This window comes from Stenotrophomonas sp. STEN022 (assembly GCF_056760155.1).
In genome coordinates this window covers 1-50,848 of the sequence record NZ_JBRREG010000025.1, presented here as the reverse complement: position 1 = coordinate 50,848, position 50,848 = coordinate 1, and the positions used below count along the sequence as shown (strand labels likewise).

Below are 50,848 nucleotides of genomic sequence, written 5' to 3'. Positions count from 1 at the left end.
CGGGAGAGGGGTAGGGGTGAGGGCAGCTCTTGCTCTGGCCTTCGCTCCCGCAACAACCAAAAAAAACAAAAACGCCGCCCTACAAGGCGGCGTTTTTGTGCGGTGGACGCTGACAGACCATCAGCTTCGCGGCTTACGCCGCTCCCACATCACCTGCACCGTCCGCCGCCGGCGGGTTCAAGCCCAGCCAGCCGCCGATGATGCCGCGGGCTTCGTCCACGCCCTGGCGCGATTCGCCGGAGAAGGTCTGCACGCTGACCGTGTCACCGAAAACCGAGTGCAGTTCCTTGCGCACCTTCTGCAGGGTCTGCATCTGCTGGCCTCGGCCCAGCTTGTCAGCCTTGGTCAGCAGCGCGTGCGCCGGCAGGCCGCGCTGTACCGCATACCCCAGCATCTGCCGGTCGTAGTCCTTCAGCGGATGACGGATGTCCATCACCACCACCAGGCCCTTGAGCGCGTTGCGGGTGCGGAAGTACTGGTCAATGAAGGCCTGCCAGTGGGCCTGCAGGTCCAGCGGCACCTTGGCGTAGCCGTAACCGGGCAGATCGACCAGATGCGCCTCGGGGGTTACCTCGAAGAACACCAACTGCTGGGTGCGGCCGGGGGTCTTGGAGACGCGGGCCAGTGAGTTTTGGCGGGTCAGCGCGTTGAGCGCGCTGGACTTGCCGGCGTTGGAGCGACCGGCAAATGCCACTTCGGCCCCCAGATCCGGCGGCAATTGCCGGGAATTGTGGGCGGAAAGGTGGTAACGGGCGCGTTCGATGAGCAATGACATGTGCATAGGATCGCATGTTGCGACGCCGCGCGTCGGCCTGGCCGCTGTCCCGGGACCACCGAGCCGGCCGATTTTGCTGCACTGCTGCGTTGACCGTGCCGCAAAACGCCGTTGATAATCCGGGCGATGCCGGCGGAAAGCCCCGCCCGGCCCGGTCCACACGGAGCTTCAGCATGCGCCATGCTCGTGTTCTTGCCGTTGCAGCACTGGTAGTCCCCGTAATCGCCGCCGTTGCCTTTGCCCAGAGCTCGGTCATCGCCGTGCCGGACAATGCGCCTGTACAAACCGCTTCGCTGGAGATCGACTTCAGCAAGACCAAACCCGGTGATGCCAAGGCCGGCGAGGCCAAAGCGTCTACCTGCGCGGCCTGCCACGGTGCCGACGGCAATTCGGCCGTGGAGATCTACCCGCGCCTGGCCGGGCAGAGCGAGCGCTATATCGCCAAGGAAATGGCCCTGATCGCCAGCGGCCAGCGCACCGAAGGCGCGGTCGCCGCGATGCTGCCGTTCATGGAAGGGCTTACCCCGCAGGACATGCGCGATATCGGTGCCTTCTTCGCTACCCAGAAATCCGGTGCCGGTGTGGCCGATGACGCCGTGGTCAGCGAAGGCCCCTACCAGGGGATGAAGTTCTTCGAAGTCGGCCAGAAGCTTTACCGCGGCGGCGACACCAGCCGCAACATCCCGGCCTGCATCGCCTGCCACGGCCCGACCGGCGCAGGTAACCCGGGCCCGGCCTATCCGCATATCGGCGGCCAACATGCCGGCTACATCGCGCAACGTCTGCAGCGCTACCAATCCGGCCAGACCGGTGAGGCCGATGCAGCACAGTTCAAGATCATGGCCCAGATCAGCCACGCGCTGACCGGACAGGAGATCCAGGCGCTGGCCAGTTACGTCCAGGGCCTGCATGATCGAGCCAACGATGCCGCGGTAGCCACCGCAGCCGCGCAACCCTGATATCCGCCGGTCGCTCCGGCGACCCGGCAACTGCCCCACGCAGACACGCCGGCCGCGAGGTCGGCGTCTGTTTTTCCAACGGAGACCCACCACGATGAAGTTGTTCCCCCAACTGTTGCTGATGCTGCTGGCAATAGCCCCGCTCTCGGCCTGTGCCGCCTCCCCTACCGCGCCGGTCGAAGGCGATGACTATGAATTGATCGCCGAGCCGGGTCCGTTTGCGCCGCTGGCCGGCAAGATCGAGGTGGTCGAGGTATTTGGTTACACCTGCCCGCACTGTGCCCACTTCGAGCCGCAGTTGGAGGCATGGGTGGCCAAGCAGCCAGCCGACGTGCGCTTCACCCCGGTGCCGGCGGCGTTTGGCGGTTACTGGGATTCCTACGCGCGTGCTTTCTATGCAGCCGAGCAGGTCGGCGTACGCCAGCGCAGCCATGCCGACGTGTTCAAGGCGCTGCATGTGCAGGGCAGCCTGCCAGCACAGAATGTCACGCCCGACGAACTGGCAACCTTCTATGCCCAGTACGGTGTGCAGCCGCAGCGCTTTGTCGAAGCCCTGCGCAGCCCGCAGGTGGATGACAAGGTCAAGTACGCCCGCGCCTTCGCCATGCGGGTCAAGGTCACCGGCACGCCGATGCTGGTCGTCAATGGCAAGTACCTGGTCAAGGGCAAGACCTTTGATGACACCCTGCGCATTGCCGGTGCCCTGGTGGCACGCGAACGCAGCGGCGCCAGCCGCCGCTGAAACCTCGGCTGAAGCCCGGCTGAGCCGGGCCACCTGTTCAGCCGAATACGCACATAATGCGTCCCTGCGCGCCGGTTGCAGTCTCACTGCCCAGCGCCCCAAACACACCCTGCTGGAGACCCCTCCCGATGAAGATCCGCTTCGCCCTGGCCCTGACCGCCCTGTTGCCGCTGATGGTTGCCTGCAAAGCCCAGGACGGCACTGCTGATACCACCGCTCCGGCAGCCCCGGCCGCAACCGAAGCCGCTCCGGCTGCCACCCCGGCCCCGGCCGCTGAAGGTGCCGCCGCTGAAGGCGCTACCGCCGCTCCGACTGCCACCGACGCCGCTCCGGCTACCCCGGTCCCGGCACAGGCCCGCCTGGTCGGCCCGGAGCCGGTTGCCGGCACCGACTATGTCGCCATCGAAGGCGGCCAGCCGTTCCAGCCGGCTACCGGCAAGGTCGAAGTGGCTGAGATCTTCGGCTATGTCTGCCCGGCCTGCGCCCGCTTCCAGCCGCTGATCAGCTCGTGGAAGGCCGGTCTGCCTTCGGACGTGAGCTTCGTCTACGTGCCGGCCGCCTTTGGCGGTACCTGGGACAACTACGCGCGTGCCTTCTACGCTGCTGAAACCCTGGGTGTGCAGGAAAAGACCCACGACGCGCTGTACTCGGCCATCCACATCGAGCAGACCCTGAAGGGCGAGCGCGGCAGCGATTCGGTCCAGGACATCGCCAACTTCTACGGCAAGTACGGCGTTGATCCCAAGACCTTCGCCGACACCATGGGCAGCTTCGGCGTCGCCGCCAAGGTCAACCGTGGCAAGCAGTTCGCCCAGCGCAGCAAGATCGCCGGTACCCCGTCGCTGATCATCAACGGCAAGTACCTGGTCAAGGGCAAGGGCTATGAAGACATGCTCCGCATTGCCGACCACCTGATCGCGCGCGAACGCGCCGCCAACGCCAAGTGAGGTATCAAGGGCCTCGGCAACGAGGCCCTTGAGTTCGACCCGTCGTGAAATCCCCCACCCAGACATTGCGATTGCTGACCGCCAATATCCAGGCCGGCTCCAGCACCCGCCGCTACAGCGACTATGTGACCCGCAGCTGGTCACATGCGCTGCCTGCCGGACAGAAACGCTCCAGCCTGGACGCGATCGCCAAGCTGGCCAGCGGCCGCGACATCGTCGGCCTGCAGGAGGCCGATCCGGGTAGCCTGCGCTCGGGCTTCACCAACCAGACCCATTACCTGGCCGAACGTGCCGGCTTCAACTATTGGGCGCACCAGCCCAACCGCCGCATGGGCGGCGTGGCCTCCAGCGCCAATGGTTTGCTGAGTCGTTTGGAACCGGTGGAAGTTCAGGACCACGCCCTGCCCGGCCGCATCGGTGGCCGTGGCCTGCTGGTCGCCCGCTATGGCGATGGCGATGAAGGCCTGACCGTGGCGGTGGCACATCTATCGCTGGGCACCGGCTCGCGCCTGTCGCAGTTGGACTTCATTTCCGACGTATTGGCGGATCATCCCAACGCGGTATTGATGGGCGACTTCAACTGCAAAGCGGATCGCCCGGAAATGCGCGTGCTGTACCACAAGACCCGGCTGCAGCCGCCGAGCTGCCTGGTGCCGACCTTCCCCAGCTGGGGGCCGGACCGCGCCATCGACCACATCCTGATTTCCGACAACCTGAAGATGCTCGACACCCGCGCCGTTCCTGCCGCGCACTCGGACCATCTGGCCGTGGAAATGGAAGTCGAAGTCCCTGCCGACAGCCTGCGCTGAGTGCAGGCTCAGCCGGCCACCGCGGCCGGCGGTGGTCGCCGCCGCGCGGTCAAGGTACTGCCCGCCGACGCCAACACCGTGCAGCCGATCGCCAGCCACTGCAGGCCGGTCAGGTGTTCGTGCAACAACAGCAGCGCCCACAACGCCGCCACTGCCGGCTCCATGCTGATCAGGATGCCGAAGGTTTCCTTGGGCAGGCGCTTGAGCGCCATCATTTCCAGCGACATAGGGATGGCACTGGACACCACCGCCACCACGAAACCGGCCAGCAGAATCTTCGGCTCCAGCAGCGCCATGCCCGCATGCGCAACGCCGACCGGTACCACCACCAACGATGCCGCCAGCAAGCCCAATGACACGCTGTGCCCAGCATGCAGATGGCCGGTGCGCTTGCCGTAGATGATGTAAAGCGCCCAGCACAGCGCTGCCCCCAGCGCATACATGACCCCGACCGGGTCCAGCGCCTGGCCACCATCCAGCGGCAACAGCAACACCAGCCCGACCAGCGCACAGCCAACCCAGACGAAATCAATCGGCCGCCGCGAGGAGAACATCGCCACCGCCAGTGGACCCGTGAACTCGATGGCAACGGCAATCCCGAACGGAATCGTGCGCAACGCCATGTAGAACAGCAGGTTCATCAGCCCCAGCGTCAAGCCGTAACGCAGAATCGCCGCACCATCAGCACGGCTGGTATGCCAGCGCCACGGCCGCCACAGCAGCAACAGGAACAGCGCCGAAAAGCCCACGCGCAACGCGCTGGTGCCTTGCGCACCAATGATGGGAAACAGGTTTTTGGCGTAGGACGTGCCGATCGACAACGAGGTCACCGAGCCGAGTACCGCCAGCACCGGCAACAGCGATGCGAATCGGGAATTTTGCATCCCGCTAGTGTATTCGGCCGCTGGTGCAAACGCTTGGGCGAAATGGCCGTGGGTGCCAGCTCCGATGATGTCGCCGGACCTGCGTGGCGGTGCGGCCACCATCGCCGCTGGACAGGCATCAACCATCACCTCGACTGGTTGATGCCTGGCACGCGCGGCGTGCTACTGGATGAAGGCAATACGCTGCATGTGCGTGTTGTTGGCCGCCGCCAACACCTTGGCCATCACCTGGTACTGCGCATCCGGCGAGGCGTCGATGCGCAGCTCGGGCTGGTTGCCCTCATGCAGATCGGCCTGTGCCTGCAGGCGCGCCTGCAAGTCGCCTATCGCCAGCAACTCGCCGTTCCAGAAGAGCTGGTCGGATGCATCCACCCGCAACTCGATCGGCGGTGGCGGCTCGACTCGTTGCACGATCTTGTCGGTTTGTTGTGGCAGATCCACCGGGATAGGCACCGACACCATCGGTGCGGTAACGATGAAGATGATCAACAACACCAACATCACGTCGACCAATGGGGTCACGTTGATATCGGCCAGTGGACGCCCGCTATTGCCTGCTGCACTGAATGCCATTCCAGTTCCCCCAGGGCGAGGCCGGCGGCCTCGCCACCGAAGCTACGCCTGCTGCCGAGGGTTTCCAGCAATTCCGCGGTTTCTGTTCAGCTTCCATTTGCACGTAAGGGGCGCGCTTGTTCATGTGCGGGTCGGGCTGCTGCTCTGCCGTTGACGCTGCGGCCGTTATCCTTCTGCCATGAATAAAATCTTCCTGCTGCCTCTGGCTACCCTCGCCGCGCTGCTCAGCGCCTGCGTCCAGGCCCAGAATCTGGACGCACAACGCACCGCGATGCGCACCGCCATCGACAATGCCGAGCGCGGGCAATTCGATGCCAACGCCGCCGCGCCGCTGCGGAATCATCCGCTGTACGGCTGGTTGGAGTTCAGCGCCCTGCGCCGCAATATCGACACGCTTCCCAATACGCAGGCGCAGGACTTCCTCAAGCGCTACCAGGGTCAGGCCGTGGCCGAGAGCTTCCGTTCGGCCTGGTTGCCTGCCCTCGCCCGCCGCCAGGACTGGCCGACCCTGCTGGCCAACTGGAAAACCAGCAGCGATCCCGGCCTGCGCTGTGCCGAACTCAATGCACGGCAAGCCACCGGCAAGGCCGATGCGCAATGGACCAGCGATGCCCAGTCCCTCTGGCGCAGCGCCGGCAAGTCGCTGCCCGATGGCTGCGACCCGGTGTTTGCAGTCCTCGCCAGCCGCGGCGGCCTGACCCCAGCGCTGCGTTGGGAACGCATCGACGCTGCCGCCGATGCACAGCAACCGGCGGTAATGCGTGCCGCCGCACGCGGTCTGCCAGCCGCCGAGCTTGCGCAGGCCAATGACTACGCTGCCTTCGTCGACAAGCCCGACGCGCGCGCCCTGAACTGGCCGAAGAACGAACGCAGTCGCCGCATCGCCATCGATGGCCTGCAGAAGCTGGCCAAGGCCGACCCCGGCGCCGCCGAGCTGCAGCTGCCGCAGTACGCGCAGGCGCTGGCCCTGAGCCCCCAGCAGCAAGGCCAGGTGCTCTACGAGATCGCTTTGTGGACGGTGGCCTCTTACCTGCCGGATTCGGCACGGCGCCTGGCCGCCGTACCCGAATCGGCCTATGACGAACGCCTGCACGAGTGGCGCACCCGCGAAGCGATGGCGCGCGGCGACTGGCCGGCGGCACTGACCGCCATCCGCAAGATGCCGGCCAGCCAGCGCAACGATTCGCGCTGGCGCTGGTTCGAGGGCCGTCTACTGGAGAAAACCGGCAAGCCGGCCGACGCGACCGCGCTGTACCGCGCCGCCTCGACCGAGCCGACCTTCCACGGTTTCCTGGCCGCCGACAAACTCAAGCAGCCCTACAACCTGTGTCCATGGAATCCGGGCGACAGCGCAGCGGCAAAAGCCGTAGTTGCCCGTGACCCGGCGCTCGTGCGCGCCATCGAGTTGTTCAAGATCGAACGCCCAAGCTGGGCCGCGCGCGAATGGGCCGAGGCCTTGTCGCGTTTCGACGATAGCCAGCGCCGTCTCGCCGTGGAAGTAGCCAGCAACAACGGTTGGTTTGACCGCGCGGTGTTTGCATTGAAAGGCCCGCAGGAGTTGCGCCTGTACAACCTGCGCTTCCCGCTGCACCACGACGACACGATCCGCCGCGAGGCCGCCCGCAATGCGCTGGACCCGGCGTGGATTGCGGCGGAAATCCGCGCCGAGAGCATCTTCAATCCGAATGCACGTTCGCCGGCCAACGCCATGGGCCTGATGCAGGTATTGCCCGCCACCGGCGCCAGCGTGGCCAAGAGCATTGGTCTGAGCGGTTATGGCGGTGCGTCCAGCCTGTATGACTCGGATACCAACATCGCCATCGGTACCGCCTATCTGCGCCAGCTGATGGACAAGTACAACGGCCTGCCCTACGTCACCATCGCCGCCTACAACGCCGGCCCCACCCCGACCGCACGCTGGCAGAGTCAACGCCCGAACTACGACCCGGATCTCTGGATCGAGACCATCAGCTACAAGGAAACGCGCGAATACGTGGCGCGCGTGCTGGCCTTCAGTGTGATCTACGACTGGCGCCTCAACAACAACGCCCTGACCCTGAGCGACCGCATGGTCGGCAAGACCCAGGGCGCGCGCAAAGCCTTCAGCTGCCAATCGGCCCCCTAACACCTGTAGAGCCGAGCCATGCTCGGCACTATCGCTTCAGTCCCTCTCCCGCTAGCGGGAGCGGGGTTGGGGTGAGGGCAGCTTTTTCGCTTGCAAAGCCCCTGCCGAGCATGGCTCGGCACTACCGCTCTAGCCCCTCTCCTGCGAAGCGGGAGAGGGGTTGGGGTGAGGGCCGCTTTTCGCGGAAGAGCCCCTGCCGAACATGGCTCGGCACTACATGTGCGACGCCTCATCCGACTTATCATGGCCGCATGAAGACTTATCTCGTCGGCGGCGCTGTCCGCGATTCCCTGCTCGGCCTGCAGGCCGGTGACCGTGACTGGGTGGTGGTCGGTGCCACGCAAGCGCAGATGGAAGCGGACGGCTTCAAGGCCGTGGGCAAGGATTTCCCGGTATTCCTGCATCCGCTGACCGGTGAGGAATACGCATTGGCGCGCACCGAACGCAAATCCGGCCACGGTTATCGTGGCTTCGTGGTCGATGCCGATCCTTCGGTGTCGCTGGAAGAAGATCTGCAACGCCGCGACTTCACCATCAATGCGATTGCCCGCGATGAGGAAACCGGCGAGCTGGTCGATCCATGGGGCGGTGTGCGCGACATCGAGCAACGCATACTGCGCCATGTCGGCCCGGCCTTTGTCGAAGACCCGTTGCGGGTGCTGCGTGCGGCACGCTTCATGGCCCGCTTCGCCCCCTTGGGCTTCACCCTGGCACCGGAAACCGCCGCATTGATGCGCGATATGGCAACCAGCGGTGAACTCGATGCTTTGGTGCCGGAACGCATCTGGCAGGAACTGCGTCGCAGCCTGACCATGAAACAACCCTCCGCCTTCCTGCGTTGCCTGCATGACACCGGCGCGTTGGCGGTGATCCTGCCGGAAATAGATGCGCTGTACGGCGTACCGCAACGCGCCGAGTTCCACCCGGAAGTGGATACCGGCGTACACCAGGAAATGGTCAGCGACATGGCTGCGCAGCTGGCGCCGGGCGACGACCTGATCGGCTTCGCCGCCCTCACCCATGATCTGGGCAAGGCATTGACCCCGACCGACGAACTGCCGCGCCACATCATGCACGAGCAGCGCGGCCTGAAGCCGCTGGCCAAACTCTGCGAGCGCCTGAAGGTTCCACTCGACCATCGCCAATTGGCGGAAGCGGTCTGCCGCGAACACCTCAACGTGCATCGCATCGACGAACTGCGCGATGCCACCGTGCTTGAGCTGATCCAACGCTGCGACGGTTTCCGTCGCCCCGAACGCATCGCACAGATGGCCCTGGTCTGCGAATGCGACAAACGCGGCAGGCTCGGCTTCGAAGACAGCGACTACCCACAGCGCGCCACCCTGCAGCGCCTGCATGCGGCTGCGCTGGCGATCAATGCACGCGACATCGCTACCGAAGGCCTGCAAGGCCCAGCTATCGGTGAAGCCTTGAAGAAGGCGCGTATCAAGGCAATCAGCGCGGCGCGGTGATTGCCAGACGCTGTCGCGACCCTTTGCCGTTGTGGTAGCGGCGTAAGCCGCGAAGCTGATGGTGCATCGCCAACAGCAGCAACTGCAATTGCGCAATCTGCTGCTGCCTTTCGAATTGGTGGCTTCGCGGCTTAAGCCGCTCCCACAAACCTGCAAACGGCGGCTTCAGATCTTCAGATAGACTTTTCGGCGATCCATCCATGCCATCGGCAACCACCAGATCGCCACGAAACTCATGGCCATCACCAGCGAGGCGAACTGCGCGCCTCCCAGCGGAGTCAGCCAGCGGTTGAACAGCTGCTCCCACAGCCAGTTCCAGCTGCCGGTGGCCATCATCGCCAACACCATCGCCGAGGAGCCGGCATAGGCGGTGATCGCGTTGACACCGAAACGGCGCCCGAGCGCGGGCCAGTGCCGACAATCGATCAGGATGTGCGCCAGCCACAACCCCGCAAATGCCCAACCGCCCGTCCACAGCACATACGACGAGGTCCACAGGTTCTTGTTCAAGGGCAGCCACAGCGCCCACAGGCCGCCGGCAATCAACAGCAACACAGCAGCAGGCAGCAATCGCCAAGGGCGCTGCCGCAACAATGCACCGGCACGCAGGCCGAGCAAGGTCGAGGCAAGTGCACCCAGCGTGGACACCATGCCTTCCGGATCATGGCCATGACCTGTGACCGGATCGTACTGATACAGCAGCGCCCCAAACAACGCGGTATCCACACGACTGCTGAGATTGAGCCAGGGCGCCAACGATCCACCCGCCACCAATAGCGCAGCGTAGCCGGTCAACAACACGCCGATGCACAGCCACTGCAAGCGCGGCTTCAGCCAGATCGCCGCCATGCCAGCAAGCGCGAAGCATAGGCCAATGCGTTGCAGCACGCCCCATGGCCGGTAGTGCGCCAGGTCCAGCCACCACCAGGCAAGGAAGTGCAGCAGCAGGCCCAAACCGAGGATGCGCCCGGCGCGGATCAACACCGTGCGCGTCAATGCACCACGATCAGCGCCCTGCTCCACCCGCGGTACCACGCCCAGCGCGATGGACACGCCGACGATCACCAGGAAGAACGGGAACACCAGATCGGTCGGCGTGCAGCCATTCCATTCCGAGTGCAGCAGCGGCGCGTAGACGTGGCTCCAGCTGCCAGGGTTGTTGACCAGCAGCATGGCCGCGACGGTGATGCCACGCAGGGCATCCACCGAGGCATAACGGATGGATTTATTCATGGGCGCTGCTCACAAGCCGGAACTCAGTCGCGCTGACCGGCAATCCAGGTACCCTGCACCTGCAGGTCGCTATCCAGCAGGACGAAGTCGGCCTGGTAGCCGACTGCTATCTGCCCGTAACGATCATCCAGGCCCAGGAACTGCGCCGGATACGTCGATGCCATGCGCGAGGCTTCGGCCAGCGAGAGACCCAACAAACCAACGGTATTGCGTACCGCAGTGATCATGTCCAGGGCCGAGCCGGCCAAGGCGCCAGCGGCATTGCGAACCACGCCATCAACGGCGGTGATGGTTTCGCCATACAACTCGAACGCCGGATTGTCCGAGCCGACCATCGGCATTGCATCGGTGACCAGGAATACCTTGCCGCGCGGCTTGGCCGCCAGCGCCACGCGCAGGCTGGCCGGGTGTACGTGCACGCCATCAACGATGACACCGCACCAGCTATCGGCATCTTCCAAGGCCGCGCCCACCGCGCCGGGATCGCGCCCCTGCAGCGGCGACATCGCGTTGTACAGATGGGTGAAACCGGTGATGCCTGCATCAAGCCCGGCGCGGATTTCGTCGTAGGTACCAGCGGTATGACCGGCAGCAACGATGGCGCCGTTGGCGACCATCTGCTGGATCGTTGCCAGCGGCACCCGCTCTGGTGCCAGGGTAATCAGGGTGACGCCGTTGTCCAGCGCCGTCGCCATGCGCACTTCATCGGCATCCGGCACGCGGAACTTGCCCGCATCGTGTGTGCCCTTGCGCGCCGGTGCGATATACGGGCCTTCCAGATGGATGCCGAGCACGCCCGGCACCTTGCTGGCGATTGCCTCGCGCGTCGCCTGCACCGCGCGCGCCATTACCTCGGCATCGTCGCTGATCAGGGTCGGCAGCATGCCGGTGGTGCCGTAGCGGCGATGCCCAGCCACCATCGTGCGCAGCGCATCGACGTCGGTCTGGTTGTTGAACAGCGCGCCACCACCACCATTGACCTGGGCATCAATGAAACCGGGCAGCAGCCAGCCGCCGCCCAGGTCCACCTGCGCATCGGCCGCGGCAACCGCCGGGTCGTCGCTGGTGACGACCGCAGTGATGCGGCCGTCTTCGATCAATACCGCGACATCGTCACGGAAGTTCTCACCGGCAAGTACCCGGCCATTGCGCAGCGCGGTTTTCATCAGACCGTTTCCGTCACCTTGTTGAGGTGCGGCGGCAGGTCCGGGTTGTTGCCACGGCGCAGCGCAAGCGCGTTGATCGCGCGGTAGAAACTCTGGATGGTCAGCAACGGGGCGCACAGCGGGTGCGGTGCAGTGGCGGTCGGCAGGTTGCCGCCTTCGCCGGTCAGCCACACCTGCGCGCCGCGTGCGGCGAACTCTTCGGCCACGGCACGGGTGCCGGCGCCGGTTTCGTCGGGCTGTGCGAAGGCCAGCACCGGGAAATCGCGGCCGACCAGCGCCATCGGGCCGTGCTTCACTTCGGCCGAGCTATAGCCTTCGGCGTGCAGGCCGCAGGTTTCCTTGAACTTCAGCGCGGCTTCCTGTGCGGCAGCCAGGCCGGGACCACGGCCGAGCACGAACAGGTTGTGCGCATCAACCAGACCATCGGTCACCGCCGTCCAGTCGCATGCCCATGCCTCGGACATCGCGGCCGGCAGTGCATCCAGGGCGGCGATCAGTGCAGGATCGTTCTTCCAGTACGCGCCTAGCTGAAGGATCGCAGCCAGCGACGCCAGATAGCTCTTGGTCGCAGCGACACTGCGCTCGGCGCCGGCACCCAGCGGAATGACGGTTTCGGCCAGCAGTGCCAGCGGCGAATCCTCGACATTGACCAGTGCCACCACGCGCGCGCCGGCAGCCTTGGCAGCCTCGGCATTGCGCAGCAGATCCGGGCTCTTGCCCGACTGCGAAATCACGATATACAGCGCGCCGCGCAGCTGCAGCGGCGCTTCATAGACCGAGCCCACCGACGGCGATGCCGAGGCGGTCACCAGCCCGAGCTGGGTCTCGAACAGGTACTTGGCATAGGTTGCCGCGTGATCGGAACTGCCACGGGCGCAGGTGACAACGAACGGTGGCGGGTTCTGGCGCAGGTCGGCGGCCAGGGCCTGCACCACGTCGCGGTTGCGTGCGAACTGGGCGGCGATGACAGAGGCGCTTTCCGCGGCCTCGTTGAACATCAGGGTTTCGGTTTCACTCGGCAGTGCCATGGATCGTTACTCGGAGAGGTCGGGGGGAGATGAAGGAGGTCGCGACGGCTGCTGGCGCAGCGGTGCGGTGGAACCACGTACCACCAGCTGCGGTACGAAGCCCTGGTTCTGCAGCTGTGCCGGGCTGTCTTCGTAGGCATCGGTACGCAGCTGGCTGATCAGCAAACGCGCCGCGTGGCGGGCGATATCGCCGGTAGCCTGCTTGGCGGTGGTCAGCGCCGGCCACGACTGGCGCGAGAACGGGCTGTCCTCGAAACCGGCGATGGACAGGTCGTAAGGCACGTTCAAGCCGGCCGAATTGGCCGCAGCCAGCACGCCAGCGGCGATTTCGTCGTTGGAGCCGAAGATGGCGGTAGGCGGTTCACGCAGCGCCAGCAGGCGGCGCGCACCGCGGAAGCCATCGTCAAAGGTGTAGTCGCCCGGGATCACCAGGTGCTTGTCCAGCGGGATGCCATAGTCCTTCAGCGCCGCTTCGTAGCCGGCATAGCGCTCGCCACTGGAACGGTGCGAGGTGCCGCCCCACAGGAAGCCGATGCGCTGGTGGCCGAGCTGGATCAGGTGCTCGGTGATTTCGTAGGCAGCATCGCGGTCATCGACGAACACGCAGGGACCATCGCCCGGGTCTTCCGTGGCGGCGATGATGCGCACGGTCTTGATGCCGCGTGCATTGAGTGCGGCCACCAGCTCCGGGCGCTCGGACATCGGTGCGGTCAGCACCAGCCCGGCCAGGCGCGAACGCTGCACCCAATCAGCCAGTTCCTCGGCCAGCATCGGCGAGGTCGAATCGCAGGGATGGATCTGCAGGCCGAAGCCGGTTTCGCGGCAGGCCGACAACACGCCGTTCTGTACCCCGATGATGTGGTACGGATTGGGGTTGTCGTACACCAGCCCGATCACGAAGGTGGTGTTGCTGCGCAGGTTGCGCGCGGACGGATCGGGCTCATAGTCCAGCTCGGCCACCGCGCGCAGGACGCGCGCGCGGGTGGCCTGCATCACCGAAGGCTCGTTGTTGATCACCCGCGAGACGGTCTTCAAAGAGACCTTGGCACGCTCGGCGACATCCTTGATGGTGGGTCTACGCATTACCGGTTCCCGCGTTGGCTCGATTGCCGCCATGATGCTTGATTCAGGCGCCACGTGCCTTGCCCGCGTTATGACCAACGGTGCCGAAGTACAGGATGTACAGGTAGCAGGGGATCATCAGCGCGGCGAACACCAGCTGGAAGTGTTCCGGGTACGCATGCTTGAGCAGAGCGAAGGCCTGCGGGATGATCGCGCCACCGGCAATACCCATTACCAGCAGGGCCGAGCCGACCTGGGTGAAACGACCCAGGCCGCGGATCGCCAGCGGGAAGATCGCCGGCCACATCATGGCATTGGCAAAGCCCAGCGCGGCGACGAAGCCCACCGACACATAGCCATGGGTGAAGTAGGCACCCAGGGTGAAGATCACGCCCAGCACCGCCGACACCGCCAGGTACTTTTCCTGCGAGATGAAGCGCGGGATCACCAGCAGGCCGACCACGTAACCCACCAACATCGCGAACAGGGTGTAAGAGGTGAACAGCTTGGTCTTGTCGAGTGGCAGGCCAAAGGCATTACCGTAGGTACCGATCGCATCACCGGCCATCACTTCCACGCCGACGTAGACGAACAGGCACATCACGCCCAGCCACAGGTGCGGGAACTGGAAGATGCTGCGCTTGCTGGCCTTGCCATCATTGGCGCTGGCATTGGCCTGGTCCGGCTGCACTTCGGGCAGCGGCGAGAACAGCACACCCACCGCGACCAGCAGCAGCACACCAGCAATCACCATGTACGGTGTATGGATCTTGGCGGCGAAGGTGTTGAGCAGGTCAGCCTTGGTGGCAGCGTCTGCTGCCTGTACCTGGGTTTCCAGGTCGCCGATGCCGTGCAGCACGAAGGTACCGATCACCACCGGCGCAAGGATGCCGGCGATTTTGTTGCAGATGCCCATCAAGGCGATGCGCTGAGCAGCGCCCTCGATCGGGCCAAGGATGCTGATGTACGGATTGACCGCAGTCTGCAGCAAGGCCATGCCACCGCCGATCACGAACAGGCCGCTGAGTGCGCCGCCAAACCAACGCCGGGTGGCGAACTCACCAAACACCATCGCGCCGACCGCCATCACCGCCAGGCTCAGGGCCAGGCCTTTCTTCATGCCGGTGCGGCCGAGGATCCACGAGGCCGGCAGTGCCAGGAAGAAGTACGACAGATAGAACACCATCAGTACCAGGAAGGCAGACACCTCGTTCACGTCGAAGGCCAGCTTGACGAAGGTGATCAGCGGACCGTTGATCCAGGTACAGAAGCCGATGATGAAGAACAGCACGCCGACGATGGCGATGGACGACGCCATGCTGGTACGCGGCGTCGAGTCGGGAACAGCAGACATGGGCAAAGCTCCTGCGGATGCGGGAGACGGATCGAGGCCGTCGGGCGATTACGTGGGAACAACGTTGTCACATTTATTGTTTGCTGCGGACAAGTTTGTCAACAACGCAGCTCCGCAGGGTTATTCCGGCAACTCATCAGGAATGTCCCACAAGCCCGCAAGAATCAGGCTTTCAGCATAAAACCCCGCAAGTTCAGCGACTACACGCTATCGGATGCAACAAATGCAGGCGGCGCAAGGTTTGCGCAGACACGCTGCGGCGCAGCATCGAAAGTTTCAATTATTCGTTGACATCGTTGTCAGAACGATTACAGACTCGCCCCCCAATGATGCCCCTCCGGGCGCTCCGCCTCGCCATAGGGAAACCGAGTGACAGCTGTCGTCCCCCCACTGCAGACCACCCGCCTTGACCCCGCCTCCCGGCCCTTCTTCGCCGCCGACGTGGGTGGCACGCACGTCCGCGTCGGCCTGATCCGGGCGGCGGCAGCAAACGACCCCTCCATCGACGTACTGTCCTATCGCAAGTACCGCTGCGCGGACTATCCCAGTCTCAGCGCGATCCTGTCCGATTTCGCCAGCCACAATCCGCCGGTCGAACACTGCGTGATCGCCACCGCCGGCTACGCCTTGCCGGACGGCACGGTTATCTCGGCCAACCTGCCGTGGCCGCTGTCATCCACCCGCATCCGCGATGACCTGGGCTTTGCCGGCGTACATCTGGTCAATGATTTCGAAGCAGTCGCGCACGCTGCCGGTCACATCAACGCCAGCCAGGTGCTGCAGTTGACCGGCCCGGCCGAAGCCGAGCGTGGCCCAACCCTGGTGATCGGCCCGGGCACCGGCCTGGGCGCCGCAGTGTGGATCCCGGTCGGCAACCGCTCGGTGGTCCTGGCCACCGAAGCTGGTCAGGCCTCGTTGGCTGCGACCACCGAACTGGAAATGGCGGTGCTGCAGCAGATGCTGCAGGACCGTCCGCATGTGTCCATCGAACAGGCGCTGTCCGGCCCCGGCCTGCTCAATCTGTACAACGCGCTGTGCGCTGTGCGCGGGGTCGCGCCGGCACACACCACCCCCGATGCCGTCAGCGCCGCCGCCTGCGATGGCAGCGACCCGCTGGCCGTGGAAACCCTGCAGCTGTTCTGCGGAATCCTCGGTTCGACCATCGGCGACATGGCCCTGCTCTATGGCGTGCAGGGCGGCATCTATCTGGCTGGCGGCATCCTGCCGAAGATCAGCCAATTTCTTTTGAACAGCACCTTCGTCGAACGCTTCCTCAACAAGGGGCCAATGCGCAAGGCGCTGCAAAGCATTCCCGTGAAGCTGGTAGAGCACGGGCAACTGGGCGTCATCGGCGCCGCCAGTTGGTATCTGGAAAAGTCGGCCACGTAAGCCTTCAGCAGCATAAGCAACAGATCCACCAGCAGGACCCTGTAGTAACGCGGCACGCAGTGCCAATCAATCTTGATGTTGAGGAGAGACAACATGCATCGCAAGACCATGCTTTCGGCAGCTATCGTCAGCTGCCTCGCCTTCAGCGCACACGCGCAGGAAGCCGCAAAGACCGCCACCGACCTGGACACCGTGACCGTCACCGGTATCCGCGGCTCAATGGAAAAGTCGCTGGACACCAAGCGCGAAGCCAATGCCCGCGTTGAAGTTGTCACCGCCGAGGACGTCGGCAAGCTGCCTGCGCACAACGTTGCAGATACCCTGCAGCGCCTTCCGGGCGTGAACATCAGCTCGTCCAGCGCCGACGAAGGCGGCTTCGACGAAGCCGACCGCGTCAGCCTGCGCGGCACCAGCAACAGCCTGACCCAGACCTTGATCAATGGCCATACCGTCGGCTCGGCTGATTGGTTCGTACTGAGCCAGGGCAACAATGTCGGCCGCAGCGTCAGCTACAGCCTGCTGCCGTCGGAACTTGTCCGTTCGGTCGAGGTGTACAAGTCCTCGCAGGCAAAGCTGCAGGATGGCGGCACCACCGGCTCGATCAACATCATCACCCGTAAGCCGTTGGAGTTCTCCAAGCAGATCACCGCCGAAGCTTCGGTGGGTGCCGTGCGCTCGGAACAGGCCAAGTCCACCGATCCGCAGCTCTCGGGTCTGTTCAACTACAAGAATGACGCCGGCAACTTCGGCGTGATGGTGCAGGCTTTCAGCCAGAAGCGCGAACTGCGCCGCGAAGCACAGGAAATGCCGTCGGGCTGGGCTCGCATCAGTGCCAGCGATGCTGCCGGACAGGCTGATCCGTCTCTGGTCGGCGTGATGGTGCCGATCCTGGTCGGCTCGACCCTCTTCGAACAAACCCGCGAACGCAAGGGCGGCCTGCTGGCGCTGCAGTTCAAGCCGGCAGACAACCTGACCCTGGGCATCGAAGGCTTCAGCTCCAAGCTCGACGCCAACAACTACAACCGTAATTTCATGATGGGCCCGAAGTTCAGCGGCGCGCCGTTCGCTGCGAATCAGGTACCCACCAGCTATGTGGTCAAGAACGGCGTGATGACCCAAGCCACCTATGCAGGTGTGGCCGGGACCAACTACGCGGTCTACGACATGATCGCGCGCGAATCCACCGCCAAAACCAGCTACGTCACCCTCGATGCCGACTGGCAGGTCAATGACAACCTGACCGCCAAGTTCCAGGCCGGCAACACCAAGGGCACTGGCGACACCCCGCGCCAGTTCATCGCAGAAGTGAACCTTGCGAGCGGCGGCGGCGCCAGCTGGACCTCCCACGGCAACGGCTCACCGATGGACTGGAGCGTTGGCGGCGACATCAGCCCTGACGGTGTCACCGGTTTTGGCACCTGGGGTAACCAGCAGGTCAAGGCCGTCGACAAGGAAAAGTGGTTCAACGCCGACTTTACCCAGTACTTCAACGACGGCATGCTGAACAGCCTGGATTTCGGCCTGCGCTATGCCAAGCATGACCGCGAAGCGACTTCACCGGAAGGCGCGACGCCGGGTGCCATCTGGGCGGCATTGCAGAACTCACCGACGGTCGGTTTCCCGGGCGGTTTCGCAGGCTCCATTGGCGGCCAGTTCCCCCGCGACCTGTGGTACTACTCCTTCAGCACGCTGAAGAACGCCGTCATCAACAACTCCACCTGGCTCGCCGGCAATGATGGCCCGACTGGTCGCCACAACTACGGTGCCGAATGGAAGGTTGCCGAGAAGAACATGGCTGCTTACCTGCAGGCAAACTTCACCGGTGACGCTTGGAGCGGCAACTTTGGTCTGCGCTATGTAAGCATCGACCAGGACATCAACAGCTACGTCGCTGCAACCGTCAACCCGGATGTAAGCAGCCTGTTCGGTGCATGGAACCGCCTGAAGTACAACAACAAGCACAGCCGCCTGCTGCCCAGCGCCAACTTCAAGTTCGACCTGGCCGACGACCTGGTGCTTCGCTTCGCTGCTTCACAGACGCAGACCCTGCCCGATTACTCGGCACTGGGTAGTTCGGCCAGCGGTTCGGACGCCAGCCGCACCGGCGCAGGTGGCAACCCGAACCTGAAGCCGACCCTGTCCACCAACTTCGACGTCAACCTCGAGTGGTACTTCATGCCGCGCGGCCTGGTCTCGCTCGGTGCGTTCTCGATGAACATGAAGGACTACGTGTCCTTCGGCAGCGAGAACCGCATGCTGTACAGCGAGCTGACCAACCAGATGGAAAACTATCTGATTGCGATGCCGGTCAACGCCGACGCGCAGGTTCGTGGCTATGAGCTGGCATACCAGCAGCCGCTGGGCGAGAACTTTGGCCTGGATGCGAACTACACCTATTCGGATGGCAGCTCTTCCAGGGCGTGGAGCGATGGCACCCACAATCTGATCGGCAATTCGAAGGACACGTACAACATCGGCGTCTGGTTCGAAAACGAAATCTTCGGCGCGCGCGTGGGCTACACCTATCGTTCCGACTTCCTGATCGGCCCGAAGGGTGCAGACCCGTACTACCAGGATGCTTTCGGCACGCTTTCGGCCTCGGTCAGCTACAAGGCGACGGATTGGCTGAGCTTCAGCCTGGATGCTCTGAACCTCAACGATCCGACCTACAAGTACTACCAGAGCAAGGACATCCCGGCTGCGTTCTACAGCAACGGGCGCCAGTACTACTTGAACGCTCGCTTCAAGTTCTGATCCATCCCGGCAGGCAACATCGCCGGTTAGCGTGACCCGCCGGGCCTGGATCATTCCGGGCCCGGTTTTTTTTGCTTTCATGTAGTGCCGAGCCATGCTCGGTAATGCACGCAGCATCGACCATGGCCAATGCCGAGCATGGCTCGGCACTACAGATAAACCTTGCCGAGCTTGGCTCGGCACTACACAAGATGGATTCGGCACTACACACTGCCGCCCAAGCACAGACAGGAGCTCCGCCCATGACGAAGTCCTTCCACAAGCGCAGCCGCGCGCCGTGGCTCAGCAGTTGCGTATTGCTGGGCATGTCCGCCCTGCAGGTACAGGCTGCCGACACCACTTACGCCCCTTCGCTTGTCCCCCTGCCCGCCAGCTACCAGGCTGATGGCGGCAAGGACTTCGTGCTGCAGAGTTCCGCCCGCGTCGGTGGCAACGACGAGGCAGCGCGCCGCGCCGCCGCCCAATTCGTCACCCTGCTGAAGCAGAACGGCGGCCCGACCCTCGCCGTGGCCGACAACGCCAGCAAGGCGCAGATCCGCTTCCGCCTCGATCCTTCGGCGCTCAACACCGCCGAAGGCTATGCATTGAAGGTTTCCAACACCGGCATCGACATCAGCGCAGGTGATGATGTTGGCCTGTTCTACGGCGCGGTCACTGCCGCGCAGCTGCTGACCGGCAACACCCCCGGTCACGTTGCTGCTGCCACCATCAATGACACCCCACGCTTCCCATGGCGCGGCTTCATGCTCGATTCGGCACGCCACTTCCAGAGCATGGACGAGATCAAGAAGCTGCTCGATGCGATGGCGCAGCACAAGCTCAACACCTTCCACTGGCATCTCACCGATGACCAGGGCTGGCGCATGGAGATCAAGCGCTATCCGAAGCTGACCGAAGTCGGCAGCTGCCGCGTGCCGCTGGGTGATGCCGGACGCAACGCCGCCACCGGGCAGCCGCGTCAGTACTGCGGCTACTACACCCAGGAACAGATCCGCGAAATCATCGCCTACGCCGCCGAGCGCCACATCCAGGTGATCCCCGAGATCGACGTGCCCGGCCATGCCACCGCCGCCATCGTCGCCTACCCGGAACTGGGCACCACCGATCAGAAACTGGCCATCGACAACCAGTGGGGCGTTTTCCAGAACCTGTTCAACACCGAGGAAAGCACCTTCCAGTTCCTGGAGAACGTGCTGGAAGAAGTGATTGAAATGTTCCCGTCCAAGTACGTGCACGTCGGCGGCGACGAAGCGGTCAAGGACCAGTGGATCGCTTCCAAGCGCGTGCAGGAGCGCATGCGCGAGCTCGGCGCCAAGGATGAGATGGAAATGCAGAGCCATATCATCAAGCGCCTGGAGAAATTCCTGGAGCAGCACGACCGCCGCCTGATCGGTTGGGATGAAATCCTCGAAGGTGGCCTGCCGCCGGAAGCCACGGTGATGTCCTGGCGTGGCACCGAAGGCGGGCTCAAGGCCGCCAGCGAAGGCCACGACGTGGTGATGTCGCCGGTCACCCACATGTACATGGACTACCTGCAGACCGAGTCGCCGAACGAGCCACCGGGCCGTCCGACAACTATCACCCTGCAGAAGGCCTACGAATTCGAACCGGTACCGGCCGAACTTGCAGCCGACAAGCGGTCGCACATCCTTGGCCTGCAGGCCAACATGTTCAACGAACACACCCGCAACGACCAGAATCTGGAGCACAACCTGTTCCCTCGCCTGGCCGCGGTCGCCGAAACCGGTTGGAGCCCGCAGGACAAGCGCAACTTCGGCAACTTCCTGCAGCGCCTGCCGCAGCAGCTGCAGCGCTACCAGGCGATGAACATCGCCTATGCGAAGACGCCGTTCCAGGTCGACATGCAGGACAAGGGCGAACACCGCACCGGCGCGGTGCAGGTCAGCCTCAACAACCCGCTGGGCTACCCGGTGCATTACACGCTGGATGGCGGTGCAGTCACTGCCAGCTCACCGCTGTACACGCAGCCACTGCAGTTGAAGGTGCCGGTGCAGGTGCAGACCGCCGCGTTCTTCGACGGCAAGCCGTTGGCGACGGCCAGCACTTTCAAGCTGGATGCCGCCTCGCTGCTGGTTCGCGAGGACACCCAGCTCGGCCTGTGCCCGAATGGTGGCAAGTTGTTGCTGCGCCTGGAAGATGACGGCCCGGCCGAGGGCGAACGCGAAGTGTTCAACGTCAACATCTTCAACCCCTGCTGGTTGTGGAGCGATGTTGATCTGTCGGACATCAGCCGCATCAAGGTGCGTGCCGGCCGTATTCCGTACAACTTCCAGCTTGCCCACGACGAGCCGTCGCGCAAGTTCGCACCGGCGCGCACTGCCCATGGCGAAATGGAAATCCTGGCCAACTGCGAAGGCAAGCCGCTGGCCTCGGTGCCGCTGCCGGCCGAGCCGAATGCCGACGGCTTCCTCGAGCTGGACGCCAGCATCACCGCGCCGGCAACACGTGGCGACCTGTGCGTACGCTTCACCGGCGACACCCGCCCGAACATGTGGACGCTGGACTGGATCAAGCTCGAACCGGCCAAGTAATCCACACAGCAGTTTGATGTGAGCAGAAGGCCACCGTATGCGGTGGCCTTCTGCTATTTGCCGTCAGGCCCTTGGACATTCACGAATTCGGGGAGCGTTGCGGGAGCGGCGTAAGCCGCGAAGCCACTCACCCGACCGTCGGCAACAACCCTGCACATCGACTCACCGATGCCCACCGCCTTCCGCGGTGCCTGAAAGTCCTCAATTTCATTGCTGCCAGCTTCGCGGCTTGCGCCGCTCCCACAAGGACTTCTGGCGTGCCAAAAAATTTCACGAAGCGCAGGCATCCCCAGGGAATTCAAGACTTGATCCCTCTTGGATTTCACATGAAACAAAAATAACCACTGAAATCATTGATATATAAACAGAACCGCACTCATGGCAAGAGTGAAAATTTTTTGCACTGCGCCTTGACATCGTTGTCACGAAGCACGGACACTCCGCATGCCGCAACGCCAACAGGTGTCGCGCCAACTTCCAGGGGACGTGCGTGGTTGCCAGCCGGAATCCAACAGCCAAGCTGACCACTCCTACATCTGCCGCGCCGTTGCTGGCCGCAGATGTGGGCGGCACCCACGTCCGCGTTGGACTGGTACAGCCGGGCAGCAGCGCCAGCGCGCCCATGCAGTTGCTTGGCTATCGCCAATACCGCTGCGCCGACTATCCGGACCTGAGCAGCATCCTTGCCCAGTTCCCGGTAGACCGCGCCACCGTGCGCGAGTGCGCCATAGCCAGCGCTGGCTATGCGTTGCCCGATGGCACGGTGATCTCAGCCAATCTGCCTTGGCCACTGTCATGCAACCGCATCCGCGATGACCTCGGCTTCGCCGCGGTGCATCTGGTCAATGATTTCGAAGCTGTTGCCCATGCCGCCGCGCACATCGACGCCAGCGACGCATTGCAGCTGAGCGGCCCAAAGGCCGCCGCCGAAGGCCCTGTGCTGATCGTCGGCCCCGGCACCGGCCTGGGCGCGGCACTGTGGATCCCCAATGGCAACCGCTCGATGGTGCTGGCCACCGAAGCCGGCCAGGCCTCACTGAGCGCCAGCACCGCACTGGAAGTCGCCGTGCTGCAGCAGATGCTGCGCGGGCGCAGCCATGTCGCCATCGAACACGCCTTGTCCGGCCCGGGTCTGCTCAATCTGTACAACGCACTGTGCACCGTGCGCGACACCAGGCCCGTCCACACCACGCCCGATGCAATCAGCGCCGCTGCCTGTGATGGCAGCGATCCGCTGGCCGAACAAACGCTGCAGCTGTTCTGCGCGATTCTCGGCTCGACCATTGGCGACATGGCACTGCTGTACGGCGCCCAAGGTGGAATCTATCTGGCCGGCGGCATCCTGCCCAAGATCAGCCAGTTCCTTATCAACAGCAGCTTCGCCGAACGCTTCCTCAACAAGGGACCGATGCGCGAAGCGCTACAACGCATCCCCGTGAAGTTGGTAGAGCACGGGCAACTGGGCGTCATCGGCGCCGCCAGTTGGTATCTGGGACGCAGGGAAATCGATCCCAGCGCACCGCACTCGGCAGTAACGCAGGCGCATGCGGCAGCCCGCCCATGCACCGCTTCCAGCGACACAACATCCGGCCAGTTCGCCGGCATCCATCAATGATGAGGAGAGACATCATGAGGTACCGCAAGTCCGTACTATCCGCCGCCATCGTCACCTGCCTGAGCTTTTCCGCGCACGCGCAGGAAGCCAGCAAGGAAGCCACCGAGCTTGACCGCGTTGTAGTCACCGGCATCCGTGCCAGCCTGCAGCAGTCGCTGGAAACCAAGCGCAACGCCGATGCCATCGTCGACGTCATCAGCGCCGAGGACGTGGGCAAGTTCCCGGCCACCAACGTCGCCGAAGCGATGACCATCATCCCGGGCGTCACCATCGACCGCGCGTATGGCCAGGGCGAGAAGGTGTCCATCCTCGGCACCGACCCGGCCTTGAACCGCACCCTGCTCAATGGCCAGTCCATCGCTTCGGGCGACTGGAACATGTCCGACTTCCCGACCCGTACCTTCAACTACTCGTTGCTGGCGCCGGAACTGGTCGGCAAGGTCGAAGTATTCAAGTCGCCGGAAGCACGCCTGGATGAGGGCTCGATCGGCGGCACCGTCAACATCTCCACGCGCAAGCCGCTGGACATGCCGGAGAAGGTCAGCGTCAGCGGTCGCGTCAGCTACGGCCGCAACGATCGCGTGGACAAGACCGATCCGAGTGCCTCTGCCGCCTTCGGCTGGAAGAACCAGGCCGAGAACTTCGGCTTCATCCTCTCGGCACAGGCCAGCAACGAGAGCATCCGCCGTGACGGCATCGAGTCCTACGGCACCGTCACCGCCAAGAACTACCGCGATGGCGTCGACGGCGCTGCCGGCTCCGTCAACAACACTGGTCCCGACTGGTCGGTGCCTCCACTCCCCAATGGCCAACAGCCGCAGAAGCCCGGCACCTGCCAGGGTGCCTGCGCCGACGCCTTGAACGCCAACCCGAATGCAGTGGGCCCCAGCTCGATGAGCGCGCACTTCTTTGAACAGAAGCGCAAGCGCAACACCTATTCGGCCTCGCTGCAGTTCAAGCCGGTCGAGCAGCTGAACATCGAGTTCAATGCATTGAAGGTCGACGCGAACTTCGACCACATGGCGCAGTCCATGTTCGTCTGGCCGGGCAACACCTATGGCGGCCTGATGACGATGACCGATGTCACCATCAAGGACGGCTTGATTACCAGTGGCACGCACAAGAACGGCCGCGTGGCGTTCGATCTACAGAACCGCCGCGCCAAGGTCGAGTCGGAAACCTACGACATCAAGGCCGACTGGAACGATGAGCGCTGGTTCGCCTCCACCCATATTGGCCGCACCAAGGCCGAAGGTGGCCCGAAGCAGGTTTATGGCAGCTTCCTGGCCAACGCCGACTACACCTGGTCGATCGAGAATGGCCCGAACAAGCCGGGCAGCGTCACCTTCCACGGCAAGAACCCGTTCACCGATCCGGAGGCCTTCCGCATGGACGGCGGCTATGCCGATCCGTGGCACACCAACCCGCCGGCCCAAGGCAACTGGGCATCGGGCTGGGGCGGCAACCTGGTGGAAAAGCCGACCCTGGACAAGGAAACCTACGGCCAGCTGGACTTCGGCCTGAAGCTGGATTCACCGGTCTACCTGATCCGCGCAGGCTACAAGCAGCGCTCGCATGAGACCGGCCAGATCCAGCGCGGCGTGACGCTGGCATCGATCCAGGGCTATGGCGATGCCACCGCCTCGATGTTCAACCCGCGTCCACTGCCGGGCAACTATCTGAGCGGCTTCGGCGGCTATGGCGATCTCGCCGACCGCTTCACCATCGATGGCTGGGCTCTGGCCGACTACATCGCCAGCAACAAGTGGCTGGCACCGTGGCAGACCGCACCGGTTCCGACCACGCTGGGCAATGCGGAGTTCGCACGCAACACCTGGACCATCGAAGAAGACATCAAGGCCGCCTACGTGCAGGCCGACTTCAGCTTCGACCGCCTGCGCGGCAACATCGGCGTACGCTACGTACAGACCGAAGTGGGCAGCGGCGCCTGGATCTGCACCGTCAACAACCCCAAGGACTGCACGGCGGACAAGTACGAGTGGCGGGTCAAGCCGAGCAAGTACAACAACGCACTGCCCAACCTGAACCTGGTCTACGACGCCACCGACGAGCTGGTGCTGCGCTTCTCCGCAGCCAAGACCATGGCCCGTCCGGGCTACGCCGACGTGTCCAGCTACCTGTGGCTGTCCGATCAGCAGCAGACCGGCGGCGGCGGTAATCCGGACCTGAAGCCCTACCTGTCCACCAACCTGGACTTCTCGGCCGAGTGGTACTTCTCGCAGAACGCGATCCTGGCCGGTTCGCTGTTCTACCGTGACGTCTCCGACTACATCCTGATGGCAACCCGCCAGGAAACCCACTGGAACATCAACCAGGGCAAGGAGACCATCTATCGCGTTGATCGCCCGCAGAATGCCGGCGACGCCAAGATCAAGGGTGCATCCCTGGCGTGGCAGCAGAACTTCGGCATGGGCTTCGGCATCGTCGCCAACTACACGTACTCCGATGGCGAGGCCACCAATGGCCGTCCATTGCCGTACAACTCGAAGAACCAGTTCAACATTGCCCCGTTCTTCGAGAACGACAAGTTGGCAGCCCGCATCACCTACAACTGGCGCGACAAGTACTTCACCAACGTCAGTGGCGGCCGTGACCTGTGGACCATGGACTACACCTCGGTCGATGCCTCCATTTCCTACAAGATCACCGACAACCTGACCGTCGCCCTGGAAGGCATGAACCTGCTCGATGAGGAGTACCACTCCTACTCCGGCACCGAGCAGCTGCTGCGTGGCGCCTACCTGAGTGGCCGTCGCTACAACGCTTCGCTGCGCTTCGCCTTCTAAGCCGGCACCAACGCAGTACCGTTTCCGCTGTTCTTTCTCCTCCAGCGGGCCTGGGTTTTCCAGGCCCGCTTTTTTTTGCCGCGATACGCAACTCCAACAGCGCCCCCCCCAACCAGCACTGCAGCGACCATGCCCTTCAACCTGCGTGGATGGCACCACGCACGGCCTGCAAGCACCCCGCGCGATACTCGCATCACGCCGCAAACAGCTGCCGATAACCACGAAACAGAATCTGCATTACCAATGAATTGAATATAAACATAATTTTCAAACCTTAACGAATGCTGCACCAACAGGTTTCAAAAGGAATGAATAGATATTACTTTTCATTAAATTTATCCTTACAAAACAGGGCAAATCGCATGAAATAGAGATTTTCAACTCTCCAATTTTCGTGAAAATTATTTTTGCAAATTCGAAACAAATACACGCAAACTCCACCCCGAGCTGAACGACGGTAGTCACCCGCCCCACCCACCCATCGAGACATGACGTGGACAAGCAAGGCCGGCAGTACACCCGATCCACTTCCAACAGCGCCCGTTGTCGAGCGCTCTCTACTTTTGCTGCAACCGGCCCGCTTCTGCACTGACACCGCGTTCGACGTGGCCAGCCGTTGCGGCAGCCGCGATGTTTCTCCGCACGCCCGAAGGGATGCGGGATTCACTGGCCAGCAACATTTGCCGGCCATCCATCAGCAAAGGGAGAGAGACCTTTGAAACACCGCAAGTCACCGTTAACCGCCGCCATCGTCAGCTGTCTGGCGATCAGCTTTGCGGCCAGCGCACAGGAAGCGCAGCCGGATGCAACCGAACTGGATCGCGTCGTCGTCACCGGCATCCGTGCCAGCCTGCAGCAGTCACTCGAATCCAAGCGCAATGCCGACAGCATCGTCGACGTGATCACCGCCGAGGACGTGGGCAAGTTCCCGGCGACCAACGTCGCCGAAGCGATGACCATCATCCCGGGCGTCACCATCGACCGTGCCTACGGCCAGGGCGAGCGCGTCAGCATCCTCGGCGTCGATCCGGCCTTGAACCGCACTCTGCTCAACGGCCAGTCCATCGCTTCGGGCGACTGGAACATGTCGGATTTCCCGACCCGCACCTTCAACTACTCATTGCTGGCACCTGAGCTGGTTGGCAAGGTGGAAGTGTTCAAGTCACCGGAAGCACGCATGGACGAAGGCTCCATCGGTGGCACGGTGAATGTGTCCACCCGCAAGCCACTGGACATGCCCGAGCAGATCAGCATCACCGGGCGAATCAGCTACGCGCGCAACGATCGCGTCGAGAAGACTGACCCCAGCGCATCCGCTGCATTTGGCTGGAAGAACGCGGATGACACCTTCGGCTTCATCCTGTCGGCGCAGTCCAGCAACGAGAGCATCCGCCGTGACGGCATCGAGTCGTACAACACGGTACGTGCCAAGAACTATCGCGATGGTCTGGATGGCGTTGCCGGCTCGGTCAACAACACGGCGTTCGACTGGTCCAAACCCGCAAACCCGGATGGGTCGCAGCCGCGCCTGCCAGGCACCTGCCAAGGCGCGTGTGCCAACACGCTGAATGCAAATCCCGAAGCCATTGGCCCCAGCGCCATCAGCGCCCACTTCTTCGAGCAGGAGCGCAAGCGCAACACCTACTCGGCCTCGCTGCAGTTCAAGCCGATCGAGCAGCTGAACATCGAGTTGAATGGTTTGAAGGTCGATGCCAACTTCGATCACATGGCGCAGTCGATGTTCGCCTGGCCGGGCAATACCTACGGCAGCCTGATGACACTGACCGACGTCACCATCGAAGACGGCATCATCACCAGCGGCAAGCACAAGAACGGCCGTCTGACCTTCGACCTGCAGAACCGTCGCGCCAAGATCGAGTCCGAAACGTACGACATCAAGGTCGACTGGAACAGCGAACGCTGGTTTGCATCCACCCATGTCGGCAGCACCAAGGCTGAAGGCGGCCCCAAGCAGGTCTACGCCAGCTTCCTGGCCCACACCGACTATGAGTGGTCAATCGCCAACGGTCCCGGCACTCCCGCGACGCTGAATATCACTGGCAAAAATCCCTTCACCGACCCGAGCATGTTCCGCATGGACGGCGGCTATGCCAATCCGTGGCATACCGACGCGCCCACCCAGAACAACTGGCGTAGTGGCTGGGGCGGCAACCTGATTGAAAAGCCGACGCTGGACAAGGAAACCTACGGTCAGCTTGACTTCGGTTTCAAGCTTGATTCACCGATCTACCTGATCCGCGCCGGCTACAAACAGCGCTCACACGAAACCGGGCAGATCCAGCGTGGCGTGGTGTTGGACGCGATCTCGACCTACGGTGACGCAACGGCCGACATGTTCGACCCGCGCCCACTGCCGGGCAACTATCTGGATGGCTTCAGCGGCTACGGCGACCTCGGCAACCGCTTCACAATTGATGGTTGGAAGCTTGCCGATTACATCAGCAGCGACAAGTGGCTGGCGCCCTGGCAGAACAAGCCGGTGCCCACCACACTTGGCAATCTGGAGTTCGTACGCAATACCTGGACCATTGAGGAGGACATCAAGGCAGCCTACGTGCAGGCCGACTTCAGCTTTGACCGTCTGCGCGGCAATGTCGGCGTACGCTATGTCCGCACCGAGTCGGCCTCAAGCGCCTACGAATGCAACACCGGCCTGGCCAGCTGCACCCAACGCGAGTGGACCCAGGAGCGCATCGCGTCCTCGTTCGACTACGTAACCCGCAACAGCAAATACAACAGCGTCCTGCCCAACCTCAACTTGGTGTATGACGCCAGCGACGAACTGGTACTGCGCCTGTCCGCCGCCAAGACCATGGCACGCCCAGGCTACTCGGATCTGTCCAGCTACATGTGGCTGTCCGACCAGACCCTGACTGGTGCCGCCGGCAACCCGAACCTGAAGCCGTATCGCTCCAGCAACCTCGATTTCTCGGCAGAGTGGTACTTCAGCGAGGATGCCATTCTGGCCGGTTCGCTGTTCTATCGCGATGTTGCCGATTACATCGTCAACGTGGCCCAGGATGAAAGCCACTGGAACGACAACCAGCGCGACGAGGCCATCTACCGCGTCGATCGTCCGATCAACGGCGGCGATGCCAAGATCAAGGGCGCATCCCTGGCCTGGCAGCAGAACCTTGGTGCCGGCTTTGGCATCATCGCCAACTACACCTACTCCGATGGCGAAGCCACCAACGGTAGCCCACTGCCGTACAACTCGAAGAACCAGTTCAACATCAGTCCGTACTTCGAAAATGCCCGCCGGGCTCCACCCACCACCTACACCTGGCGCCACATGTACACCACCCCCATCAAGGGCAGCCTGGTGCTGTGGACGAGGGACTACCACTCGCGGTTTGCGTGGGTTACCAACATGGTCACCGACTACCTGAGCATTGGCCTGGAGGGCATGAACCTGCTCGATGAGCAGTACCACAGCTACTTCGGCAACGAGAAGCTGATCAATGGTGCCTACAAGAGTGGCCGTCGCTACATGGCGTCACTGCGCTTTGCCTTCTAAGTCGTAAAGCAACACAGCCTGGCGGGAGCAGACATCGCTCCCTCCAGACTCCTGACAGCCAACCTGCACGCACCGGGCATCACCGCATGGAACAGCCAAGCAAAAGCCTCCTACATCGCCATCACACGCTACTGGCGGCGCTACTGGCCTGCCTGCTGTTGCTGCCAGCTCACATTGCAAACGCCACGGACAACCTCTCCGGCTACTGGCTCGGCGAGATCGGCAGCCCACGCGAGAAGGTCAGCATTGGACTGACCCTGCAGGCCGACGCCAACGGCCGCTATGACATGCACCTCGATCTGCCCATCGCCCACCTGCGCTCGCTGCCCCTGCACGGCAAGGCGGATATCGACGACAGCAATACCCTGGTCCATCGCACGCTGCACATGGCACTGCGGATGCAAGGCGAAGAACTGACTGGCACGCTGCTGGGCAGCGGCGAACGCCTACGTCTGCGACGTGGCGAACCCGCCTTGCTGCCCATTGAGAACGCAGCCAGCACATCACCCCGGGCCTTGTCCGGCCCGCGTTGGAAAGCCCACCTTGGTGGCCAGATTTTTGCCTCGCCGGTTGTCGCCGATGGCATCGCCTATATCGGCACCACCGCTGGCACCCTGTTTGCCGTCGATCTTGCCGATGGCAGCCTGCGCTGGGGCAGCGCACTGGGTTACCCCATCTATGCAACCGCGCTGGTGACCGACGACGCGGTGTTCGTCAACAGTGATGGTGGCTACCTGCATCGGCTCGATCGCAAGACCGGCCGCGAGCAATGGCGCTCATCCATCCAGGACGCGCGCAGCAGCCGCGAGCCTCCACAACCACAATCGGCGGCCTGGGAATGGCAAGGCCCACGCCCACTGCTCGCAAATGGCTGGGTCTATATCGGCGGCAGCGACGGCAGCGTACAAGCGCTGGACATGCACACCGGTGCCAGCCGCTGGAAGCGGCAACTCACGGGTGGCATCCAGCACGGTCTGGCCAGCGACGGCACCCAGCTGTTCGCCATCACCGAAGCCGGCGTGGTGCAGGCACTCAATGCGCGCACCGGCACTCCGCTATGGCAATACCGTCTGGCTGCACGCCCGGGCGCAGCACCGGTGGTGCATCGCGGCCGCGTGTTCTGCAATGACCGCAGCGGCGTGCTGCATGCAATCGATGCCAACACCGGCAACGCGCTGTGGCTTACCCAGTTCTGGACCTCGTGGATCGAGTCCGAGCCGTCCTTCGACGGCAACACGCTCTACATCGGCTCCTCGGATCTGCGCAAGGTAAGCGCCATCGACATCATCAGCGGCCGCGTGCTGTGGCGCACCGACGTTGGTGGCTGGAGTTGGGGCACGCCACTGGCGCTGGGCGATCACCTACTGGTCGGCATGGCCGCTGGCCACCCCTACTTTCTTGAGCACGGCGCTGGCCTGGGCGTACTGGACAGGCGCGACGGACGCCTGCTCGCCACCCACGCACTGCCATCCGGTCGCGGCTTCCAATGGGGCATCGCTGGCAATCTGGCCAATCACGCAGATGTGCTTGTTGCTGCCGATATCGAAGGCGTGCTGATGGGCTTTGCACTTGATGCGATGATCCAAACCAGTACCGCCACCACGGCGCAGGCCTCCACCGCGCTTCCTGTCTTGCCTTCCCTCCCCCCTCGGATCGCAGCAACCGCAACATCAACTGCAAACGCAACAGCGGCTGTCAGTACACCAGCCGTCAACAACAAGGATCCATGATGCACCGACTTTCCAGCCATGCCCTGCACGCTGCCCTGCTGATCGCTCTGGGCGCCGCCAGCAGCCATGCAGTTGCTGCCACCAGCAGTGCGAGCGTCCAACTGTTGCCGGTCGAAGTAACCGGCGCCAGCATCATTCCGCGCCCGGTGTCGGTACTGCCTGGCAATGGTCGCTTCACCGTCGATGCTTCCAGCCGGGTGGTCGCCGCTGATGGTGCCAGCGAAGTCGCCGCACAGTTCACCCAGCTGCTGGCGCGCACCACGCCGCTGCAGCTCAAGCCCAGCAGCAGCGGTCAAGCCAAGGGCGCAATCCAGTTCCGCATCAACAAGCCTGCTGCCAATGCCGCGTCAGCCGAGAGCTACTCACTGCGCATCAACAACGATGGCGTGCTGGTCGAAGCCGGCGATGCGCGCGGCCTGTTCTATGGCGCGATGTCGTTGTGGCAGCTACTTTCCGGCGCACCTGCAAGCAGCATCACCTTGCCGGCGATGCAGGTTGAAGATGCACCGCGTTTCAGCTGGCGTGGCTTCATGCTCGACTCGGCGCGGCACTTCCAGAGCATCGACGACATCAAGCTGATCCTCGATGCGATGGCCACGCACAAGCTCAATACCTTCCATTGGCATCTCACCGATGACCAGGGCTGGCGCATGGAGATCAAGCGTTACCCGAAGCTGACCGAAGTGGGCAGCTGCCGCTCTGCCGCTGGCGAAGCCGGCATTGGCGCCGACGGCAAGCCGCATCTGTATTGCGGCTTCTACACCCAGGATCAGATCCGCGATGTGGTGGCCTATGCCGCTGCACGCCACATCACCGTGGTACCTGAGATCGACGTACCCGGTCATGCGCAGGCCGCGGTTGCCGCCTATCCGGAACACGGCGTGGTCGATGGCCCGACCAAACCGTCGGCCAACTGGGGCGTGAACCCCTACCTGTTCAACCCGCGCGAGGAGACCCTGCAGTTCCTGGAAAACATCCTCGCCGAAGTGCTGGAGATGTTCCCCGGCCAGTACATCCATATCGGCGGCGATGAGGCAGTGAAGTACCAGTGGCAGGATTCGCCGCAGGTGCAGGCCTATATCCGTGAGCTGGGGCTGAAGGACGAGGAAGCACTGCAGTCGCATATGCTCAAGCGGCTGGAGAAGTACCTGGAAGACCACGACCGCAAGCTGATCGGCTGGGACGAAATCATCGAAGGCGGCTTGCCGCCGCAGGCCACGGTGATGTCCTGGCGCGGCATCGAAGGCGGCATCGAAGCGGCCACCCATGGCCACGATGTGGTGATGACCCCGGGCAACACCTTGTACCTGGATTTCCTGCAGACCAATCTGCCGGAAGAGCCTACCGGCCGTCCCAAGTTCACCTCGATGCAGCGCGTCTACGCATTCGATCCGGTGCCGGCCGAGCTGACCCCGGCGCAGCGCAAGCACGTGATCGGCGTGCAGGCCAACATGTGGAGCGAGCACACCCGCAACGGCAAGGATCTCAAGCACAACGTGTTCCCGCGCCTGGCGGCACTGTCCGAGATCGCCTGGACGCCGCTGCAGAACAAGAGCTACGACGACTTCCTTGCACGCCTGCCGGCGCAGTTGCAGCGCTACAAGGCATTGGGCATCGGCTATGGCCAGACCGCGTTGTCGGTGGCGATGAAGCGCCAGGATGATCGTGCAGCTGAAAAGGTGACGGTCGAGCTGTCCAACCCGCTCAGCTACCGCGACATCCGATACACCACCGACGGCAGCACTCCTACCGCGCAATCACCGGCCTATCCCGGCGCGCTGACCTTGCCGGTGCCGACCGTGCTGACCGCGTTGACCTTCTTCAACGGCAAGCCGGTGGCTGACAAGCCCAGCCAATGGAACTTCGATGCACAGTCCCTGCTGACCCGCACCGACAAGACCCTGGCGCAATGCCCGCAGGGTGGCCGCCTGCTGCTACGCCTGGTCGACGACAACCCGCTGCACGGTGAGCGTGACAACTTCGACGTCACCATCTTCAACCCGTGCTGGTTGTGGGAAGACGCACAGCTGCAGGACATCGCCTCGGTCAAGGTGCGCGCCGGTCGTATTCCCTACAACTTCGGCCTGCTGCGTCCGGAGGAAGCCAAGCGCGGCTTCCGCAAGCCGGTGAGCCAGTACGGCGAATTTGAAGTGCGTGCAGGCTGCGAGGGCCGCGTGTTGGCCACCGTGCCGCTGCCGCAGCAGCCGGGCAAGGATGGCTTCATTGAACTGGAGGCGCCGCTGCAAGCCGGTGCCGGGCAGATCACCGACCTGTGCATGACCTTCAGCGGCGATACCCGTCCGCAGATGTGGGTGCTGGACCAGGTGCGTCTGCAGCCGAAGCAGTAAGGCCCGGGGAGAAATCACCGGGAAGGCGCGGTGCGGTACGTGAGTCCTCTCCACCCACGTCCCGCACCGCACCGACTTTGCAAAATCACCGGCTCCATGACGGAGCCTGTGATGGCGCCAACGTAGCAGCCAAAGGGCCGCCAGCGTAAGTGCCATAACAGCGGAAATGGCTGATTTATCTAAAGAATTAAGTTGCAGCCGCAACCAGAACAGCTTGCAGCGTTGCCCGGCAGCGCACTATCGGCTCAACGCCCTTGCAGCCTCAACAGTAAATCCCGCAGCGGCGTCAGCACCGTCAGCATGCCGATCAGTACACCACTGGCATTGGCCAGGGCATCCATTGGATCGGCCATGCGCGTAGCGGTCAGTGCGCCCTGCGCCCACTCGATGCCCACCCCCATCGCCACCAATCCTGCGGCCACCCAGCACAGCGCGCGGCGGCTGCCGAACAGCTGCACGGCACTGGCGGACAGGATGAAGTAGGCCAACAGGTGCTCGATCTTGTCGCTGTTCTGCGGCAGGTTCAGTTCTGGCGGCGGAATCAGGCACACAACGATCACCACCAGCACCGCCGCACACCACAGGCCCAACCAGAACCCCTGCCGCCGCAGTGGCTTCAGCGTGGTGCTTACAGCCGCCACGTCAGGTCACCAAGCAGGAAGGCCGCCGACATGTCGACGTCACGGCTGAAGCCCATCACCTGGAAGCGCTCGCCCATCTCGGTCGGCAAGGTCAGTCGCTTGAGCTGATCGCGCAGGCGCAGCTGGCCGACTTCATCGGTACGTTCTTCGGCCTGCAGCAGCAGATCGGTGATGCCATTGCCGAGCAGGAAGTTGGCCTGGTTGCTGTAACCGGCCAGCTCGAAACCTGCATTGGTACCGGCTTCAGCCAACGCGGTGAAATCCACCGATGCGGTGATGTCCTGCAGGCCCGGCCACAGGAACACGTCGTTGTGCACGCGGTGACGGTAGAACGCGCGCATCGTGCCGTCCGTGCGGTCGTGCTGGTAGAACTCGCTGCGCGAATAACCGTAGTCGACGAACAGCATCGCACCACGCTGCATGCCACCAGCCACGGCCTGGATCCAGTACGGCAGTTGCGGCAGCACCTCGGAGCGGTAACCGTGCGCGAACGGACGCTCCAGATAGCGTTCCACATGCCGCACCGCGCCCAGCATCAGCTGGTCGGCCGGTTGTGCGCCGCGCACGAAGCGGCCTTCACCATCGAGCTCGACGGTCTCTTCGTAGATCTCGCCTTCGTCGGCGAGGAAACGCGGCGTCGGCAGCGCATCGATCACCTCGTTGGCGAACAGCACGCCATCCCAATCATCATCGAACGGTCGATCCAGCCACTCCACCAGCGCGAATACCGGCGGAATCAATGCGCGCTCAAGCCGTTCGCGCTGGCGCTCGCGCAGGTCGGCGCTGGGCTCGAGGATGGCGTAGCGCTCGGGCAGCGCATCCAGTTCCAGCAGGCGCTTGAGCATGATTTCGGCAAACGCGCCGCTGCCGCCGCCAAGTTCCAGCATGCGTGCCTGCGGGCCGAGCTGCTTCAGCACCGGCGCAAGCGCATTGGCGGTGGTAGCCGCAAACAGCGCGCCGATCTCCGGCGAGGTCACGAAGTCACCGGCCGCACCAAACTTGCTGGCACCGGCGCTGTAATAGCCCCAACCCGGCGCATACAGTGCCAACTCCATGAAGCGTGAGAACGGCACCGCACCGCCTTGGGCAAGGATGTCCGCACGCAGATGCGCGGCCAGCTGCTCGCTGTGGGCAAGCGCGTCTGAATCGGGGGTTGGCAGGTCGGAATGCATGATGCGGCGGTTTGCGAGGACAATGCACAGGATAGCTGAGTAAGGAAATCCCAGATGACAGAATCCCAACGGGTGGCCCTGGTCACCGGCAGCGCGCGCCGCATCGGCGCCGGCATTGCCCGTCACCTGCATGCCCATGGCTACCGCATCGCCCTGCATGCGCACCAGTCCAGCGAGGAGCTGCAGTCACTGGCCTTCGACCTTGAGAGCGAGCGCGCCGGCAGCGTATTGGCGCTGGAGGCTGATCTGCGCAACGTGGCCGCCCTGCCCGACCTGGTCGAACAGGCGGTCAGCCACTTCGGCCGGCTGGATGCGCTGGTCAACAATGCCTCCAACTTCTTCCCTACCCCGTTCGGGCAGGTACAGCCGGAGCAATGGGATGAATTGTTCGCGGTGAATACGCGCGCACCGTTCTTCCTGGCGCAGGCCGCCGCACCGCACCTGGTCAAGCAGCGCGGCGCCATCGTCAACCTGACCGACCTGCACGCCACCCAGCCACTGCGCGAGCACCCGGCCTACAGCTCGGCCAAGGCCGCGCTGGAGATGGTGACCCGCTCGCTGGCACTGGAGCTGGCCCCGCATGTCCGCGTGAATGCCATCGCCCCCGGTGCCATCCTCTGGCCCGAACAGGGCAAGAGCGAAGCGGCCAAGCAGAAGCTGATGGAGCGCACCCCGCTGGACCGCCTCGGCACCCCGCACGAGATCGCCTCGGCGGTACGCTGGCTGCTGGACGACGCCGGCTACATCACCGGCCAGACCCTGCGCCTGGACGGCGGCCGCCTGCTGACCTAGTGCCGCGCACCCGTAGTGCCGAGCCATGCTCGGCAGAGGCCTTCCCGGCTGTACCTCAAAAGCTGCCCTCACCCCAACCCCTCTCCCGCATGCGGGAGAGGGGCTCAAGAAGCCTTCGCCACGCCCACCGTAGTGCCGAGCCATGCTCGGCAAGGGGCTTTACCGGTAAGGCCAACGCCGAGCATGACTCGGCACTACAGGTACAGCCTTACAGCTCCACCGTATCGAACGCCTGCCCATGCTGCGGGTGCTGCTGCCACATCTGCTGCAGGCTTAGCCCGCGCACCGGATCGATGAAATCCGGGGCGATGTCGGCCAATGGCTTGAGTACGAAGGCATGCTTCAACTCCGGGCGCGGGATGCGGAGATGGCCCGGGCCTTCCACCACCAGGTCGCCGTAATAGACCACGTCGATATCCAGGGTGCGGTCGCTGAAACGCGGCCCGGAACGGTCGCGGCCATGCGCGTCTTCCACCGCGTGCAGCCAATCGTCCAACTCACCCAGCGGCAGGTCGGTGTCCAGCATCACCGCATTGTTGAGGAAGTCCGGGCCATCGAAACCCACGGCCGGGGTGCGGTAGGCCGGGGAGACGCTGATCGCGCCAAAACGTTCGCGCAATACGGCAACGGCCGCCTGCAGGTAATGCTGCGGTTGCAGATTGCTGCCCAGGCTGAGGAGCACGGTGGTCATGAGTTGGTTTGCCTGCGGGCCCGCCCGCGCCACGATGGACGAGCTTGAGCACCGCATCGTAGGAGGGGGCGCACATGATAGGCCAGCCATCGCCAACCCGCATATGCCGGTGAGGCTTTGTCAGCCCACACCGAGCGCGTCGGCTACTGCACGGAATACCCGCTGCATCTCCAGCGGCTTGGGCAGCACGTGTACGCTGATCCCCGATGGTGCCTCACCATCGGCGAAAGCCGGCGCATTGGCATCCTCCAGCACGATCGCCGGGCCGCGATAGCCCATCGCCTGCATCTCCGCCAACAGCTGCCCAGCCGACAACAGGGGAATACCGCTGTCGACCAGCACCACATCCGGCAGCCCCGCTTCCTGCAGATGGCGCATTGCTACCGCACCATCGCTGGCCAGGCGCATGCGATAGCCCTGGCTGGAAAGCGCATTGCCCAATAGCGACAAACGCGTCGCCTCGTCATCTACAACCAGCAGGCGCTCACCATGACCGACGCGGGTTCTCTCCAGTGGCTCGGCATCCTCACTGCCGGCGCTCTCGCACATCGGCAACAGCAACTCGAAGGTGGTGCCCGCACCCAGCTCGCTCTGCACCTGGATCTGCCCACCTATGCTTTCAACGATGCGATGGCAGGACACCAGACCCAAACCGGTGCCATCGACCTTGGTGGTGAAAAACGGGGTGAACAAGCGCTGCACGGTGGCCGCATCCATGCCGATGCCATCGTCACTGACGCGGATACGCACCCTGCCCTCTTCGCCGGCGACACGCTCGGCGACCAGACTCAAGCTGCCACCATCGGGCATCGCCTGGATGGCATTGAGCGCAAGGTTCAGCAGTACCTGCTGCAACTCCGTGTAGTTCGCCTCGATCGCCATGCGATCGTCAGACACTTCCAGATGCAGCTCGGCATTGCGCGGCAGGCTGCTCTTGAGCAGCATGCCCACCGCCTGGAACAAACGCTGCAACACGATGCGCTCGCTGGGTTGCCGCGAGCCACGCACGAAGGACAGCATCGACTCGACCATCTCATGACCTCGGCGTCCGCATTCGGCGATGACATCGGCCAAGCGGACGATCTTGGGATCATCGCTGCGATCACGGATCAGGTCCGGAATGATCAGCAGTGGTTGCAGGATGTTGCGCAGGTCATGGCTGAGCCCGGCAGCCAGCAGCGCCAGACTCTCCAGCCGCTGCGCGCGCATCAACTCATCTTCCACCCGCAGCCGTTCGCGCTCGCTGCGGGTCTCGCGCACCAGCCGCGCCACCGCCGACGGCAGCCGGGCCGGCTGGTGCTTGATGATGTAGTCATTGGCGCCCTGCTGCAGCGCCTCCACTGCGGTCTCCTCACCCATGGTGCCGGAGACGAAAATAAAGGGAACCCTGGGGTGCAACTCACGCAGGATCTGCAGCGCCTGGTAGCCGGAGAAGCCCGGCATGCTCAGGTCGGACAGCACCACATCCGGCACCTCCTCGGCCAGGGCATCGCGCATCGCCGGCTCGTTGTCGACGCGCTCGAACTCGACCTGCAGACCGGCCTCGAGCAGCTGGTCGACAACCAGCTCGGCATCTTCGGGTGAATCCTCCACCAGCAGGATTCGCAACGGCCCCAATGGCGCTCCCTTGTTCGGCATCTGTATTTACTCGTGCTCCGGTGCCTGGTTGATCAATGCCCAGAAGGTGCCAATCGTCCGCACCGCCTGGAAGAACTGGTCGATGTCCACCGGCTTGACCACATAGGCGTTGACGCCGAGATCCCAACTGCGGGCCAGATCGCTCTCTTCGCGCGAAGAAGACAGGATCACCACCGGCAGGCGCTTGAGGTCCTCGTCGGCGCGGATCAGCCGCAGTACCTCCAAGCCGTCCATGCGCGGCATCTTTATGTCCAGCAACAACACAGCCGGCAGGCCCTCCTCACGCTGGGCGAACGCGCCACGCCTGAGCAGGAAGTCCATTGCTTCAACCCCGTCTTCGACGTGCACGATGGGATTGGCCAGGGAGGCATCACGCAGCGCGTCGATCGCCATCTCGGCATCGGCTCCGCTGTCTTCGGCAATCAGGATGGTGCGCAGGGGACTCATTCCACGGTGTCCTTGTTGGATGCTTCGGTTGCCTGGGGAAGAACGAAACTGAAAGTGGCGCCTTGATCCACCTGTGCGTCGGCCCAGATGCGGCCGCCATGTCGTGTCAGCACGCGACGTACGCTGGCCAGGCCAATACCGGTACCGGGATATTCCGAGGCCTTGTGCAGGCGCTGGAACACGCCAAACAGCTTGGAGGCATATTGCATGTCGAAGCCAGCGCCGTTGTCGCTGACGCTGAACTGATGGCTGCCGTCAGGCAGCTGTTTGGCGCCAACCTCGATTACCGCCTTGTCACGCGCCGCGGTGTACTTGACCGCATTGGCGAGCAGATTCAACCAGACCTGGCGCAGCATGTTTTCATCGCCAATCAATACCGGCAGCCTGCCGATCTTCCACTCCACCTCGCGCGGCTTGCCATCGGCGCCAGCTTCGCTCTTCAGATTGGAATCCAGCAACGCGCGGGTATCGGCCACCAGCGACTGCATGTCCACCCGCTGCAGACGCATCGCGCCACGTCCCAGCCGCGAGTAGACCAACAGATCATCGATCAGGGCCGCCATCAGCTGTGCCGAGCTGCTGATCACCTCCAGGTAATGCTGGGTCTTGCCGTCGATCGCCTCGCCCAGGTGCCGCTTCAACTTGTCGGAGAAGCCAGCCACGTGCCGCAGCGGCGCCCGCAGATCGTGCGAGACCGAATAGCTGAAGGCTTCAAGCTCGCGGTTGACGTCGGCCATCTGTTCGACCTTGCCTTCAAGCTGGTGGTTGAGCTCTTCCACGTGCTGCTGCACGGCACGTTGCACGGTGACATCGCTGATCGTCATCAACACCACGTCATCCTCGGCGTCGGGCAATGCCATGCGCCTGGCATTGATCAGCATGGTGCGATGCATTCCATCCACACTGCGCTGCTGGTGTTCGAAATCCCATAGCTCGCGCCCACGCAGCAGTACGTCGGCCAGGCGCTGGCGCACCAGCGGGTCCTCCCACGCACCGTCACCGATGTCCTGCAACTGCTGCAGGCTGATATCGGCATCGTCAACGCCATACAACTCGGTGAATGCGGTGTTGTGCAGCACCACCCGCAGCTTGTTGTCGAGCAATACGATGGGCTCGCGTACCGTCTGCAGCACCGCATTGGCACGGTCGCTGGCCTTGCTGAGGCGCCGTTCGACATCGGCGCGGCGGCCAATCTGCCGTTGCAGCAGCCACAACACCAGACCCAGCAGCAGCAATTGCACCGCCAACGCAGTCCAGGTAACCATCGATGCCAGCTGCTGTTGCCGCTGTGCCAGCGCGGCGCGCTCTACCAGCAAGGTGTCCTCGTGCAGCTGCAGTTCCTGCACCAGTTGCCGGATCGGGTATTGGAAGGTCATCTCCTCGATCAGTTCACGCTGCCGGGGCGAATCGGTGCTGGCCGCGATCTCCTTGGCCAGCACCATGCGCCGCTCCAGCATCGATTCCATCTTGCCGATGCGCACCAGCTGCTCAGGGCTGTCGCGAACAAGCTGCGCCAGCTCGCTGAGATTGACGCCAATGCGGTCGGCAGTATGCAGGCGCTCCTGCAGTGCCTGCGAATCGATGCCCTTGGACAAGGTCAACGCCGCCGACTCGACGTCGCGGATGTCCGCCTGCAGGTTGTACAGGCGCGCGCCCACCGCCTGGGTATGGGCAACCCAGTTGGCCGCGTTGACGCTGTCGCTGGAGAGCCGCTGCAAGGTCAAGGCCGGCACCACGATGATCAACAACGCTGCCAGCCCCAGCCCGAACAAGCGCCAGCGACTCCAGTCATCGTCGGTCAATCGTGTCGCCATCCCTTCCCCTGCGTGCTGACGGACCGGCGCGGGTCGCGACGGCCCGGAGTTCATCGACAATGTCGATCCGGGGTCAATCGATGCCGACGTGACCAGCACGACAGCATCACTGACTGCCGGCCAAGGATTGCACGAATACCTGTACCCGTGCACCCCCTGTTAACAGGACCTTTGCGAACGCCTGCCGTGCCTGCCAGCAAGCCTCAGCCCGCCTCACCAGCGGGCTTGATCGCATGCCCGCCAAACTCATTGCGCATCGCCGCCAGCATGCGGTCGCTGAAGGAATTTGCCTGCCGCGAGCGCAGCCGTTCCAGCAAAGACAAGGTGATTACCGGCGCCGGCACATCCAGCTCGATGGCCTCGGCTACGGTCCAACGGCCCTCACCAGAGTCCTCAACGTAGGGAGCGATGCCATCCAGCTCGGGATTTTTCCGCAGCGCGTCGGCGCTGAGATCCAACAGCCATGAACGCACCACGCTGCCATGCCGCCAGACCTCGGCCACCTTGCCCACATCCAGCCCGAACTCGGCCTTCTTCTCCATCAGTGCGAAGCCCTCGGCATAGGCCTGCATCATTCCGTACTCGATGCCGTTATGGACCATCTTGCTGAAGTGCCCCGCGCCAACCGGGCCAACGTGGGCCCAGCCGCGGTCAGCCGCCGGTGCCAACGCCTTGAACAGTGGCGACAAGCGTGCCACCACGTCGGCATCGCCGCCGATCATCAGGCAATAACCTTCCTGCAGCCCCCACACACCACCACTGGTGCCGCAGTCCACAAACGCCACCCCGACTTCAGCGCAGCGTGCAGCGCGCTGCTGCGACTGCTTGTACCAGGAGTTGCCGCCATCGATCACCACGTCACCAGCGGACAGCAACGGCAGCAGGCTGTCGAGGGTGGCATCGACCACCTTGGATGGCACCATCAACCACAGCGCGCGCGGCGCCGGCAACGCCTGTACCAGCGCCTGCAAGGCATCCACTGTGGCGATACCGTGCTCAGCCACCTGCGCCCGCGCCTGCTCACCCGGATCAAAGCCGGTGACGGCAATCCCCGCACGCTGCAGACGCTGCGCCATGTTGGCGCCCATGCGACCCAGCCCGATCATTCCCAATTCCATGCTGAAGCTCCTCCTACGGTAGTAAAGGTCCTGCCGGGCAGGCCCTTGGACGGACCTGCAACCGGCGTTGGTAAATGGTGGTGTGCGGCTTGCGCAGCACCGGTCCGATGGCAGACAGCGTGTTCCGCGCAGGATGCGATGGATGTCGCGCGGGCCCGGCACGATGCCAATGGACAAGGCGCCAGCCAAACCTCACCGCGCCGGCTCCGCCGGGACCGTTGCTGCGCCCTGGTCCACGTAGTACTGCAGGCGCCCAAAGAAATTGCGGTAGAACTGCGCGTCCTGCACGGTGCTGCTGGCGACCCGCACCAGCGAATCATCATTGCTGCCAAACGGCAGCGAGACCGAGCCCAGGGCGCCCACGCCAACACTGGCCGAGGTCGGTGACTTCTTCAGGGCATAGCGGTCCTGCACCGCACTCACAAACACCTGCGCCTTGCCAACGCCCTGCGCGGCGCAGGACACACGCAACACCAGTTGCTCGTGCACCTCGTCCTTGGGCTGGAAGTTCTTGTTGCCTTCCACATTGCTGGCATCGGCACGGGTGATCGCATAGCCCTGGCCGAGCAGCGCACGCCGCGCGGCCTCGCAGGCCTGCGCCGGGGCGGCATCGATGCTGCGCGTATACGTATCGCCCGAATCGAAGGATTCGCGCAGCAAGGTGCTGTTGACGGCCTTGCCGCCGCAAGCGGTGAGCGACAGGCTCACAACGGCCAGCGCAGGCAGCAGATGTCGGCGCATGGGCAACTCCACAGTCAGCGAAGACCCACAGCATAACGCCGCCAACGTAGGGCTACGTTGACGGCGTTTAAAGCTTGCAGCACCTGTTGTCGCTGCGCTCAGCTCGGCTGCGCGCGGTGCGGTGTCAGTCGGCCCAGCGGCCCGGGCCGGTCGACTGCGGCAACACCTGTGCCGACAACGGGCGGTCCTTTTCCAGCACATTCAAGGCGTCGGCAAGGATCGAGGCCGATTCCTTCAACAGCGGGTCCGGACGCTTCTCTGCAGCCTTCTCACGGGCGGCATCCTTGACGATGTCACGCTCGTTGCCGGTCAGGCCATCGTCGTTGCTGTCCTCAGCCAGCGGGTCCAGCGGCAGGCCCAGTTCCTTGCGGATCTGCTGGCGCTGCTTGCGCTGTGCTTCCTGCTTGTCACGCTCGGCACGGCGCTCGGCTTCGTTGAGCGATACGTACTTCTTGGCGGCCTCGGTGCGGAACTGCTGCACGTCTTCTTCCCACCACTGGAACTCGCGGTCGGCGCGGATGCGCGTGGCGTGCAGGGTTTCCAGGCGCGGCACGATCGGCGCGAAGTTGCCGTACTGGGTATGCGGCACGGCGGCAATGCGGGTCCACGGCAGCGCGTTGTCGTAGGTGCTTTCACCAAACTCGCTGGCATCGACGCTGGCCGGGAAGGCCAGGTCCGGCACCACGCCCTTGTGCTGGGTACTGGAGCCACTGACCCGGAAGAACTGGGCGATGGTCAGCTTCACCTGGCCAAAGCGTTCCTTCTCGCTGGCCGGCCAACGATCCAGCGGCACCACGTTCTGCACGGTGCCCTTGCCGAAGGTGGTTTCACCGATCACCAGGCCACGACCGTAGTCCTGGATGGCGCCAGCGAAAATCTCCGAGGCCGAGGCCGAACCGCGGTTGATCAGCACCGCCAGCGGGCCGTCCCAGGCCACCGCCGGGTTGCGGTCGTTGTTGACGGTGACGCGGCCGCCGGATTCACGCACCTGCACCACCGGGCCCTGCTCGATGAACAGGCCCGTCAGTTCGATGGCTTCATCCAGCGAACCACCGCCGTTGTTGCGCAGGTCCAGCACCACGCCATCCAGCTTGTCGGCCTTGAAGCCAGCCAGCAGCTTGGCCACGTCGCGGGTAGCGGAGGCGTAGTCGGCGGCATTGCGGCGGCGGCCTTCGAAGTCCTGGTAGAAGGTCGGCAGCTTGACCACACCGATGCGGCGTTCCTGCTGGCCAGCGGCACCAGGAATGGTCATGGTCTCGCCCTTGGCAGCCTGCTCGGACAGACGGATCTTCTGTCGGGTCAGGGTCAGCATGCGGTGCTTGCCGTCCACGCCTTCGGCAGCCGGGATGTACTCCAGGCGTACCTGGGTGTCCTTGGCACCACGGATCTTGCCGACCACATCGTCGATGCGCCAGCCGATCACGTCCTCGACCGGGCCGGAACGGCCCTGGCCAACGCCAACGATGCGGTCACCGGCCTTGAGCGTGCCATCCATCGCCACCGGGCCACCCGGCACCACTTCACGGATCACCACCATGTCGTCCTGGCGCTGCAGCTGGGCACCAATGCCCTCCAGCGACAGCGACATGGCCTGGTTGAAATTCTCGGCCGTGCGCGGAGTGAAGTAATCGGTATGCGGGTCGACGGCACTGGTGTAGGCGTTCATGTAGAACGAGAACACATCATCGCCCTTGAGCTCATTGATGGTCTTGAGCAGGGTGTCGTAACGCTTGTCCAGGGTCTTGCGGATGTCAGCGGCCGGCTTGCCGGCCAGCTTCAGCCGCAGCCAGTCGTTCTTGACCGACTTGCGCCACAGTTCGTCCAGCTCGGCGTTGGTTGCCCACGGCACGTCCTTGCGGTCGTAGTTGAAGCGTTCTTCAACGGTGAAATCCGGCTCCTGGCGCAGCAGGCGGCGGGCATAGGCCACGCGCTCACCTACCCGCTGGCGGTACACCGCGAACACCTGATAGGCCGGGTCCAGCTCACCGGACCGAATGGCGTCGCCGGTTCGAGCCGCCAATGGCGCGAAGCGATCCACGTCCTCCTTGGTGAAGAACTGCTTGCCGCTGTCCAAGGACTCCAGGTAGCGCTTGAACACGTCCTGCGAGGTCGCCGCATCCAGCTGACGCGGGCGGTAGGCGTAACGGCTGTCCGACAACAAGCCGTAGACCAGCTTGGAGGTGGTGGCCTGGTCGATGGTCGCCGCCGAGGGCAAGGCCGTATCGGCGCGCGCCAGCAAGGCGGCGGGAGCGGTCAGCGCGAGGGCCAGCAGGAAAACGGGAACTCGGTAGTTCATCAAAGTACTCGTGGCACCGAATGTTGTGGGGAGACTGCGGGCAAGTACGACATGCCGACAGTGCCGAAAGTTTCGGCACTTGTCACCTTGCTCAGCTGCAGAGTAGCTGCCGGTCCGTAGCAGTTTGTGAATCGCTGCAGTCACGGTGCTGGATTTGACGCGATCCCGGCTGCGGCAGTCGGCCGCAGCAGGATGCTGGGGTCTGGTTCAGACAGCGACGCCGGCGCCGGCCGCCTGCTGGTCGGCGTGGTAGGACGAACGCACCATCGGGCCAGAGGCAACGTGGGTGAAGCCCAGTTCGTAGCCGTAATCCTCGAACGCCTTGTACTCCTCCGGCGTCCAGTAACGCAGCACCGGGTGGTGATGGGCGGTCGGCTGCAGGTACTGGCCGATGGTCACCATTTCCACGTCGTGCGCGCGCAGGTCACGCAGGGTGGCCTGCACCTGCTCGAAGGTTTCACCCAGGCCGAGCATGATGCCGGACTTGGTCGGCACGTTCGGGTGCTGTGCCTTGAAGTTCTTCAACAGGGTCAGCGACCACTGGTAGTCCGCGCCCGGGCGTACGTTGCGGTACAGGTCCGGCACGGTTTCGATGTTGTGGTTGAACACATCCGGCGGGTTCTGCGCGAGGATTTCCAGCGCGCGCTCCATGCGGCCCTTGCCACGGAAGTCCGGGGTCAGCACCTCGATGCGGGTCTTGGGCGACTTTTCGCGGATGGCGCTGATGCAATCGACGAAGTGCTGGGCACCGCCGTCACGCAGGTCATCACGGTCGACGCTGGTCACCACCACGTACTTCAGGCCCATGTCGGCCACGGTCTGGCCGAGGCTGGCTGGCTCGTTGGCATCCGGCGGCTTGGGCCGGCCGTGGGCCACGTCGCAGAACGAGCAGCGGCGGGTACAGACTTCGCCCAGGATCATGAAGGTGGCGGTGCCATGGCCGAAGCATTCGTGGATGTTCGGGCAGCTGGCTTCCTCGCACACCGTCACCAGACGGTTCTCGCGCAGCTTGGCCTTGAGGTTGGCCACGGCATTGCCCGAAGGAATGCGCACGCGGATCCACGAAGGCTTGCGCAGCACCGGCGCGTCGGCGAACTGCACCGGCGAGCGGTTGATCTTGTCACCGCCAAGCTGTTTGACACCGGCCTGCAACGGCGCGGACGGGATGTCGCCCTGCACGACCTGCAGGGGGATGGAGCGCGTGGTGGTTTCAGTCATGGCGTTATCAGCGGTCTCAGAGCCGCGTAGTCAGATCGGGCAGTTCGGGCGTCGGCTGCAAGGCCAGGCCGAACTGCTGGGCCAGATGGGACAGCAGCACCGACTTGACCGCTTCGATGCCCGAAGGACCGCCCAAGTCTAGCACCGAGGTCACCTGCATCCCGGCGTAACCGCAGGGGTTGATGCGGTGGAAGGGTTCCAGGTCCAGCGACACATTGAACGCCAGCCCGTGGAAACTGCAGCCGCGGCGCACGCGGATGCCGAGCGCGGCGATCTTGGCCCCGCCGACGTAGACACCGGGTGCGCCATCCATGCGTTCCGCACCGATGTTCCATTCATCCAGCGTATCGATGATGGCCTGCTCGATCCGGCACACATAATCACGCACACCGATGCCGAGCCGGCGCAGGTCCAGCAGCGGGTAGACCACGATCTGGCCCGGCCCGTGATAGGTCACCTGGCCGCCGCGATCCACATGCAGCACCGGGATATCGCCGGCCGCCAGCACGTGCTCGGGTTTGCCGGCCTGGCCCAGGGTGAACACAGGGTCATGTTCGACCACCCACAGCTCGTCGGCGGAGTCGTCACCACGGGTATCGGTGAACTGCTGCATCGCGTGCCAGACAGGTTCATAGCCCTGCCGGCCCAGATCCCGCAGCAATGCTGGCCGCAGCGCCTTGCGCTGCGTTTCTGCCGCACAGGCGGTTACAGCGTCCACTTCACTTCCGGATGCTCACGCATCGCTGTGTGGGCAGCATCGTACTGTTCGCGGCTCTCCGCCTTGAAGGCGATGCGCACCGAGACGTACTTGCCGTTGGAAGACTGTTTCCAGCTGATGCGCTCTTCCAGTACCTCGATACCGGCGCGTTGCAGCAACTTGGGCAGCTCCGTCTCCAGACCGATGTTGGCCGCGCCCATGGCGCTGAGCTCAAAGGTACCGGGGAACTGGAAGCCGTGTTCAGGGTTGTCGGACTTGATTTCCATACCGCCATTATCGGGGCGAACGCCTACAAACCCAAGGCCACAGCAGATTTACAGCCTTCCACCAGCGCCGGGTAGTGCCGAGCCATGCTCGGCAGGGGCATTCCCAGCAAAGCCCAACCATTGTGCCGCGCGATGCACGGCGGAAGCGTTTCCGGGCAAGCCGCTGCCGAGCATGGCTCGGCACTACAGCCCCCCGGAAACCAGAAAGGCCGCTTGCGCGGCCCTTCTGCGGGGTAAACCCAGGCTTACTTGGACAGCTGCAGCAGGGTGGACGACACCCAACCGCGGTTGCCCAGCTCATCCTCGACTTCCCACATCACGCCTTCCTTGGTGCCGGTCGGGTACAGCATCATCCCGGCTTCCAGGGTGCGTACCGGCGCGCCGGTACCGCGGGCGTTGGCCAGCAGGCGACCGGCGCGTGTCACCGTCACCGCCTGCTGCGCGTTGGCGGCAGAGGCGTTGTCCGGCAAACCACCCAGCTGGGCGATGATGTCGGTATAGGCCTGCAGGTAGGCCATGGTGATCACCTGGCCGATTTCGGTATTGGCATAACCGCCAACGCCCGCCGCGCCCAGGCCGCTGCCGCCGAACAGACCGCCGCTGGCACCAAAGCCCATGTCGCTCTTGCGCGCGGAGCCTTCGGAGATGGCGACCTGCTCCGACGAACGCACGTCGGTTACGGTCAGCACCACGTCAGCGGTCTTGCTGGTGAAGTTCAGACCACCGACCACCGCACCGGCACGGCCACCAATCAGGCCGCCGAGCAGGCCACCAATGCCACTGCCACCGGCGTTGCTGTTCTGCGAGATCAGGTCCGGAATCATCACGTAGTCAGCGGCCTTGATCTGGCCCTTGCCGACGTTGGAGCGACCACGCAGGTCGCCACTGGCCGCCAGTTCACGCTCGAACTGACCCGCGGCCATACCGGCACCACGGTCCACCAGAGTGAAACAGCGCGAGCGGTTGACGAAGGCCTTGATCAGGCGCGACGGCGCCGGCAACTGCTGACCGGTCCACCAATGGGTGGAGTCTTCCGGTTCGATCACCGACAAAGTGCCGATCGGACGCTGGCAGGTTGGAATCTGTGCGGCAGCCTGTTGGCGCTGTTCCTGCGCCTGGGTGCCCTTGGCCTTGAACGCTGCCTGGGCCGGCTGGCTGCTGACAGCCGCAGCGATACCCAGAGTGATGACCGCTGCAGTGAGCGGCGAAAAAACGTTACGCATCTGATACTTCCCCATTAACCTGCACCTTACGAGGTGCGTTCCTTTGGCTTAGAGACCTTGCGGTGAGACTCTGTCCCTGATGTCACGTAGCAGACGAGCACGGTCCGGTCCGCCGGAATCCTAACCCAGACCGATGTCAGGGTGCATGACGTTTTTGTGAGGTAGCTCCCTTTATATGCACCGAAACTGCGTCTGTATCGCCTTATCTCCACGCAAAAAAGACGGCCAGGCGCCATCGACCACCTCCGCTCCACCCCACTTCCAGTGCGCAGGCCGTCCCACACCGCCTGCCACCAGAGCCTTCTCCAGCGCAGAGATTGCGGCCCCATCCCCCATTCAGCCCAGAGCACGCACTGCCGTCTGAACCGCTGAGCAGGGAGGCACTCGGCAAGCGGTGAGGGGGGTATCGATTGAAGACAGCACTGGCGGCATGAATGACAGCCACGACGCCGTCTGCCTGCATACGCGGAGCGCACCACTACAGCGAACGCTCAGCAGCAACGCATCATCCAGGCGATGACTGTCTCACCTGGGAAAACCTCCATCCCGCCAGACCGACGAAAGGCAAGCGAGGAAAGCAGCGACAATGACGAGCGCTGTTGAACCGCGCCACGCGCATGCATACCAAGCGCCCACCAGTCACGACCACCCACTTCGTCTGGTGCACGCAAATGCGCGCAAATATCCACCGTCGCATCCACAACAATCTGTCCGCTCGATAGCGATATGCCGACCCACAACGGATCACTAAGCTGCATGTCACTCTGCCGGCGAGGAGTCCGTACATGAAAAGAGGCACCCGACTGCTGTTGTTGATGGCAGGCAGTCTTGCAACCACCCCCGCCTGGGCTGCGCAACAATGCGCACAAAGTGCCTTGAGCGATCACCCGCCTGCGATCAACTTCCGCGTCGACAATGACTTGCTGGGCGGTGCACAACAGGATCAGGGGTACACCAATGGCGCGATGTTCACGCTGGTATCGCCAAACCTGCAGGACTACACCGACGACCCCTGCCTGCCGCGCCTTGCGCGCTGGATGAATCGTCACCTGGAACGCCTGCATCCAGGTGAATTCCAGCAGCAGAACATGATCTTCAGTTTCGGCCAGGGCTTGTACACGCCTACCGACAGCACTCGCACCGACCTGATCGAAGACGACCGTCCGTATGCGGCGGCGTTGGTGGTCAACTTCGGTTACAACGCGCGCAACGGCAACCACCTGCGCACCACCCAGTTGGCGCTCGGAATGATTGGCCCATCGGCGCAGGGCAAGCAGGTGCAGGATGCTGTGCACAGCGTTCTGGGCGATGAAAAGTTCATGGGCTGGGACAACCAGCTGCACGACGAACCGGTGTTCAAGCTTTTGCATGAGCGTATGCAACGCTGGCCTGCAGAAGGTAACGCCAGCGGCTGGGGCTGGGACGCGATCAGCCATTGGGGTGGCGCCATCGGCAACCTGGCTACGTATGCCAATGTTGGTGGCGAAGTCCGCTTCGGCTGGAAGCTACCTGATGATTTTGGTAGCTCACCGATGCGCCCTGCCGGTGAGAACACCGCACCCACCCGTCGTGGCCGTGCAGAAGGCTGGTCCAGCCACTTGTTCGTCACCAGCGACGCACGCTGGGTGGTGCGCGACATCACCTTGGATGGCAACACCTTCCGCAACAGCCATAGCGTGGACAAGCGCCCGTTTGTCGGCGACATCGGCTATGGCGTGGCGGTGATGCGTGGAAAGTGGAAGTTCGCCCTGGCCCGCTACCACCGCACCCGCGAGTTTGACGGCCAGAAAGAGACGCCGGTATTCGGCAGCTTCACCATCAGCCGGACGCTTTGACTGCAGCGGCGAACAATTGCAGCCACTCGCGCTGCAAGAGCGACAAGGCAAAAAGCGCCCTCACCCCAACCCCTCTCCCGCACGCGGGAGAGGGGCTCGAAATGCGTCTGCTGCTAGTGCACTAGCCCCTCTCCCGCCTGCGGGAGAGGGGTTGGGGTGAGGGCACTTCTGCTCCACAGCTTCGGCTTCGGCTTCGGCTTCGGCTTTGGCTTCGGCTTCGGCTTCGGCTTTGGCTTTGGCTTCGGCTCTTCAGCTTTTGACTTACCGGGCCCCTTCCGCAGCGACGGAGCTGGCAGACAAGACCCCGCACGGGGCGACGCACATGGATGTGCGTCGTTTTTAGACGCGTCAAGGATGTCTAGACGAAAAAAAAAGC

39 protein-coding genes are annotated in these 50,848 nt (G+C 63.6%); 17 read left to right on the top strand and 22 right to left on the bottom strand.

The window, feature by feature from the left end:
• Nucleotides 1-133: 133 nt before the first annotated feature.
• Nucleotides 134-775, bottom strand: a complete 642-nt coding sequence (gene yihA / locus ACVOMF_RS07605; protein ID WP_282268046.1) for a ribosome biogenesis GTP-binding protein YihA/YsxC — start codon at nt 773-775, stop codon at nt 134-136.
• 173 nt (nt 776-948) lie between these two features.
• Here yihA and ACVOMF_RS07600 point away from each other — a divergent pair, with 173 nt between their 5' ends.
• The 4 genes from ACVOMF_RS07600 to ACVOMF_RS07585 all read left to right on the top strand — a co-directional run bounded on the left by ACVOMF_RS07600 (nt 949) and on the right by ACVOMF_RS07585 (nt 4,232).
• Nucleotides 949-1,734, top strand: coding sequence for a c-type cytochrome (locus ACVOMF_RS07600; protein ID WP_481508732.1), 786 nt, complete (start codon nt 949-951; stop codon nt 1,732-1,734).
• A gap of 94 nt (nt 1,735-1,828) precedes the next feature.
• On the top strand, nt 1,829-2,476 hold the full coding sequence (locus ACVOMF_RS07595; RefSeq protein ID WP_481508731.1) for a thiol:disulfide interchange protein DsbA/DsbL: 648 nt from the start codon (nt 1,829-1,831) through the stop codon (nt 2,474-2,476).
• Nucleotides 2,477-2,604: 128 nt separating this feature from the next.
• Nucleotides 2,605-3,423 carry a thiol:disulfide interchange protein DsbA/DsbL gene (locus tag ACVOMF_RS07590; RefSeq protein ID WP_481508730.1) on the top strand — a complete coding sequence of 273 codons (819 nt, stop codon included), beginning with the start codon at nt 2,605-2,607 and terminating at the stop codon, nt 3,421-3,423.
• A 71-nt stretch (nt 3,424-3,494) separates the two neighbouring features.
• The gene (locus tag ACVOMF_RS07585; protein ID WP_481508734.1) at nt 3,495-4,232 is read left to right on the top strand and encodes an endonuclease/exonuclease/phosphatase family protein; all 738 of its coding nucleotides are present in this window, start codon (nt 3,495-3,497) and stop codon (nt 4,230-4,232) included.
• An 8-nt stretch (nt 4,233-4,240) separates the two neighbouring features.
• Here the strand turns inward: ACVOMF_RS07585 and ACVOMF_RS07580 are convergent, their stop codons facing one another.
• Nucleotides 4,241-5,116 (bottom strand): EamA family transporter, encoded by an 876-nt coding sequence (locus ACVOMF_RS07580; RefSeq protein WP_481508729.1) that lies wholly within the window; start codon nt 5,114-5,116, stop codon nt 4,241-4,243.
• Between the two features lie 162 nt (nt 5,117-5,278).
• Complete coding sequence (locus ACVOMF_RS07575) at nt 5,279-5,689, bottom strand: ExbD/TolR family protein (protein WP_481508728.1); 411 nt, start codon at nt 5,687-5,689, stop codon at nt 5,279-5,281.
• A 178-nt stretch (nt 5,690-5,867) separates the two neighbouring features.
• Between ACVOMF_RS07575 and ACVOMF_RS07570 the strand changes: the two genes are divergently transcribed.
• Both ACVOMF_RS07570 and ACVOMF_RS07565 read left to right on the top strand, forming a co-directional pair.
• The gene (locus ACVOMF_RS07570; protein ID WP_481508727.1) at nt 5,868-7,814 is read left to right on the top strand and encodes a transglycosylase SLT domain-containing protein; all 1,947 of its coding nucleotides are present in this window, start codon (nt 5,868-5,870) and stop codon (nt 7,812-7,814) included.
• A 251-nt stretch (nt 7,815-8,065) separates the two neighbouring features.
• On the top strand, nt 8,066-9,286 hold the full coding sequence (locus tag ACVOMF_RS07565) for a multifunctional CCA addition/repair protein (protein ID WP_481508726.1): 1,221 nt from the start codon (nt 8,066-8,068) through the stop codon (nt 9,284-9,286).
• 165 nt (nt 9,287-9,451) lie between these two features.
• Here ACVOMF_RS07565 and ACVOMF_RS07560 read toward each other — a convergent pair whose 3' ends face one another.
• Genes ACVOMF_RS07560 through ACVOMF_RS07540 form a run of 5 tightly spaced genes read right to left on the bottom strand, consistent with a single transcriptional unit; the run spans nt 9,452 to nt 15,129 of the window.
• Complete coding sequence (locus tag ACVOMF_RS07560; protein ID WP_481508725.1) at nt 9,452-10,519, bottom strand: acyltransferase family protein; 1,068 nt, start codon at nt 10,517-10,519, stop codon at nt 9,452-9,454.
• Nucleotides 10,520-10,542: 23 nt separating this feature from the next.
• Nucleotides 10,543-11,685 carry an N-acetylglucosamine-6-phosphate deacetylase gene (gene nagA / locus ACVOMF_RS07555; protein WP_481508724.1) on the bottom strand — a complete coding sequence of 381 codons (1,143 nt, stop codon included), beginning with the start codon at nt 11,683-11,685 and terminating at the stop codon, nt 10,543-10,545.
• Complete coding sequence (locus ACVOMF_RS07550; RefSeq protein WP_481508723.1) at nt 11,685-12,713, bottom strand: SIS domain-containing protein; 1,029 nt, start codon at nt 12,711-12,713, stop codon at nt 11,685-11,687. The genes nagA and ACVOMF_RS07550 overlap by 1 nt, the downstream gene beginning before the upstream one ends.
• A gap of 6 nt (nt 12,714-12,719) precedes the next feature.
• Entirely contained in the window at nt 12,720-13,796 is a 1,077-nt protein-coding gene (locus ACVOMF_RS07545; protein WP_057627176.1) for a LacI family DNA-binding transcriptional regulator, read from the bottom strand.
• Between the two features lie 43 nt (nt 13,797-13,839).
• A complete protein-coding gene (locus tag ACVOMF_RS07540; protein ID WP_481508722.1) occupies nt 13,840-15,129 on the bottom strand; it encodes a sugar MFS transporter in 1,290 nt (429 codons plus the stop codon).
• Between the two features lie 369 nt (nt 15,130-15,498).
• Between ACVOMF_RS07540 and ACVOMF_RS07535 the strand changes: the two genes are divergently transcribed.
• The 8 genes from ACVOMF_RS07535 to ACVOMF_RS07500 all read left to right on the top strand — a co-directional run bounded on the left by ACVOMF_RS07535 (nt 15,499) and on the right by ACVOMF_RS07500 (nt 33,862).
• A complete protein-coding gene (locus ACVOMF_RS07535) occupies nt 15,499-16,518 on the top strand; it encodes a glucokinase family protein (protein ID WP_481508721.1) in 1,020 nt (339 codons plus the stop codon).
• 93 nt (nt 16,519-16,611) lie between these two features.
• Nucleotides 16,612-19,272, top strand: a complete 2,661-nt coding sequence (locus tag ACVOMF_RS07530; protein WP_481508720.1) for a TonB-dependent receptor — start codon at nt 16,612-16,614, stop codon at nt 19,270-19,272.
• A gap of 242 nt (nt 19,273-19,514) precedes the next feature.
• Nucleotides 19,515-21,824 carry a beta-N-acetylhexosaminidase gene (locus tag ACVOMF_RS07525; protein ID WP_481508719.1) on the top strand — a complete coding sequence of 770 codons (2,310 nt, stop codon included), beginning with the start codon at nt 19,515-19,517 and terminating at the stop codon, nt 21,822-21,824.
• Nucleotides 21,825-22,314: 490 nt separating this feature from the next.
• Nucleotides 22,315-23,439 carry a glucokinase gene (glk, locus tag ACVOMF_RS07520; protein ID WP_481508718.1) on the top strand — a complete coding sequence of 375 codons (1,125 nt, stop codon included), beginning with the start codon at nt 22,315-22,317 and terminating at the stop codon, nt 23,437-23,439.
• A 14-nt stretch (nt 23,440-23,453) separates the two neighbouring features.
• The gene (locus ACVOMF_RS07515; RefSeq protein ID WP_481508717.1) at nt 23,454-26,246 is read left to right on the top strand and encodes a TonB-dependent receptor; all 2,793 of its coding nucleotides are present in this window, start codon (nt 23,454-23,456) and stop codon (nt 26,244-26,246) included.
• 715 nt (nt 26,247-26,961) lie between these two features.
• Nucleotides 26,962-29,784, top strand: a complete 2,823-nt coding sequence (locus ACVOMF_RS07510; protein ID WP_481508716.1) for a TonB-dependent receptor — start codon at nt 26,962-26,964, stop codon at nt 29,782-29,784.
• Between the two features lie 86 nt (nt 29,785-29,870).
• Nucleotides 29,871-31,514, top strand: coding sequence for an outer membrane protein assembly factor BamB family protein (locus ACVOMF_RS07505; RefSeq protein ID WP_481508715.1), 1,644 nt, complete (start codon nt 29,871-29,873; stop codon nt 31,512-31,514).
• Nucleotides 31,514-33,862, top strand: coding sequence for a beta-N-acetylhexosaminidase (locus ACVOMF_RS07500; protein ID WP_481508714.1), 2,349 nt, complete (start codon nt 31,514-31,516; stop codon nt 33,860-33,862). Before ACVOMF_RS07505 ends, ACVOMF_RS07500 begins: the two co-directional genes overlap by 1 nt.
• Before the next feature lie 245 nt (nt 33,863-34,107).
• On the opposite strand, the gene ACVOMF_RS07495 is transcribed toward ACVOMF_RS07500, so the two are convergent.
• Together ACVOMF_RS07495 and ACVOMF_RS07490 are read right to left on the bottom strand one after the other, a co-directional pair.
• Nucleotides 34,108-34,503 (bottom strand): VanZ family protein, encoded by a 396-nt coding sequence (locus ACVOMF_RS07495; protein ID WP_481508713.1) that lies wholly within the window; start codon nt 34,501-34,503, stop codon nt 34,108-34,110.
• A complete protein-coding gene (locus tag ACVOMF_RS07490; protein WP_481508712.1) occupies nt 34,491-35,675 on the bottom strand; it encodes a class I SAM-dependent methyltransferase in 1,185 nt (394 codons plus the stop codon). Before ACVOMF_RS07490 ends, ACVOMF_RS07495 begins: the two co-directional genes overlap by 13 nt.
• A gap of 54 nt (nt 35,676-35,729) precedes the next feature.
• Here ACVOMF_RS07490 and ACVOMF_RS07485 point away from each other — a divergent pair, with 54 nt between their 5' ends.
• Entirely contained in the window at nt 35,730-36,467 is a 738-nt protein-coding gene (locus tag ACVOMF_RS07485) for a pteridine reductase (RefSeq protein WP_481508711.1), read from the top strand.
• A 208-nt stretch (nt 36,468-36,675) separates the two neighbouring features.
• On the opposite strand, the gene folK is transcribed toward ACVOMF_RS07485, so the two are convergent.
• From folK to ACVOMF_RS07425, 12 genes are all read right to left on the bottom strand, one after another.
• Complete coding sequence (folK, locus tag ACVOMF_RS07480; protein ID WP_313495361.1) at nt 36,676-37,158, bottom strand: 2-amino-4-hydroxy-6-hydroxymethyldihydropteridine diphosphokinase; 483 nt, start codon at nt 37,156-37,158, stop codon at nt 36,676-36,678.
• Nucleotides 37,159-37,278: 120 nt separating this feature from the next.
• Entirely contained in the window at nt 37,279-38,796 is a 1,518-nt protein-coding gene (locus ACVOMF_RS07475; RefSeq protein WP_481508710.1) for an ATP-binding response regulator, read from the bottom strand.
• A 6-nt stretch (nt 38,797-38,802) separates the two neighbouring features.
• A complete protein-coding gene (locus ACVOMF_RS07470; protein ID WP_481508709.1) occupies nt 38,803-39,243 on the bottom strand; it encodes a response regulator in 441 nt (146 codons plus the stop codon).
• On the bottom strand, nt 39,240-41,057 hold the full coding sequence (locus ACVOMF_RS07465) for a sensor histidine kinase (protein ID WP_481508708.1): 1,818 nt from the start codon (nt 41,055-41,057) through the stop codon (nt 39,240-39,242). The genes ACVOMF_RS07470 and ACVOMF_RS07465 overlap by 4 nt, the downstream gene beginning before the upstream one ends.
• A gap of 203 nt (nt 41,058-41,260) precedes the next feature.
• The gene (gnd, locus tag ACVOMF_RS07460) at nt 41,261-42,337 is read right to left on the bottom strand and encodes a phosphogluconate dehydrogenase (NAD(+)-dependent, decarboxylating) (protein WP_481508733.1); all 1,077 of its coding nucleotides are present in this window, start codon (nt 42,335-42,337) and stop codon (nt 41,261-41,263) included.
• 30 nt (nt 42,338-42,367) lie between these two features.
• Nucleotides 42,368-42,916: a DUF2242 domain-containing protein gene (locus ACVOMF_RS07455; RefSeq protein ID WP_481508707.1), complete on the bottom strand. Its 549-nt coding sequence runs from the start codon at nt 42,914-42,916 to the stop codon at nt 42,368-42,370.
• Between the two features lie 124 nt (nt 42,917-43,040).
• The gene (locus tag ACVOMF_RS07450; protein ID WP_481508706.1) at nt 43,041-45,212 is read right to left on the bottom strand and encodes a carboxy terminal-processing peptidase; all 2,172 of its coding nucleotides are present in this window, start codon (nt 45,210-45,212) and stop codon (nt 43,041-43,043) included.
• Between the two features lie 207 nt (nt 45,213-45,419).
• Nucleotides 45,420-46,430: a lipoyl synthase gene (lipA, locus tag ACVOMF_RS07445; protein ID WP_481508705.1), complete on the bottom strand. Its 1,011-nt coding sequence runs from the start codon at nt 46,428-46,430 to the stop codon at nt 45,420-45,422.
• Nucleotides 46,431-46,446: 16 nt separating this feature from the next.
• Nucleotides 46,447-47,148: a lipoyl(octanoyl) transferase LipB gene (lipB, locus tag ACVOMF_RS07440; RefSeq protein ID WP_481508704.1), complete on the bottom strand. Its 702-nt coding sequence runs from the start codon at nt 47,146-47,148 to the stop codon at nt 46,447-46,449.
• Complete coding sequence (locus tag ACVOMF_RS07435) at nt 47,136-47,414, bottom strand: DUF493 family protein (RefSeq protein WP_481508703.1); 279 nt, start codon at nt 47,412-47,414, stop codon at nt 47,136-47,138. Before ACVOMF_RS07435 ends, lipB begins: the two co-directional genes overlap by 13 nt.
• A 245-nt stretch (nt 47,415-47,659) precedes the next feature.
• Nucleotides 47,660-48,637, bottom strand: a complete 978-nt coding sequence (locus ACVOMF_RS07430; RefSeq protein ID WP_481508702.1) for a CsgG/HfaB family protein — start codon at nt 48,635-48,637, stop codon at nt 47,660-47,662.
• Nucleotides 48,638-49,128: 491 nt separating this feature from the next.
• Entirely contained in the window at nt 49,129-49,395 is a 267-nt protein-coding gene (locus tag ACVOMF_RS07425; RefSeq protein ID WP_481508701.1) for a hypothetical protein, read from the bottom strand.
• 27 nt (nt 49,396-49,422) lie between these two features.
• On the opposite strand from ACVOMF_RS07425, the gene ACVOMF_RS07420 reads away from it, so the two are divergent.
• Both ACVOMF_RS07420 and ACVOMF_RS07415 read left to right on the top strand, forming a co-directional pair.
• Nucleotides 49,423-50,472 carry a lipid A deacylase LpxR family protein gene (locus tag ACVOMF_RS07420; protein ID WP_481508700.1) on the top strand — a complete coding sequence of 350 codons (1,050 nt, stop codon included), beginning with the start codon at nt 49,423-49,425 and terminating at the stop codon, nt 50,470-50,472.
• A 156-nt stretch (nt 50,473-50,628) separates the two neighbouring features.
• On the top strand, nt 50,629-50,848 hold a 220-nt coding region (locus ACVOMF_RS07415; protein ID WP_481508699.1), incomplete at its 3' end, for a hypothetical protein.

Excerpts from the sequence above, each read along its gene's own strand:
- yihA (WP_282268046.1), bottom strand. The coding sequence starts at position 775 with ATGTCATTGCTCATCGAACGCGCCCGTTACCACCTTTCCGCCCACAAT.
- ACVOMF_RS07600 (WP_481508732.1), top strand. The coding sequence starts at position 949 with ATGCGCCATGCTCGTGTTCTTGCCGTTGCAGCACTGGTAGTCCCCGTA.
- ACVOMF_RS07595 (WP_481508731.1), top strand. The coding sequence starts at position 1,829 with ATGAAGTTGTTCCCCCAACTGTTGCTGATGCTGCTGGCAATAGCCCCG.
- ACVOMF_RS07590 (WP_481508730.1), top strand. The coding sequence starts at position 2,605 with ATGAAGATCCGCTTCGCCCTGGCCCTGACCGCCCTGTTGCCGCTGATG.
- ACVOMF_RS07580 (WP_481508729.1), bottom strand. The coding sequence starts at position 5,116 with ATGCAAAATTCCCGATTCGCATCGCTGTTGCCGGTGCTGGCGGTACTC.
- ACVOMF_RS07575 (WP_481508728.1), bottom strand. The coding sequence starts at position 5,689 with ATGGCATTCAGTGCAGCAGGCAATAGCGGGCGTCCACTGGCCGATATC.
- ACVOMF_RS07570 (WP_481508727.1), top strand. The coding sequence starts at position 5,868 with ATGAATAAAATCTTCCTGCTGCCTCTGGCTACCCTCGCCGCGCTGCTC.
- ACVOMF_RS07565 (WP_481508726.1), top strand. The coding sequence starts at position 8,066 with ATGAAGACTTATCTCGTCGGCGGCGCTGTCCGCGATTCCCTGCTCGGC.
- ACVOMF_RS07560 (WP_481508725.1), bottom strand. The coding sequence starts at position 10,519 with ATGAATAAATCCATCCGTTATGCCTCGGTGGATGCCCTGCGTGGCATC.
- nagA (WP_481508724.1), bottom strand. The coding sequence starts at position 11,685 with ATGAAAACCGCGCTGCGCAATGGCCGGGTACTTGCCGGTGAGAACTTC.
- ACVOMF_RS07550 (WP_481508723.1), bottom strand. The coding sequence starts at position 12,713 with ATGGCACTGCCGAGTGAAACCGAAACCCTGATGTTCAACGAGGCCGCG.
- ACVOMF_RS07545 (WP_057627176.1), bottom strand. The coding sequence starts at position 13,796 with ATGCGTAGACCCACCATCAAGGATGTCGCCGAGCGTGCCAAGGTCTCT.
- ACVOMF_RS07540 (WP_481508722.1), bottom strand. The coding sequence starts at position 15,129 with ATGTCTGCTGTTCCCGACTCGACGCCGCGTACCAGCATGGCGTCGTCC.
- ACVOMF_RS07530 (WP_481508720.1), top strand. The coding sequence starts at position 16,612 with ATGCATCGCAAGACCATGCTTTCGGCAGCTATCGTCAGCTGCCTCGCC.
- ACVOMF_RS07525 (WP_481508719.1), top strand. The coding sequence starts at position 19,515 with ATGACGAAGTCCTTCCACAAGCGCAGCCGCGCGCCGTGGCTCAGCAGT.
- ACVOMF_RS07515 (WP_481508717.1), top strand. The coding sequence starts at position 23,454 with ATGAGGTACCGCAAGTCCGTACTATCCGCCGCCATCGTCACCTGCCTG.
- ACVOMF_RS07505 (WP_481508715.1), top strand. The coding sequence starts at position 29,871 with ATGGAACAGCCAAGCAAAAGCCTCCTACATCGCCATCACACGCTACTG.
- ACVOMF_RS07500 (WP_481508714.1), top strand. The coding sequence starts at position 31,514 with ATGCACCGACTTTCCAGCCATGCCCTGCACGCTGCCCTGCTGATCGCT.
- ACVOMF_RS07490 (WP_481508712.1), bottom strand. The coding sequence starts at position 35,675 with ATGCATTCCGACCTGCCAACCCCCGATTCAGACGCGCTTGCCCACAGC.
- ACVOMF_RS07485 (WP_481508711.1), top strand. The coding sequence starts at position 35,730 with ATGACAGAATCCCAACGGGTGGCCCTGGTCACCGGCAGCGCGCGCCGC.
- folK (WP_313495361.1), bottom strand. The coding sequence starts at position 37,158 with ATGACCACCGTGCTCCTCAGCCTGGGCAGCAATCTGCAACCGCAGCAT.
- ACVOMF_RS07475 (WP_481508710.1), bottom strand. The coding sequence starts at position 38,796 with ATGCCGAACAAGGGAGCGCCATTGGGGCCGTTGCGAATCCTGCTGGTG.
- ACVOMF_RS07470 (WP_481508709.1), bottom strand. The coding sequence starts at position 39,243 with ATGAGTCCCCTGCGCACCATCCTGATTGCCGAAGACAGCGGAGCCGAT.
- ACVOMF_RS07465 (WP_481508708.1), bottom strand. The coding sequence starts at position 41,057 with ATGGCGACACGATTGACCGACGATGACTGGAGTCGCTGGCGCTTGTTC.
- ACVOMF_RS07455 (WP_481508707.1), bottom strand. The coding sequence starts at position 42,916 with ATGCGCCGACATCTGCTGCCTGCGCTGGCCGTTGTGAGCCTGTCGCTC.
- ACVOMF_RS07450 (WP_481508706.1), bottom strand. The coding sequence starts at position 45,212 with ATGAACTACCGAGTTCCCGTTTTCCTGCTGGCCCTCGCGCTGACCGCT.
- lipA (WP_481508705.1), bottom strand. The coding sequence starts at position 46,430 with ATGACTGAAACCACCACGCGCTCCATCCCCCTGCAGGTCGTGCAGGGC.
- ACVOMF_RS07435 (WP_481508703.1), bottom strand. The coding sequence starts at position 47,414 with ATGGAAATCAAGTCCGACAACCCTGAACACGGCTTCCAGTTCCCCGGT.
- ACVOMF_RS07430 (WP_481508702.1), bottom strand. The coding sequence starts at position 48,637 with ATGCGTAACGTTTTTTCGCCGCTCACTGCAGCGGTCATCACTCTGGGT.
- ACVOMF_RS07425 (WP_481508701.1), bottom strand. The coding sequence starts at position 49,395 with ATGCAGCTTAGTGATCCGTTGTGGGTCGGCATATCGCTATCGAGCGGA.
- ACVOMF_RS07420 (WP_481508700.1), top strand. The coding sequence starts at position 49,423 with ATGAAAAGAGGCACCCGACTGCTGTTGTTGATGGCAGGCAGTCTTGCA.